Origin of the sequence: Chryseobacterium culicis, assembly GCF_900108365.1 — a bacterium.
GTDB classification, from domain to species: domain Bacteria; phylum Bacteroidota; class Bacteroidia; order Flavobacteriales; family Weeksellaceae; genus Chryseobacterium; species Chryseobacterium culicis.
In genome coordinates, this window is sequence record NZ_FNWQ01000007.1 from 115343 (window position 1) to 173013 (window position 57671).

Here is a 57671-nt window from a genome sequence, read left to right on the forward strand (position 1 = left end):
AGCATGCATATCGCCATTAATGTCTTTTCAAGAAACCTGAAACAGCCGAACTTTGATAAAAAAACCCATTGTATCATTGTTTTTGTGGCCGTAGATGAGAACGGAAAAAAACTTCCCGTTCCGAAATGGATTCCGGAAACAGAGGAAGAAAAGCAGCAGGAAATATATGCTAAACGCCTTATGGAACTGAGAACCCAGATTGAGGATGAGATGAAGCCGTTTTTGTAAGGGATGCGAGATTCGGGTTTCGAGGGTTTGAGTTTCGGGTTGCTAGTTGCTAGTTATTTTAGTTATTGGTTACCAACAACCTTAAACTCTAAAACTTGAACTTTAAACTCTCAAATCCTCCCATTCTCTAACCCAAACCCTAGAAACCCTAAACTAACATAACCAGCAACTAAAATAACCCAAACCCGTAACAAAAAACAACCAGCAATCAGTAATTTATTTTTGAAAAACAAATTCTTCTTTTTATATTTGCACTATCAAAAGGAAATGGTGTTCTTCCTTACCCAACCGCTTTATGAAAGCTGATGACGCCTGATTAAAAGATTATTAACAAATAACTAATCAGGATTACCATGTCTAAAAGTCAGCGAACACTTGTTAAAAAAGCAGTTTTTAATACCCTTTTTTTCTTCAGAAAATTTCCGGCGCTCCCCTATATTTTAAGATGGCTGTGTATCAGTATCATCATTGGACTTTTAGTGGGAACAGCTTCTGCTGGATTTCTCCAATCATTGGAATGGGCAACGAATTTCAGAGAAAACCATCTCTGGCTGATTGCATTGCTGCCAGCTGCCGGATTCCTGATAGGACTTCTTTATCATTATTTTGGAAAAGAGGTGGAAGCAGGAAACAATCTGTTGATTGACACAATTCATGAACCCAGGAGGATCATTCCGTTTAAAATGGCTCCCTTCGTTTACTTAGGAACAATCGTGACCCATTTTTTCGGAGGCTCAGCAGGGCGTGAAGGAACAGCTCTTCAAATGGCAGGCGCTATTGCCGATCAATTGGCTACACCTTTTAAGCTTGACAGAAATGAAAGAAAAACCCTGATTATTGCGGCTATTGCTGCCGGATTTGGTTCTGTTTTCGGAACACCGCTGGCAGGAGCTGTTTTTGGGCTTGAAGTTTTCCTGATTGGAAGAATTCGTTACACTGCTATTTTTCCGGCGTTTGCTTCTGCAATTCTTGCGGACTGGACGACCAGCTTATGGAATGTACAACATACACATTATCATATAGATTTTGTGCCCAAACTTGAATTCCTGCCCATCATTTATAGTATTCTGGCAGGTATAGCATTCGGAATATGTGCCGCTGCCTTCAGTAAATTAATCCATTGGATGGGCTCCGCTTTTAAATCAAAAATTAAATATCCGCCGCTTCGTCCTGTTGCAGGAGGAATTATTATAGCCCTTGCCGTTTTTGCGATGGGCACAACCCGCTATATAGGATTGGGAATTCCTGTGATTGTAGAATCTTTTGAAAAACAGCTTCCACTATATGATTTTGCCTTGAAAATGATTTTTACCATTGTTACCCTTTCAGCAGGATTCAAAGGAGGCGAGGTAACTCCTTTATTCTTTATTGGTGCTACCTTAGGCAGTGCCTTATCGCTTTTTATTCCGTTACCGTTCGGATTATTGGCAGGAATGGGTTTTGTTGCTGTATTTGCAGGGGCTACCAATACCCCGCTGGCCTGTATGCTGATGGGAATTGAATTGTTCGGGGCTGAATGTGGTGTATATGTGGCTATTGCATGCATTGCATCTTATCTGCTTTCCGGTCATAACAGTATTTATTCAAAACAGAAAATCGGGGAAGCGAAGAACAGAAGATTTGAAAGCCAGCAGGACAGATCTATTTCGGATTTTTTATAACGGATGCGAGATTCCGGGATTCGAGGTGCGGGTTGCTGGTTATTTTAGTTGCTGGTTATCCATAACGTTAAACTCTGAACTTTAAACTCTCAAACCCTCCCACCCTCAAACTCTCAAACTCATCAACTCCCTTTCACCATTTCCAACTATAATTCGTAATTTTACCCCATGTTCGATTACAGATTAAAAGTTTTCCATACGGTGGCTGCCCGGTTAAGTTTCACCAAAGCGTCAGAAGAACTTCATATTTCACAACCCGCTGTTACCAAACACATTAAAGAGATTGAGACCCAAATAGGCGCCAAGTTATTTGACCGCAAAGGAACTTCTATCCAACTGACTCCAAGCGGAAAAATTTTGTTTGAGCATGCTGAAAAGATCAGAAATATCTACCGTGATATGGAATTTGAGATCAGCCAGATTAATCAGCAGCATAAGGGAAAGCTGATTATAGGGGCTAGTACTACCGTTGCACAGTATATTCTACCGGAAATTCTTGCTAAATTCAATTCTTATTACAAAGAGATTAAGATTGAGCTTCTTACAGGAAATACAGAAACGATCTCCACACTTTTAAAAGAAGAAAAAATTGATCTTGGTATTATTGAAGGAGAATCCCAGTCTTCTTATTTTGAGTATAAAACTTTTAAACCTGATGAGATTGTTCTGGCGGCAAAATCAGATCACCCGCTTGCTCATAAAACTTTAAATCTGAAAGACCTTTACCAGTTGGATATGATCTTCAGAGAGCAGGGTTCCGGAACGCTGGAATTTATCCAAAACAGGCTTAAAGAAAAGGAAATCAATATTCATGAGCTCAATACCGTAATGCAGCTGGGAAGCAGCGAAAGTATTAAAAACTACCTTCTTTACTCGGACTGCATGGCCTTTCTTTCCATCAGCACTATTTTGAATGAATTGAAAAACAATGTACTGACCGTTATTGATATTAAAAATTTCAGCATTGAAAGGGATTTTCATTTTATCCTGCCCAAAGGTGAACAGTCTGAACTGATTAAACTGTTCCTCAGGTTTGCAGAATAATAAGCAATAAGCAATAAGCAATAAGCAATAAGCAATAAGCAAAGTTATAACTTTTAGTTATCCGGTATAACAAATTACGATTTAACTTGTTATACTATTTTCCGGAATTTTGATGCAGATTTTAAACGTTCGCATTATGAAAGATTCATTGCCAGTGAAATGAAACGGAAAATATTTTTTATGGTATTGGCAGCTGTATGCCTTACCCCGCTTATTTCTTCACCCATAGCCCTTGCCATGGGATTTGCCCTGGCTGTTTTGATGGGAAACCCTTTTGAAAAACATCTTCACAACTCTATTCATTTGCTGCTGCAGATTTCAATTGTTGGTCTCGGATTCGGGCTGAAACTTGACGAAGCTCTTCACGCCGGCAAAACAGGTCTGCTGCTAACCATTGTAAGTATCGTTACGGTAATGGTTTTAGGCTATTTTCTGGGAAAGGTCTTTAAACTGGAAAGCCCCTTATCTTATCTTCTTTCCGCCGGAACTGCGATATGTGGCGGGAGCGCTATTGCAGCTGTCTCACCTATTATTAAACCCAGTACAAAACAGATTTCTCTTGCTTTGGCCATTGTATTTACGTTAAACTCCATCGCACTGTTTGTTTATCCTGCCATAGGGCATCTTCTGAATCTTTCACAGGAACAGTTCGGGCTTTGGTGTGCAGTGGGAATTCATGATACAAGTTCTGTTGTAGGAGCTGCCAGTAAATATGGCGACGAATCATTGAAAATTGCAACTACAGTAAAACTTGCACGCGCACTCTGGATTATTCCTGTCTCATTGATTACCATGTTCATTTTTAAAAGCAAAGATTCCAAAATAAAAGTTCCGTGGTTTATAGGTTATTTTATTGTAGCCATTATTTTGAATACCTATTGCCCGTTTTTTGATCATTTCAGTACTTTTATTACCGTTGCGGCAAAATCCGGGCTGAATCTGACTTTATTTTTAATTGGATCTACCCTCTCTGTTCAAACCTTGAGATCAATCGGATTAAAACCTTTAGTGACGGCCGTTATTTTATGGGTAACGATAAGTGTTGGAAGTCTTCTTTACATTATTCAGTAAAAAGAGCAGAACCCTTCTGAAATCAAAAGGGTTCTGCATATTAAATGTGGAAATGTTTATTTCATACTGAAATAATTTCTTAAATCTCCCCGCAGGTATAAACCTGTGGGCAGCCGATATAAATAGAGCAATAATCAGGGCCTGTAACCGCACCTGAGCAGCTGCATCCGCAAAGAGACAGATCCGGCTTACCGCTTACTCCACCAGTGATATTTTTCAGGTCTTGTTTTCTCAGCTTTTTAGCGTTTTTCATAATGTTCATGTGGTTTAGTTTGATTAAACAATATAGTTTTAGTTACTTCCCAAAGTTAAACAAATATTAAATACTCGCAACAAAAACAATTAAAAAAATTAATAATTTACTGATTATAAATTCATTATTATATCCAAAATACGGATTATGACGATCTTATTTATTAAACAAATTAAATTATTCTGTAAATTCCAGATCCCTGTCATGCGTTTCCGAAATGGTAAGTGAAGAATAAAAAGCAAGCCCGAATACTACCACTCCTACGATAGCCGCACTTTCCACCACCGGAAAATGCCCCTTGAGAGAATCAAATGCAAAGATCATCACAGGCACTAACCCTCTTACCATGTTGGGAACAGTTGTGGTTGCTGTATTTCTGATATTTGTTCCAAACTGCTCTGCTGCCAGCGTCACAAACATCGCCCAATATCCTGTTCCAAAGCCCAGCCATACACAGAACATATAGTATCTGGTTTCCGTATTGGTATTGCCAAACAGCATGATTACCACGCCAATAAGGGTAAAGATCAGCATATAGAAGATGGCCATTTTACGTGATTTTAATGCGTGAGAGATGAAACCGCTTAACAGGTCACCTACAGAAATTCCTACATAGGCCCACATAATGGCCTTTCCGGGATTGATCTCTTTAATTCCTAATTCCGGGGCAAACTGATTCGCTAAAACCGCCAGAATGCCAATACAATACCAGGTAGGCAGCCCCACTGCAATGCATTTTAAATATCGTATCAGGCGGTCTTTATGGGTAAAAAAGGATAGAAAATTCCCTTTGGATACATTTTTATGGACAATATTCTTGTAAATTCCGGATTCGGATACACTTATTCTCAACAGCAGTAATAAGATTCCCATAACTCCACCAATGATGTAAGAGATATTCCAGCCTCCGGCCAGTTCTACAGTGAGCTGAGCGACTACAGCCCCCATTAATCCAAAACCGGCTACTACCGAGGTTCCGATGGCTCTTAAATTCTTCGGCAGACTTTCAGAAACCAGTGTAATTCCTGCTCCCAGCTCTCCGGCAAGCCCGATACCCGCAATAAACCTTAAACCGGCATATTGGTACACCAAATGCTCTTTTGGAAAATAGGGAAGAAAGCCACAGGCAATATTGGCTAAGGAATATACCAGAATAGAACCAAAAAGTACGGAAAGCCTTCCTTTTTTATCCCCGAAAATTCCCCAGAAAACACCTCCGAGAAGAAGCCCTACCATCTGACAGTTCAGAATGAAGGTTCCATCCGCATCAGGATTAAGGCCTAATGCCTTTAAACTGGGAATTCTAACGATTCCGAACAAAAGCAGGTCATAAATATCTACAAAATAGCCTAAGGCAGAAATAATAACGGGAATAGAGAAAATGTACTTCAGTTTTGAAGACAGGGACAGTTCTTGCATTTTTAAGTTTTGATAAAAATAAAAAACCTTTCAATTTCTTGAAAGGTTTTTATCAAATATCTTTTTCGGTGTATTATCTGGCAATATTTACAGCTCTTGTTTCCCGGATTACTGTTACTTTTACCTGTCCCGGATACGTCAGTTCATTCTGAATTTTCTCTGAGATATCATATGAAAGCTGAGAAGCAACTTCATCATTTACTTTTCCGCTCTCTACCATTACTCTCAGTTCTCTACCTGCCTGAATTGCATAAGCGCTGGATACTCCATCGAAGCTCAACGCAGCAGATTCAAGATCTTTCAGTCTCTGGATGTAAGATTCCAATACCTGTCTTCTTGCGCCCGGTCTTGCTCCTGAGATCGCATCGGCAACCTGGATGATCGGAGATAATAATGATTTCATTTCGATTTCATCGTGGTGAGCACCAATAGCGTTTACCACTTCAGGGTTTTCACCGTATTTCTCAGCCCACTGCATTCCTAAAAGAGCGTGAGGCAGTTCTGATTCCTGCTCAGGCACTTTACCGATATCGTGTAAAAGACCTGCTCTTTTGGCTAATTTTACGTTTAATCCTAACTCAGCAGCCATTGTAGCGGCAATGTTTGCTACCTCTCTTGAGTGCTGCAGTAAGTTTTGTCCGTAAGAAGAACGGTATTTCATTCTCCCTACGATTTTGATCAGTTCAGGGTGTAATCCGTGGATTCCTAAATCAATGATGGTTCTTTTTCCTACTTCAATGATTTCCTCTTCGATCTGTTTTCTTGTTTTTTCTACTACTTCTTCGATTCTCGCCGGGTGAATTCTGCCATCGGTTACCAATCTGTGGAGAGATAATCTTGCAATTTCTCTTCTTACAGGGTCAAAACATGAAAGAAGAATTGCTTCCGGAGTATCGTCAACAATAATTTCTACTCCTGTTACGGCTTCTAAAGCTCGGATGTTTCTACCTTCTCTACCAATGATTCTACCTTTTACTTCGTCAGATTCAATATTGAAAACTGATACTGAGTTTTCGATAGCCTGCTCGGTTCCGATTCTCTGAATAGTTTGAATAACGATTTTTCTCGCTTCGTTTTTGGCATTCATCTGAGCTTCTTCCATGATGCTCTGAACGTGTGCCTGCGCTCTTGTTTTTGCTTCGGCTCTCATGGTTTCTACCAATTCTGCTTTCGCTTCTTCAGCGGTGTAATTAGAGATTTTTTCCAGTATTTCTACTTTCTTGGCGTTAGCTGTATCTAATTCCTGCTGTTTTCTTTCAAGGATTTCGGTCTTTTTAGCATAGTCAGCGATCTGCTTATCCAGGTCTTTTTCAAGTTTTCCGGTCTTGCTAAGTTCGTCATTCAGCTTATGCTCCTTGTCTTTTGTTCTCTTTTCAATCTCCTGCATTTTCTTTTCGCGGGCCTGAATATCGGCATCATGCTGGGATTTCAGCTCCAGGAACTTTTCTTTGGCCTGAAGGTTCTTTTCTTTCTTTATGGATTCAGCCTGTACGTTAGCTTTTTCTATAAGGTTTTCGGCGTTTTTCTTAGCGTCATCTATGATGAACTTTGCCTTAGTATTCAGAGAGCTTCTGGAGAAAAGTATTCCCACTGCAGCCCCGATTACTAAACAAACAACACCTACTATAACTTCTATCATAATTTATATTGAGTTTTAATTGTATTCATATCCTTGTTCAATAAAAAAAGCCCACAATAATCCAGAGATTGAGAGTAAACTCCTAATCAACACGATTTGAACTGATTTCCACTGTCTGTAATCCGGAGATCCGGCACGCCATTCAATGGACATTTGTTCGGTAATTGTTTAGCGTTGAGTTTACCTTTAATGTGTTAGAATTATTGTAGGCAGTACTTTTCAGGAAAAAAAATCTATTTCCCGATTTCATTCAACGACTGATTAATCTGCGTTAACCTTTCGTTGGTAGAATTAATATTTTTTTCGTAGTTCAGAGAAACCACTTCTGCATTGGTTCCCAGTTTCAGGGCACACATTGCCAAAGCATCCTGTTTATCTCTTACATCGAAGTTCTGTTCAAAATCTTTAATCATATTCTCGATCTGCTTCCCTACCTTACGCAGCGTTTCTTCCTCTGCTGCCGGTACGTTCAGCGGATACACTCTTCCTGCAATGTTGACGGTTATTCTCCTTATCTCCATTATAATCCACTGTTTTGAAGCTGAGCAATACAGAAATCAATTTCTTTCACCAATCTGTTGATATGGTTTTTCATTAACCTATTGTGTTCAGGATTTCCTGATATTGCTGAATAAAGTTTTATATTTTTTTGTTCTTCTGCTAATACCTGATTTTTTCTTCTTTCCTCATCATATTTCTTCTTCAATTCTTCATGCTCAATACTTAATTCTTTTAAATTTTCCGTAAGATTTTTATAGTTCTTTTGCAGAGTCGAAATCTTTCTCTCTAATTCTGAAAAATTGTTTTCTAAATCTTGAAGCATTTCAGGTTTGTATATTCTAACTAAAAGCAAAAATAAAAAAATAATAACACTAACAAAAATAAAACACTCTATATTTTGATATAACAACAAAAAAGGAGGTGCCAATGCACCTCCTGTCTATTTTTCAATGAAATATTTTTTATTCAAATTTCAAAACGAACATGACAGCTCTGGTCTGTAACGTAGAAATTGCAGATGCCCAGTAAGGCGGTGTTGTAGCATTATCTGCCACTTTCTCATTGTTCATGAAGAAAGTACCTCTTACGGCAGGAGTCAGTTTAAACTTGTTGAAATAAAACTGAATTCCCATTTCTGCAGACCAGGCAAAATTATGTGTGGTAGATCTGTAGATTCCCTGCATGTTGTCATCAGTAGAAGTTGCGTTAGACTGAAGGTTTACTACATAGTTTACCCCGGCCGCAACGTAAGGTCTTGAATTGTACCATCTCTGACCATGAAGCTCCAACAATACAGGAATATCAATCAGGGTAGATTTAATTTCTCTTACTCTATCTTTTTCCTGCAGAGGAAATGGCATAAAAGGAGGATTGGTCAGAGACCCGCCTGCATAGATGTCATTGGATTGAGTATTAAAAGTCAACTGTCTTTGTGCAAACTGTAAACCTGGTTCTATTCTTACGTCAAGATAGTCGTTCAGTCTCCATTTTGCAATAAGCCCGGCACCGAAACTATAACTTTCCTTAGAGGTAACAAGGTTTTCATTATCATTCATCCCGTACTTCGGATGCAAAACAATGCGGTAATCCAGTCTGTTCCCGTTCAAATAAAACCCCCAACTGAATTTCTGTTCGTCGAAATCTTCCAGCTTATCCATTCTGTTTCGGGTTCTGAATTGCGCGTTTGCAAAAACGGCAACATTTACTGAGGTTAAAACCAGTGCTTTTAATAGAAATTTATTCATAGGTTACTTTGTTGCTTTATAAATTGTGGCTATACCTAAACTTAATTTTTTATATTCAACTTTCTTAAATCCCGTATCTAAAAGAATTTGCTTCATCTTCTCCCCGAAAGGAAAAGCATTTACAGAATCCGGAAGGTATGTATACGCCCTATTATCCTTAGAAACCAGTCTGCCGATGGCAGGTAATATATTTTTGAAATAAAACATATACAATGGCCCCATGAAACCCTCAACCTTTGAAAACTCCAGTATATAAACACTTTTGTTATCTTTAACTACTCTTCTTAACTCTGCCAAACCTTTGGTCAGGTTTTCAAAATTCCTTACTCCAAATGCAACGGAAACAGCATCGAATCTATTGTCCTCAAAAGGTAAATTTTCTGCATCTCCTTTTTGCATGGAAATTTTGCCGTCTAATTTAAGTTTTTTTATTTTAATAACGCCAACATTCAGCATTTGTTGTGATAAATCTAATCCAACTACTTTAGAACCGGTTCCTTTTTCAATAGCAATTGCCAGATCTCCCGTTCCTGTAGCCACATCCAGCACTTCCTGCGGATTATCATTTTTCATCCATCTTACCAGTTTGTTTCTCCACAAAACATCAATTTTCATGGATAAAACATGGTTCAGAAGGTCGTACTTCGGTGCGATGTTGTCGAACATATCCTCTACCTGGCTCTTCTTTGTAGCCTCCGAATTGTAGGGAGTAACTTTGGTGATATCTTTTGTCAAAACTTAAAACTTGTAATATTCTTTGTAATAATTTAGGTAATCCTGCTTTCTGAAGATTTTGGATCTTGATTCCACCTGCTGGATATTCTTGATCACTTTGTCATAGTCTTCATCTACATTGTAATAAAAATCTTCTGTATAAAGCTTATTGAAGCGTCTTGCTCCGCCGTAATAATCCTTTCCGTCAATAACAGTTTTATCAAGGGCCGACAGCAGGGAATCTTTTTTAAGATTGTATCCGTAATACTGATCGTTTATATAATAATCCTGGTGGGTAATATTAATAAGACCACGAAGTTTATTCACTTCAAATGCTGAATCATAAAGCATTTTTTTGTTCTGATCAAAAACCTGAATAGAGTTTTTCCCTTTATTCAAATCCACATGCACATACTGCCCGGCAGAGATAATTCCTTCAGATCCGTTATTGATCTTAAAGTAATACGTATTCGGGGTAGGATTATCTACAACATAATAATTCTTCTTGGCTAAAAAAAGGAAGTAGATCCCAAAGGCAACGATAAACGCCACAGCTGCAATAAGTAAGCCTTTTAAGGACGAGTTGTTTTTCATAGATTGTAAAGTACAATTTTTGCAAATTTAATAATATTTTTAATTCTCTGTTATTAATATTAATTATTAACTTTGCATCTTTAAAAAAATCATATAAACGAATGCCGAATACGATCATTATTGGCTCTGGATCTTATATTCCGAACAGAGTTATTGGTAGAGATTACTTCATGAATTCCGAGTTTTATACAGAAGACGGAGTAAAGATTGAAAAGCCTGTGGAAGAGACCATTGCGAAATTTGTAGAGATTACAGAAATCGAAAACAGGAGATTCATTGAAGATGATCTTTCCAACTCACAAATCGGTTATGAAGCTGCAAAAATTGCCCTTGAAGATGCAAAAGTAGACGGCGAAGATTTGGATTATATTATCTATGCAAGTAATTTCGGGGAAGTTACCGAAAACGGATATGCTGATTTTATGCCGACCATGGCAGCAAGAGTGAAGAATAAACTGGGTATTAAAAACAGAAAATGCGTAACTTATGATATGCTTTTCGGATGTCCGGGATGGGTAGAAGCTATGATTTTGGCTGATAATCTGATTAAGGCTAAGGTTGCTAAAACAATTCTTGTAATTGGGGGAGAAACACTGAGCAGAGTAACAGATCCTCATGACAGAAACAGAATGATTTTTGCTGACGGTGCAGGAGCGGTAGTAGTAAAAGCGACTGACGATGAAAATGTAGGAATCATCGCTCATAATACAATCTGTGACAACGGACCGGAGTTGAACTATCTTGAAAACGCCCCATCCATCAACAAAGAAGTAGATCAGAAACGTCTTTATGTAAGAATGCTGGGAAGAAAAATCTATGAGTACGCTCTTAAGAACGTACCGGTTGCTATTAAGGACACTATTACAGATGCAGGTCTTTCTATTGAAGATATAGATAAAATCTTAATACATCAGGCTAACGCTAAAATGGATTATGCAATGATTGAAAGACTTCACAAGCTTTATGATGTGAAAGAATATGATCATGCGATCTCTCCTATGACCATTCAGGAGTTCGGAAACACTTCCGTGGCTACCATTCCTACCATGTATGATTTAATAATTAAAGGAAAAATGGAGGGTCAATCGTTTAAAGATAATGGTAACGTTGTTATGACTTCGGTAGGTGCCGGAATGAACATCAATGCTATCGTTTATAGATTTCCTAAAAAGTAATATTTAAACCATTAAAAATATAAAAGCACAGGGAAGTTTATTCTTTGTGCTTTTTTTGATCAGACATGCAAAAAAATTTTTTAATCATCGCCGGAATCTTCCTCTTTTTGGAAGTATATATTTACCAGGCTGTCAAAACACTTACGGACAACTTCTGGATCAGAATCGGATATTGGGCCATATCATTAACGGTGTATGCTATTTTCGCTTATGAAGTTACTCATTACCAAAGGTCAGACCGAAGCATGGTACGGGCTCAGATCATGATTTCTTTATTTTTGATCTTTATTCTTCCTAAAATTTTCGTGGTTCTTTTTTTATTAATTGATGATCTTTTCAGAATAGGAGGATATCTTATTGGTTTTACGAAGCCCACGGAGAACTTCTTTCCGGAAAGAAGAAAGTTTCTGAGCCTTGTAGGGCTTGGAATGAGCGGAGTTCTTTCAGCACTTTTCATAGACGGAATTACATTCGGAAAATACAGACACAAAGTAAGAAGAGTACGGGTCAATTTCACCAATCTGCCGAAAAGTTTTAAAGGCTACAAGATCATTCAGATTTCCGATGTTCACAGCGGAAGCTTTTCTGATCCCAGTAAGCTGCAGCATGCTATAGATCTGATCAATGAGCAAAAACCAGACTTAGTATTATTTACAGGAGATATGGTCAATAATGTCTCAGATGAATTTAAACCTTTTATCCCTTTATTTTCAAAAATTAAGGCGAAAGACGGCAAGTTTGCGGTATTAGGCAACCACGATTACGGAGATTATGTAACCTGGGAATCCCCTGCAGCCAAAAAGAAGAACCTGGACACCCTCATCGACTACGAAAAGCAGGCTGGTTTTGACATGCTGAGAAACGAACACAGAGTGATTGAGAAAAACGGAGAAAAGATTTACATTCTCGGTGTTGAAAACTGGGGGCTCAAACCTTTCCCACAATTCGGAAAAATAGATGATGCCTTAAAAGGCGTGCCTGAATCTGCCACCAAAATTTTAATGAGCCATGACCCTACCCATTTTGATTATGTGGTAAAAAAACACCCTTCCAACATTCACCTGACCCTTTCAGGACACACCCATGGAATGCAGTTTGGCTTAGATCTTAAAAATGTAAAATGGTCACCGGTACAGTACAGATACCCAAAATGGGCTGATTTATATGAAAGTGAAGGAAAACTACTGTACGTAAACAGAGGCTTTGGGGTATTGGGATATCCGGGAAGAGTGGGCGTCCTGCCAGAGATTACACTTTTCGAATTGAGTTAAGATTCGGGAGCTGTACGTTGTTTGGCTGCAGGTTTCTTGTAATCGTAATTTTTTATTAGTACTCATATAAAACATTAAACCTTTAATCTTAAATTTCGAATTCTCTTTATCCCAGCACACTAAAAACTAAAAAATATAATCTTTCATGCGGGAAGTAGCCATTTCCCTGCTATTGAGGAAGGTAAGGAGGGCATCTAATTTGTCCTCCATTTTTTTGCCCGAAAAGAAACTTCGGTAAAAAGGAATATCAAAACGGTATTTTTTAAAATCCGTAAACTGCCATGTATTGAGATAGATCAGCACAAACTCTTCGTTCTGCAAGGTCTCCAAAACCATATTCTGATAATACTTCATCGGCAGAATCTGAAATACAAAATCATTATAAGGAAGCTGGCTGTACGGAGAGATACTTTCCGGAACAATACTCAATCCGTCCTCTTCTGTAATTACCGTGTCTCTTTTGAGTCTTTTAAAAGGAAAAAGAATATTGGCATTATCAATATTGGAAACATAATTGAATTCCATCAGCTTTAAGATTTCCTGTGAGACTTTCACATCTTTCTGACGGATTCCCCTGATCTGCTTTTCCAAAAGATCCTGAATATTCTTTTTAGCATTTTCAATTTCTTCGGGATTCGATCCTTTATTATAAAAAGCAATTTCATGCCCTTTGGATGAAATTGCTTTTATTAAATTCTGAAGTTTTCCGGTAAGAGAAATCTCTACAAAAAAACTTGATTTGATATCATGAATATCTAAAATTCTAAGAATTGCTTTGGTATTATCTTCTGTAATTTTCAGTCTCTCATCAGCAGTAATTTCGGTGCCGTTTTTCACACAGGCTTCTATTTCTGTGATGTTAAAAGTTAATAATACCATGTAAATTAAATTTTATATAAATTTTGTAAAATATTAAAAATCAGATGTTAAATAAATTTTTAATTAAAGTAAAACTTTACATAATTAAATCTTTCCCAATTTTACTTTCAGATTCTTAATCATATCTTTTGTCATTTCAGAAATTCCGAAATCGTACGTCATACCCCAGTCTTTTTTCGCTACAGAATCGTCAATTGATGCTGGCCATGAATCTGCAATGGCCTGTCTGAAATCTGGATTGTAATCAATAGAAAAATCCGGAATTTCTTTCTTGATTTCTTCTGCCAGTTCTTTAGGAGTAAATGACATTCCACCTAAGTTATAGGACGAGCGAACCGTTACACTTTCTTTCGGAGCATCCATTAATTTCAAGGTTGCATTGATGGCATCATCCATATACAACATCGGCATTCCTGTATTTTCGGAAATAAAACTGGTATACTTTCCGTCTTCAATGGCTTTGTAGAAAATCTCAACTGCATAATCTGTAGTTCCGCCCCCTGCAGGAGTCTTCCACGAGATCAATCCGGGATACCTGATACTTCTTACATCTACTCCATATTTGTCGAAATAATATTCGCACCACTTCTCCCCTGCCATTTTAGAGATTCCATAAACAGTGGTTGGGTTTAGCACTACATCCTGTCCCACATCATGCTTTGGAATTCCTTTTCCAAATACAGCGATTGAGCTTGGCCAGAAAATCTTTTTAAGAAGCCCTTCTTTAGCCATTTCACAAAAATGGAGCAGCGGCTCAAGATTCAGCTTCCATGCAAAGACAGGCTGCTTTTCCGAAGTTCCGGATAAAAGTGAAGCCAGGTGATACACTGTAGTGATCTCATAATCATGAATCACCTGTCTTACCAATTGGGTATTGGTAACATCCATTCTTTCATAGTGTCCGGCAGAAGTAATTCCTTCCTGCCATCTGTCTAATCCTGAAGCAACCACGTTTTCAGCTCCGTGGATTTCAACAAGTCTGTTCGTAAGTTCGGTACCAATTTGTCCCAAGGCACCTGTAATCAGTATTCTTTCCGTATAGGATTCCATTTTTCAGATTTTTTTAGAATTGTACAAAAGTAAAAAAAACATGCCAACCATAATAATAAAGGTGTATTTAAAAACATAGTCCCTGTAAACTGCATAGATCTTTAATCAGATAGTCTCAATGCAAGAAAAAATCAAATGCGATAATGATCACGCTGTGATTAACTTAAAATTCAATAATTTTGTTTTAAAGAAAAACAATCATATGAAGAAGATTTTAATTGCTTCGATGCTGTTAGCGGCTCAACTTAGCTGGGCTCAGTTTACAGATATCAATATAATCAAGGAAGTACAGGTCAAGAATAAAGGTGTGGTAGTTTCTGCACATCCGCTGGCCAGTGAAGCGGGAGCCAAAATTTTAAAGATGGGTGGAAATGCCTATGACGCCGTTACCGCTACTCAATACGCTCTTGCTGTGGTTTATCCTCAGGCAGGAAACATAGGAGGAGGCGGATTTTTGGTAGGGGTAAAAAGCAATGGTGAAAAATTCACATTGGATTACCGCGAAACCGCTCCTAAAAAAGCTTCCCGGGACATGTATATAGATAAAAAAGGAAAAGCAGATACCGACCTTTCTCAAAACGGCAGACTGGCTGTAGGAATCCCCGGTAGTGTTGCGGGATTTTTTGCTACGCTGAAATACTGTAAACTTCCTATGGAAAAAATTATCCAGCCTGCTATTGACCTTGCCGAAAAAGGTTTTGCCATCACAGACAAAGAAGCAGACATGCTGAACAGCCAGAGGGAAAAGTTTCAGAAGCATAATAAATCTTCCATCATTTTTGTAAAAGACGCTCCTTGGAAAGCCGGAGATCTTCTGGTTCAAAAAGATTTGGCAGAAACACTAAAGCTAATCCAAAAACTAGGTGCTAAAGGTTTCTACGAAGGAAAAACCGCTGATCTTCTGGTTGCCGAAATGAAAAGAGGCAATGGAATTATCACCCTTGAAGATCTTAAAAATTATAAAGTGGCCGAAAGAAAAGCCTTGCAATTTGATTATAAAGGCAATGACGTTGTTACCATGCCTTTGCCATCAAGCGGAGGTGTTCTTCTTGCCCAGATGCTAAGAATGGCAAGTTTTGAAAACCTTGAAAAATACCAGCAAAACTCTACAAAGGCGGTTCAGATCATGGCGGAAGCAGAAAGAAGAGCCTATGCAGACAGAGCAGAATACATGGGGGATCCGGATTTTATTCAGGACAAAACCTCTTACCTGATTTCTGACGATTATCTGAAAGGAAGATGGAAAAGCTTCAGCTTTGATAAAGCAACTCCAAGTGCAGAAGTGGGTAAAATCATAGAACAGCCCAAAGAATCTATGCAGACTACTCATATTTCCGTTTTAGACAAAGATGGAAATGCTGCTTCTGTAACCACCACTCTTAACGGATATTATGGAAGTAAGGTACTGGTAACAGGAGCGGGATTCTTTTTAAATAATGAAATGGATGATTTCTCCATCAAGCCAGGTGTACCTAATATGTTCGGAGCTGTGGGAGGAGAAGCCAATTCTATCCAGCCAAATAAGAGAATGCTTTCTTCTATGACTCCAACCATTATTCTTAAAAACGGAAAGCCTTTTATGGTTGTGGGAACGCCGGGAGGAACCACAATTCCGACTTCGGTCTATCAATCTATCGTAAATGTAATAGATTTTAAATTGAATGCCAATACCTCGGTGAATGCACCGAAATTCCATCATCAGTGGCTGCCGGAAACGATTACCGTAGAAAATAATTTCCCCGAAAGCACTATTTCTGAACTGAAAAATAAGAATTATATCATTGAAAAGACAAAATACATTGGGAAAACAGAAATGATTGTTCTTGATGAAAAAGGAAATATTCATGCTGTGGCAGATGGCCGTGGAGATGATTCTGTAGCGGTGGAATAATTATATTTTACACCATTCAAAGAATATACAGCTCCGGTTTGGTTTTAAAAAAAGGCATTTGCCTTTTAAAATCAAACCGGAGTTTCTGTTTGTAAACTTCTTTTTAATGACTTTCATCATGTTTTCAGATAAATTTTCTTAATTTTCGGCCTTAAAAAAACAAAACGACTGTTCTTTGAAAGCAAAAAAAATATACAACCAGCTTTATTTCCAGGTGATTATAGCCATTGTTGCCGGTATTCTTCTTGGAAAATTTTATCCTGAATTGGGCGAAAAGATGAAACCTTTGGGAGACGGATTCATCAAACTGGTCAAAATGATTATCGCTCCGGTCATTTTTATTACCCTTACTTTAGGAATCGCTCACATGACCGATCTGAAAAAAGTAGGAAGAATTGCCATTAAAGCAATGATCTATTTTTTTACCTTTTCCACACTTGCTTTAATTATCGGATTAATTGTGGGAAATATCTTACAGCCGGGTCATGGATTGAACATTGATCCTTCTACTCTTTCAGGTGATGTTTCACAATACCAGGCAAAAGCTCATGAGTCAACGCTTACAGGTTTCATTATGAACATCATTCCGGAGACTTTATTCAGTCCTCTGGTGGGTGAAAATATTCTTCAGGTTCTTTTGGTGGCTATTTTAATGGGAGTCGCTTTGGTTTTAACTAAGGAAAAAAGCCAGAAAGTCACAGATTTTCTGCAGGATCTTTCAACTCCGGTATTCAAAATTGTTCATATGCTAATGAAGCTGGCCCCAATCGGAGCTTTCGGAGCTATGGCGTTCACCATCGGAAAATATGGACTTCATTCTGTCCTGAATCTTATATTTCTGGTAGCAACATTCTATATTACCTCTATTCTTTTTGTAATTCTGGTATTGGGAGCCGTAGCATGGTACAATGGATTTAATATTTTTAAACTGCTGCTCTATCTTAAAGAAGAACTTCTGCTCGTTTTGGGGACCAGCTCATCAGAATCTGCTCTTCCGGGAATCATGGAAAAACTGGAAAAAGCAGGCTGCTCACGAGCCATTGTAGGCCTTGTTGTTCCTACAGGATATTCTTTCAATCTTGACGGCACGAATATTTATATGACGCTTGCCTCGCTCTTTATCGCGCAGGCATTAAACATCCATCTTCCTATTGAAAAGCAACTCATGCTTCTTTTGGTGGCTATGTTAAGTTCAAAAGGCGCTGCTGGAGTTACAGGTGCCGGATTTGTAACACTGGCTGCAACACTTGCCGTTGTTCCTGAAATTCCGATTGCGGGAATGACTTTAATTCTTGGCATTGATAAATTCATGAGTGAATGCAGAGCGTTAACCAATGTTATTGGGAATTCTGTAGCAACTGTAGTAGTGGCCAACTGGGAAAAACAGCTTGACAAAGAACAGCTTCAATACTGCCTGAACCACCCTGCTGATGTTGAAAAAAAGTTGGAAGTGTAGATAGGCAGTTTGAGAATGGGGCTGTTTTAGGGTTTAGCGTTATGGGTTATCAGAAACAAAAACCAACCCGCAACAAAATAAACTCGCAGCCCGGAAACCTTACACCAAAATATTCAAACTTGCTGGCTGTACTTTTATATGAATAGGTGACTTGATCTTATTGAATTCCCCATCGAGATGCCAGTTTTTAGTATTTACTTTAAATGATATTTCAGAAACCGGAAGGTATGTTACGTATTCATCGTCTTTCAGCCTTTTGGTGAACATTCTGAAAGCAAAAAGTGCAGAATAGGTAAGCGGGAATTTTTTCACCAAAACCATATCTACCAGCCCGTCACTTTTACTTGCTTTAGGAGCAATATAAGCGTTGTTGCCAAACTGACGGGTATTGGCAATATTCATCATCAGATAACGGCCATTGTACTGCTGATATTCTTCATCAAAAAACTTCACCTTGATTGGCTTATAATTGAAAAAGGTTTTGAGAGAAACTTTAATGTAGTTTTTGAATCCGCGGCTCGTCTTTTCAAATTCCTTGACCACTTTTCCATCAAATCCTGTTCCTGAAACATTAATTGAAAGTCTGTCATTTACCGTGAACGTATCAATCTTTCTGGAATTCTTAACCTTTATTTTTTCTAAAAGTTCATCCAGATTTTTGCTGAATTGGGTTTCATTAGAAAAGCCATTTCCTGATCCGGCCGGAAAAATAGCCAGAATTTTATTTGTATTAATGAGATTTTTTGCCACGGTAGAAATAGTTCCATCGCCTCCTATGGCAACAAAAATATCTACTTCATCAAAATGATCTTTAATGAAATCATCCGTTCCCAAAATAGATTCAGAAACGTAATACAAAGGATTTTCAACTTTAGTTTTAAGCTCGTTTAAAAACGGCTGATAATTTTTTTTAGCTGAAAACGGATTGATAATAAATGCTGCTTTTTTCATCAACGCAAAAATAGAAAATGCTTCCTGAACTGGAAGCATTAATTTACTTAATTTTCATTCTTTCTTTAAATTCTGCGGTTAAAGTCCCTTTAAGATCCTCCCACGAAACCGGAATTGTAATATCTCCCGCTGCAAAAGCTGCAATTTCGTATGGACTGTAATGAAAATACAGATTTTTATCATCAAAATAAAAGTTATCGGATGCCGGAATTTTATCCACCAAAAGCATTTCAGAGTTTTTAACTTCTCCATCACCGTCCATTGTTCCGCTGTTAATTTTATCAATATTCTTCATCAGAATAGATTCAATCTTACTTTTAGGCATGGAGGTGATATCTTTCAATTCTACTTTTTTGCTGTTTTTAAGATCAAATACGCGTTCGGAAAAACCATAATTATCATGTGCTCCGCCTTCATACCCGCTTCCGGTATATTGTATATGCATATATCCGTTGGTATTAGAAATAAGATTCATATGTGAGCTTGAATACCAGTTCTGAGCATAAGTGACATCTGAAATCCAATCTTTATTATCATTTTTTACAGAATTAAAATACGTGTTCTTTTCATTATCCAGATAAGCCTGAAGACCTGCTTTGGAAAAATCTTTAATTTTTTCATTTTGAAAATAAATACTGTCTAATAGCTCTTTATCTTTTAAAGTAGGAAAGACTAATAGTTTAGACGTAAACGAAAGTTTTAATGAATCTGTTACTTTTACCGAATCATTAACTTTTACAGAATCTACTATCAGTTTTTCAGGTGCCTGGGCTTCTGTTTTTTCAGATACTGATACTGTTGTTTTATCTTTTTTACAGGCAGTCACTGCTAAGAAAGAAGATAATGCAAGTAGAGCAATTGTATTTTTCATAAGTTTATTTTTTATACTAAATACAAAAACCATTCAAAAGATGAATGGTTTAGACAAAAAATACATTTTTAATAATGAAAATCTTCCTATTATTAAAACATTTAAAGAATGAAAACTAATGACCTGGTCATTATTATTTTAATCTCTGCCAGTACCAAAGTTATAGTCCGGGATTTTACTGAAACAGGAGATATAATTTGTTTATTATTTCCAGCTTGAATCAAGTACAGCCACCAATATAAATTACTTCACAATGTATGGCTGTATTTGCTTTACTTTATTTTAATCGTTTAATAGAGAAAAAAGTAGATGGAACACCAGCTATCTGTCCTCTTACCAAAACAGAAGTGGCTGATTGGTTGATATAAAACGAATATGTTTTCCCTGCCTGAAGATCCATTGCTACGCTAAATGCCATATTTTTTAATGCTCCGGCATTCATGATGTTGGTTTCAACATTTTCTGCTACCCATACCCCATCGGTAACATTCCAAATTCCGTACGTGCAGTTTCCATTGACAGCAGAAGGATTTGCCTGTAAAGAAAAGTTCATGATGGCCAGATAAGTCCCATCAACATTGACACTGAAACTGTTTCCGGAAGATGTTCCTGTAAAAGTGTTGAAATTATCAATCATTTCTGTCTGTATATTTCCGATACTTGAATTGGTACCGGCCGGAGCGGTCCAGTCAGCATTCATTCTTACCGAAACTTCCTGGGCAATTTGTTGCTGCCCGTTTACGTAAATGACGGTACCTGTTCCCACAGGAGCTGTAGGAGATGCAGTACTAACAGCTGTCCAAACAGTCCCGTCAAAAGAGAAAAGTCCTTTTGATGTTACGTTAACAGTCTGTCCTGCCGGTGCTGTATCTGGTGCTGTAACATATACTAAACTTCCGGTCTGAGCAGCTGAATACGTTTTAGCTCTCAACTCTGATCCGGTAAGTCTCGGCGGAATGATTCCATCTAATGTTGAAGCGACTGAGGGTTTTCCCACTACGTCTAATGTAGCTGCCGGGGTTTGCGTATTTACACCAACCTGAGCATTAACCAAAATAGCGCTTGCCACTAAGACAAGTGTACTAAATGTTTTTTTCATATTTGTGTTATAAAAAATTTTACTTCAGCAAAGTGACATTAAATTAATCTCATTCCCAAAAAAAGCGCTACAACAATTTTACAACAAAAATACATCAAAAACACAAAGAAATGATTATCAATCATTTAAACTCATCTATTATAAAATCAAGAGGTGTTTATAGCTCATTATCTTATTTTACTTTACATTATAAATAGTTTGCAGCAATGCTACATCATGTCTATTTTTCAGGAGCATATCAGCAGGATTAATAACCGTAACTTCTAATAAAAAATCTCCTCTTTTTTATATACTCCATATTAGTGGAACAATAATAAAGAGGAGAAAACTTTAAACACAACTATAATAATCAAAACTTTCCCCTTTTTCATAACTCCGATATCGCAGGAGCAATAAACTAGAGAGGAGAAACTTTAAATACACTTACAAAATTCATTAAAACCTCCTCTTTTTTTACAACTCCGATATTGCAGGAGCAATAATAGAGAGGAGGAACTTTAAATACACTTATAAAAATTTAATTAAAAACCTCCTCTTTTTTATAGCTCCGATATTGCAGGAGCAATAATAGAGAGGAGAAACTTTAAATACACTTATAAAAATTTAATTAAAAACCTCCTCTTTTTTATAGCTCCGATATTGCAGGAGCAATAATAGAGAGGAGAAACTTTAAATACACTTATAAAAATTTCATTAAAAACCTCCTCTTTTTTACAACTCCGATATTGCAGGAGCAATAATAGAGAGGAGAAACTTTAAATACACTTATAAAAATTTAATTAAAAACCTCCTCTTTTTTATAGCTCCGATATTGCAGGAGCAATAATAGAGAGGAGAAACTTTAAATACACTTTTCGGTTCTTATAAAAAATCAGTAACAGAGCAAACTAAATGTACAGAATGTAAAATTTACTGTAGTATAGCTGGACGCAGTTGTCTAGATCCAATTCAGAGTCATTGAAATTTAGCTATTCTAATCCCAACTTGAGAAGATGGTAATAGAATACATGACCATTTAACAATCCGGAAGAATTCTTTTCATTTTTCATTCTCTGTGTCTGTGTAATAATTTCACTGCAAAGTGATCAAAAAAAACATCCATTTCCAAAAAAAATATTACAACAAATTTACAACACAAATACAACAGCTAATTCAATAGTTTGTAAATCAGCAATTTAAACACTTATAAATTCATCATCCACTTATTAAGATCTTCAGATGAAGGAATATTCAATTGTTTACGGAGGCGTCCTTTTTTAATTTCAACACTTCTGATGGAGATATTACTGTAATGGGCAATTTCTTTGGTGGAAAAATTAAGCTTTAAAAAAGCGCAGAATTTTAATTGCCCCGAGGTAAGACTGGTATGCAAACCGTTGAGTTTTAAAATAAAATCAGGATACGCTTCACTGAATCTTGTTAGAAAAGAAGAGTCATCTTTTTTAGCAAGCTCCAGTAACTCATCAAAATTTACATTTATCTTCTGCTTGAGTTCTGTGAGCTGAGATTCCTTTTCCTTAATTATATTTTCTTTTTGCTGCTTTTCTTTTTTCTCCAGTTTATAATTGACGAAAACATTATATCCAAAGTAGTAAGCCAACGCTGAAAACAGACAAATGACCGTGATGAGAAGATAAAGATCTTCCTTTTCATCAATAAACTCCTCTTCTTTTTCTTTTACAATCTTTTGAATGGACAAATCTTTTCTTAAAGTAAGGATTTTATTCAGACTATCATTTAGCCTGGCATAACTGGTAAGATACTCAAGCTGCTTCTCTTTATTTCCCAGCTTTTCATATGATGTGAGAACCGTAGTATAAGAAAAAGCCAGAAGATTAGGCTCATTGGCCTGCTTGGCAAGCGGGATCAGTCTTTCTACGTAGCTGATTGCCTGTTGATATTTATTCTGTTTTTTTGAAATATAGGCAAGAATGTTCAGGGCAACACAAATATTATAGGTACTCTTATCATTTTCAGCAAAGGACAAAGCATTATTTGCATAATAAAATGCAGAATCATACATTTTTCTTTCTGCATACGCATATCCTAAATTTGAATTGGCAATAGCCCAAAATTTATTCCGTGTTTCGGTTTTCTTGATTTTTGAATACTCAGATATTGAACTTTTAGCGAATTCAAAGAATTTAGAAAGTGAAGTAATACCATTAGTACTATATGCCATCATATCAAATTCAGCTGTATAAAAAGAACCACTGATTTCATGAAAGTCATCCTTATCCTGAATTTTGTCTATAACAGAAAATGCCTTGTTCATAATTTCCTGTGCTTCGTTTTCAAGACCTAGTGCGGAATTAATTCTCGCAGAATTAATCAGGCCATTGCATACATTTTTATAATCATTAATTTGCAATGCTTCTTCCTGAGTTTGTTTCGCATACACAAATGCCATTTCATAATTACCTAAATTGATGTTGCAGGAGGAGAGTAAATTCAGACATTTTATTATTCCTTCGGTGTAATTAGCTTTTTGTGCTATTTTATAATTTTGTTCGTTCAATTTTACTGCCTTGTTGGGCATTTTCCGTGAAAAATCTTCAGCATAAGCAATTAAGCTGTCAATTTGTTTTGTATTATACTTTTGTGCTTTAAAAACCGAAAAATTAATTACAAAAAAAACAATAATAAATATAATTTTTTTCATCATTTTCAAATAAAAAATTAGGTAATTTCAAGTTTAAACATATCATATCTTGATAAAAAACATGATATTATCATATAATAAATCACTTTGAAAAAAATAAAACCATAAACACGAAAAGTTACAAAATATTTTTCGTGCATTATGTAAATTTAATTAAAATGATCACATGTTAATCCCTATTATTAAATCAAATTCCACATTGAAGGTTCAAGAGGTATACTGCCCGAAACATATTCCGGGATAATTCGATTCTATTAATGATATAATAGGCTAAAAAGCAATGAACCTAAAACAGATTTGTCAGGTTGATCCCAACATCTCCCATCGGAGGTTTATGCTTATTTCGGCTGTGGAAGTTCTATATAATGCACGATTGCATACAACGAATCCTTCCATAAAACTTATTGGAAATACAAATCCACATCCTTTAAGCAATTTCTTTTTATATTTTTTATGCCGATGAGGGGAACCGGCAAAAACAGTTTACAATTTTTAGTATTGTCAACTTTAAAAAGATTACTTAATAAGATGCTGAATAATAATTTAGATGGCCTTGCTCATTATGTTCATATAGCAACCCGCGCAATTGTAAATAAGCACAAAATGCTCCTCAAAACTAATTGAAAGGAGATGATTTTGCTAAATTTTCATTATTGCTACAACAGGCAGGAAGAATAATTTTTAAGCCGGTTATCTGCATTATTATTACCTGTCTCATACTAACAACTTACTGCAGACTGCAAGGGCCCTGTACGGGAAATGGCGATAGATGTACTAATTAATAGTACAGATGTTTTACTTTCTTTTTTCATTATGTGCGTTTTAATTTGTGGCAAAGAGAATACAAACATCGTGACAAACCCAAAAAAAATCCTACAACAAATTTACAACATACAATTTAAAAATCTAATAATCAGTAAATTAAGCAACAAAAAAAAACCAAAAAAAAATAAAAAATAAAAACCGAATTGAAGCAATTCGGTTTTTATTGTTATTTTCGGATCAGGCTGATTACCTGATTCTCGAATTTTGAAGCGACTCCCCAGATCTGTTTAAATGCAGGATAGTATTCTTTAGGATAATCTGCACTGCTGATCTTTGTTGTTGTCGTAACTTCCAGTTGATTTCCTTTTTGTACTATATAATAAGTATATGAGATTTCTTTATCTTCTGTAACGATCTTTTTTTCTTTGGGCATTTCCTCGATCACATAACCTTCAGGAATTTCGAGAGTTACCTTTTTGACTTTAGTGGTAGGCGAGCCAAAATCAATGGGATACCTTCGAGCTTCGGTCTGGTCAAATTCATTAGAATTCTTACTTAAAAACAACATCGGATTAATGATCATCTTCTTTCCTACTCTATCAATAAGGTTGGATGAAGAGAATTTCATACTGCTCTCAAAATCTCCATTTTCCAGCACTTTTGAATTAATATCCGTAAAATCCATTGAAAAATTTTCCTTATACTGTTTTTTGTACTTTTCGGCATTATCATCATAACTATCTTTCACGTACATTGCATAAGCACCAGTGTCTCTGTCTGAATAAGTTCCGGAGATGGTTCCGTCATCATTGATCTTAGCATTGGCTGTAAGGAAAGTATTGCTTGACTTTGTATTGGCCATCTGAATCTGCAGCGTCTTTTCTTTAGTCACCAAAATTCCAAACTGATTCCAGTTTCTGAGAGGAATTTCGTCCAGCGAAGATTGTTTAGATGTTGCATCATAAATATGAATCTGATCGTTAAGATTGACAGCTGCCAATACAAAATTCATATTGGAAATATTAGGGGAAACCATATTTATAACGCCGTTTTCCACTGTAGAAATAACCAATGGGTCTGCTTTAAGGCCTGCTTCACGAAGCATCATTACCAAGAAAAGGTTAATTTCTGCTGCGTTTCCGATTTTAGTTTCAACCAGTTTTTTAAAGCCTTCTTCCGTTCTAACGCCCTTATCTTTATTCCAGGTAAAAGTTTTCTGAACATAAGAAAAAATAGCATTTGCTTTTTCCAGATCACTTTTCATACCCGCAATTTCAGCCGGCATATTTTCTTTGGCAAGTTTTGTTTTTTTCAGTTGCTCTCCAAAATCCTCATCCTGATAGAGCCTCTTACCAATCTGTTCCCAGGACGATGAATACAGCTTAAGCTCTCTGAAATTGGTTGAATTAAGCTCAGCACTGATTTTTGTACGGAAATTCCTGTCATTTCTCACAAATTTTTCAGCTTTAAAGCCTTTTATATTTTCATAGCCAAACCTGTAAGTTTTATATTGTGAGCCATAAAGATTTCTTTCTTCAATTTCTCTGTATTTTGGAGCCATTTCGCCTGTATAATTCACATTATAAGCGATATTAAGCGGAGCATCCAAGACATATTCTGTATTGAGTGAAGGGGTATCTGATTCTATCAGTACTTCCGGAATCGTGAAAAGAAACGGAGATATAATTTCGTACTGATATTCCAGGACAGATCCGTTTTTCACATTCGGAAAAGCAAATTTTGTAAGACTGACGTATTTATTCTCTTTACTTTTATATTGAGAACTTTTTTCCACTTTTACCGGAACTACATTTCCGTTTTCCAGATTATATGTGAATGCTTTGAATTTACCTAATGTTTCTCTATTGGTTCCGACATTATAAATGGGAATTTCAAGATTCAGCCAATCTTCAGCTTTATCTTTATCATAAATTTTAACTCTGTAAAAATATTTTTTGTGAAGATTTCCTGTATAGGCATCTACCATAAAATAAGCGGATTTGTACAGAATCTCTGCAGGAGCATTTTCATCGAGCAATGATTTTACTTTAGACAGGTCCGCCTCATTAAATTTCGGAGGACTCAGGAATTCGTATTTTTTCTGTGCGTTCAGCATGATTGCATTGGCAGAGCAAAGCATCAATACTATTATTTTTTTCATCGTTATATTTTAGTTATTAAGATTTTTGAATTGTCCATGTTCAGAATTTTCTTCCTGAAGCTTATATAGTCATTGTATTTTTCTTTTGGATATAATCCTTTATTGATCTGCATTTTTCTGATCACTTTTATCTGATCCTCACCTTTAACGAAGCTTAGTTTATAAGAGCCAAACTCTGAAGTGATGTTTGAGTTATCTGGCATTTCGTCAATCTTGTACCCTTTCGGAAGAATGTAGGCAATTTCATATTCATCTTCAAAAGACAGATTAACTTCGAAGGGAAGCTCACGGCTCTCGTCTGTTTTATAAATAACATCAGAAAAAATAGGAACAGACCTGAAGAGAAGACTGTTTCCTGCGTTTTTAGAAAAATTATTGGTTTTAAAATCCAGATCATAGGTAATAATGGCATTGTCTCTGTCATTATTATAGTTTTTCATTTCAACTTTTTCAAAGTTCAAAATATCAAATGTTGCTTTCACTGCATCATTTTTTTCCTTAGGATTAAGATTGGCAAATCTCAGATTATAATCATATTGATTTCCGGTATAAGCAAAATTTCCTGTTCCTGTAATGCTGTTATCTTCGTTTAGATTAACCCTAAGGACTTGCTTTTCTTTATTCTGTTCAGCTTTATAGGCAGGTGTATTGATAAGCTCAATACCTTTTTGAGTTACAGCCAGCACATTTCTATCAGTTGTAGTATAACCTAAATGGTTAAAAGCTATTTGCTGAGAGGTATTTTCAAGCCAGATATTTCCTTTTTCAGTAGGAACCATCAGGATAACGTGATTTCCACCCATAGAAGGGAATTCAGGATCAAATGATACCTGTGAGCGTCCAGAATTAATGATACAGTAAGTGGATGGAATTCCTGCCTCGGTCAAAAGAATTCTCATATAATTGGTAAGTCCTTTACAGTCTCCATATCCTTTTTTCTGAACCTCATCCGGCAACATGGGCTGCCAGCCGCCTATTCCTAATGATACTGCAATATAACGGCTTTTGTTCTGCATGTACTGATAAATTTTCTTTACTTTATCCTCTACAGAACCCTGCAGTTGTAACGAGGCTACTTCAGCTTTAATGGCAGGTGTAGATCCTGAAACGGGCGTCAAAAGGTCGTTATAAATCCATGTTCCGAAATCTTTCCAGTTATTTAAAGTTCCCTGCTTCCCTGCCAGACTGAATTTTGCCAGAGCAAAGTTGACTGAAGGCAAGATTTTTACGGGCTGCGGTATCATAAAAGCATCGTCAATAGCAGGTACATTTTTATAAGAATAAGTCTTATCATTTGGAGTACCGCTTTCTATTACGGATGCATAATTGTATTTTGAAGGGTAAATCTTAGTTCTAAGCTCAATTCCTGAGTTATTGATAATTTTAAACTGTGCTTCTTCCAATGATGTTTTTACAGAAGTAAAAGGCACAAAATCTGGTATGAAAACCGTATTTTCATCGTTTGTTTCGTAGGAAAAATCAACAGTATACGGATACTGAGCGGGTGTATAAGAATAGATCAGCATTCTGTTATCCGAATAAAAAACTCCCTGAGAGTTATTGGCTATATCCTGAAAATCAGACTTCGAAACACTTTTAATTTTTTTTCCGGCTTCATCATAGATGGTCACTTTGATGTTTGAAATACGTCTTGCCTTATCATAAGGAATATAAGCAACTGCCTGCTCATTACCATCTTTATTGAAAACGGTGGTAACAGTATTGCATTGGTATTTTATTTCATCAATTTTATTGATCTGAACCGTAGTAAGATCTTTACGTATAACTACGTTAGCATTTTTCTTTAAATTTTCAGGAATTGCCGAAGCAGGATAGCTTTGTGCAAAATATAACGAGGCAACGGAAAAAGCCCCAAGAACTAGTATTTTCATCATAGTTATTAAAATTACGCAAAAATAAGAAAATCTTAATAACTGTTAAAAAAAATATAAAAGGCTTCACATGGTGAAGCCTTAACCTAATACTTAAAAAAGTACTATTTTAAATGTACTTATAAGAAAATGAACACATTATCAACTTTTCATCATCGTATTCTGAAAAGTTACAGACAGAATATTTATACTCATTCTATATTGGGAGAAGGAAGTATATATTCTGTTACATAATGGATAAATTTCATAATGTCTGCATTTCAAATTTAAAATAAATTATCATTCTTGTTTTCCGGATGATGTAGAATTAATAATAACCGGAAGTACAATAAATTCTACAATTAGAGCATTGTCTATAAAAAAAGACCTCATTTCTGAAGTCTTCTATTTTTTTTAATCATTGGGAATCTGTTTGCTATCAAACTGATCACTTCCAAGTCCTAATACAGGAATAAAGATGAATCCAAAAAGGAGAATAAGAATTGTGTAGAGAGGTGTTTCCTTGGAAAAACCTTTAGCCAGCCTGTCATATACGACCCAGCAGGCATAGATATTGACCAATGGGATAAAGAAAAGAATGATCCACCATATTGGTTTTTTCACAATTTCCAGCAGCACAATTGTATTGTAAATTGGGATAAAGGCCGCCCACGCATCCTGCCTTCCTGCTTTCCGGAAGATTTTGTACATACAGTATCCATAAAAGATATAGCATAGTAAGCCGAAGAACATTGTTCCAATTCCTAATCCGGCAGCTGCTGCACCAGATACCGCATCCGCCCCGTCGTAAGGGTCTGTTTGTAAAAGAGTTAACATATTATTGTTTTTTTGGTTTATCCAAATATAAAAAAAGCTTCTAAATAATCAGAAGCTTTTTTTATTATATTTTTTAAAAACGTTTATGCATCAATTTTTGCATATTTTGCATTTTTCTCAATAAACTCTCTTCTCGGCGGTACCTCATCTCCCATCAGCATTGAGAAGATACTGTCTGCTTCCACTGCATTATCAATGGTTACCTGCTTAAGAATTCTGTGTTCCGGGTTAAGCGTTGTTTCCCAAAGCTGCTCAGGGTTCATTTCTCCAAGACCTTTGTAACGCTGTACTTCTACTCCTTTTCCGTCCGGAGCCATTTCCAAAGTAAACTCTTCACGCTCTTTCTCGTTATAAGCATATACTTTTTTGTTTCCTTTCTTTAACAGGTATAAAGGCGGCTGAGCAATATAAATATATCCGTTCTCAATAAGTTCCTTCATATATCTGAAGAAGAACGTAAGGATCAGTGTAGAAATGTGAGATCCGTCTATATCGGCATCGGTCATGATAACGATCTTGTGGTATCTAAGCTTAGCCATGTTCAGTGCTTTGCTGTCTTCTTCCGTACCTACAGAAACTCCGAGAGCAGTGTAGATATTTCTGATTTCCTCATTATCATAAACTTTATGAAGCATAGATTTTTCTACGTTCAAAATCTTACCTCTTAAAGGAAGGATAGCCTGGAAATGTCTGTCTCTTCCCTGCTTCGCCGTTCCTCCTGCGGAATCTCCCTCTACCAGGAAAATTTCAGATTCTGCCGGGTCTTTTGATGAACAATCGGACAATTTCCCAGGAAGACCAGAACCTCCCATCGGAGATTTTCTCTGAACCATTTCACGGGCTTTTTTCGCAGCTTGTCTTGCTTTTGCAGCCAGAACTACTTTTTGAACAATGATCTTAGCTTCATTAGGGTTCTCTTCCAGGAAGTTCGTAAGCATTTCTCCTACAATCTTATCAACAGCACCAGAAACTTCTGAGTTTCCAAGTTTGGTTTTGGTCTGTCCTTCAAACTGAGGCTCCATTACTTTTACGGAAACTACGGCTGTTAATCCTTCACGGAAATCATCTCCTGTAATTTCTACTTTTTCTTTTGCCGGAAGTCCCAATTCATCTGCATATTTCTTTAAAGTTCTTGTTAAAGCTCTTCTGAAACCAGCAAGGTGGGTCCCTCCTTCATGGGTATTAATATTATTAACGTAAGAGTGAAGATTTTCGTTAAATGACGTGTTATAACGCATTGCTACCTCCACAGGAATATCATCTCTTTCACCTTCCATGAAAATTACGTGCTCCATAATAGATTCACGGTTTCCATCAATGTACGCAACGAATTCTTTTAAACCGCCTTCAGAATGAAAAACTTCTGAACGGAAAGAGCCATCTTCCAGTTTTTCTCTTTCGTCGGTAAGTGTAATTGTAATTCCTTTATTAAGATAAGAAAGCTCTCTTAAACGGCTGGCTAATGTATCATAGTTATAAATGAGTTCCGTAAAGATGGTATCATCCGGCTGGAAAAACTGCTTAGTCCCTCTTTTCTCACTATGACCTATTTCCTCAACCTGAGTCTGCGCTTTTCCTTTTGAATATATTTGCTGATACACATTCCCGTCTCTGTAAACGGTAGTTACCATTTCATTAGAAAGTGCGTTCACACACGAAACTCCAACTCCGTGAAGCCCTCCTGAAACCTTATAAGAGTCTTTATCAAACTTACCTCCGGCTCCAATTTTTGTCATTACCACTTCAAGGGCAGATTTCTGCTCTTTTTCGTGGAAATCAACCGGGATCCCTCTACCGTTATCACTTACTTCAATTCCGTTCCCTTCCTTGATGCTAACGAAGATGGTATCGCAGTATCCTGCCAATGCCTCGTCAATAGAGTTATCTACTACTTCATAAACCAAGTGGTGAAGTCCTCTGACTCCTACATCACCAATGTACATTGAAGGACGCATACGAACGTGTTCCATTCCTTCCAATGCCTGAATACTACTAGCTGTATATTGTTTTTGACTCATATTAAAAATTAAAAATCCTGCTCTATGCAAAGACTCACAAATATCGTGATTTTTTTCGAGGTATGAAAGTTAAAAAGTGTCAAAAAAATGTAGAGTTTTCTTAGAGAAAACATAAGGAACAGCAGGGCGATAAAAGAATCAAAATTAAAACGTATTGGTGAAATATAAACTGTTGTAAATCATATTTACCATCAATAATTTATGCGTAAATTTATTTACTGAAAAGTTGATATTATGGATGATTTTATAGCAGCACGTGCTCAGATGGCGCTCTCTCTGGGCTTTCATATCATATTCTCCTGTGTGGGTATGGTGATGCCTTTTCTGATGGCTTTTGCCCATTGGAAATACCTTAAAACGAATAATGAAATATATAAAGGGCTTACAAAAGCGTGGAGCAAAGGGGTGGCTATTCTTTTTGCTACGGGAGCTGTTTCAGGAACCATGCTTTCTTTTGAGCTTGGACTTTTATGGCCGGGTTTTATGAAACATGCAGGCCCTATTTTCGGAATGCCTTTTTCTTTGGAAGGAACAGCTTTTTTCATTGAAGCGATTGCGATCGGGTTCTTTTTATACGGCTGGGAAAGATTCAACAAATGGTTTCACTGGTTCTGCGGATTTCTTGTAGGACTGAGCGGACTGGCTTCCGGAATTCTGGTGGTAGCCGCCAATTCATGGATGAACTCGCCTACCGGTTTCGATTATATAAACGGACAGTATCTTAATATTGATCCTATCAAAGCGATGTTCAATGATGCCTGGTTTCCGCAGGCACTCCATATGACGGTGGCCGCATTTTGTGCAACAGGATTTGCTGTAGCCGGTGTACATGCCTTTATGATCATGCGGAAAAGAAATATTGAATTCCATACGAAAGCTTTTAGAATTGCGGTAGGTTTTGCCCTGATCGGAGCATTTGGAGCACCTTTAAGCGGTGACGTTGCGGCAAAATCGGTAGCGGAAAGACAGCCCATTAAGCTGGCAGCGATGGAGGCTCATTTTGAAACAGAAAAAGGGGCTTCGTTTGTAATTGGAGGGATTCCTGATGAACAAAAAGAAGAAGTAAAATATGCGGTAAAAATTCCAAAAGTTTTAAGTTTTCTGGTGAGTAATGACTTTAATTCTGAAGTAAAGGGTCTAAAAGATTTCCCTAGAGATGAGTGGCCTCCCGTTGCGGTTGTTCATTATGCTTTTCAGATCATGATTTTCTTTGGGGTGGTAATGATTGGTATTGGGACTATTTATCTATATGCTTTCTTCTTCAGAAAAGAATGGCTGAGTAAACACTGGCTGCTAAAAACATTTTTAATTGCAACACCTTTCGGGTATATTGCGCTGGAAGCTGGGTGGACGGTAACGGAAGTCGGAAGACAGCCATGGATTATTTACGGAATTATGAGGACAGTAGATGCGGTTACTCCTATGCCGGGAATTCAGTATTCTTTCTACTTCTTTACGGCTATTTTCATATCATTATCGTTGATTCTTGTCTTCCTTTTAAAGAGACAAATCCAAATGGTACCAAAGCTTTACGATCCTACCGACTCACACTTTAACGATAAAAACAAAAAATCATGATCTACGTTGTAATAGGTTTTCTCTGGCTATCCATATGCCTTTATATTATTCTGGGAGGAGCTGATTTCGGGGCTGGAATTGTAGAGCTTTTCACGCATAAAAAAGCCAGGAATAAGACCCAGGAAATCATGTATGAATCCATAGCGCCCGTTTGGGAAGCCAATCATATGTGGCTGATCATTGCGATTGTGATTCTTTTTGTAGGGTTTCCCGATATTTATACCACGATGTCTACCTATCTGCATATCCCTTTGGTATTGATGCTTCTAGGAATTATTGCAAGGGGAACAGCATTCACCTTCAGACATTATGATGCAGTGAAAGATAACTGGCAGGTTTTATATACCCAGATCTTCTACTATGCAAGTCTTTTGACTCCTTTCTTTTTAGGGTTAATTGCTGCTGCAACGGTTTCACATTCTATCAATCCTGATGCTGCAGGTTTTCTGGATTTGTATGTGTTCAGCTGGCTGAACTGGTTTGGAGTTTCCGTAGGATTATTTACAGTTTCACTTTGTGCTTATCTTGCTTCCATCTTTTCATTAAGAGAAACCCGTGATAAAGCAGATCTCCTATTAATGATCAGAAAGTCTAAGCAGACCATGATCTTTGTTGTCATTACGGGAATTCTGGTATTTGCGACTGCTTATATTTCAGATATTCCTCTTTTGATGTGGGTGTTTTCTAAGCCACTGGGGATTATGGCGATTGCTTTTGCTACCGTTGCGTTATTGCTAATTTTAAGAGCTCTGAACAGTCAAAAGCTGCTTCCCGTTCGCGCATTGGCAGGATTTCAGATGGTGATGATTCTGGTAGCCGCAACGTATCAGCATAATCCGGATATTATTTTATTAGGAAACGGACAGCACCTTTCATTGCTGGAACACATGGCTCCTGAAAAAACAATTGCCGCATTGGGATGGGCTTTAATGCTCGGTTCACTATTTATTCTTCCGTTTTTATTCTATTTGATGGCTTCCTTTAGTAAGTTGAGAAAGTAGAAATATGCAATGTTATAAAGATAAAACAATGAAAAAGGTACAGAATAGCTCTGTACCTTTTTTATTTATATTTTCTGAAAAATCTTAAGCCAGTTTCATCAAAAGATTTTCGTCAATCTTCTCTACTTTCACAATATTATTTTTTGTCAAAGTTTTAGAAGCTTTATCCCATTTTTTACCGGATAGCTGGCTTCTTTCCTTTACTTCAGCTAAAGACATCGCTTCTTCCTGAGAATTAAGAATTTCAAGAATTACTTTTTCATCCTCTCCCAGTTCAATTTGAGGAACCGCTTTCTCCGGTCTCATCTGAGGGAAGAATAGCACTTCCTGGATTGAGGCATTATTCGTTAAGAACATAATTAATCTGTCCATACCGATTCCTAATCCTGAAGTTGGCGGCATACCGTATTCCAATGCTCTTAAGAAGTCCTGATCAATGAACATCGCTTCATCATCTCCTCTTTCAGATAACGCCATCTGTGCTTCAAAGCGCTCTCTCTGATCAATAGGATCATTAAGCTCCGAATAGGCGTTCGCGATTTCTTTACCGCATACCATTAATTCGAAACGCTCTGTTAAGCCTTCTTTGCTTCTGTGTTTCTTTGTCAGTGGAGACATTTCGATCGGATAATCTGTAATGAAAGTCGGCTGAATGAAGTTTCCTTCACACTTTTCACCGAAGATTTCATCAATTAATTTTCCTTTACCCATCGTTTCGTTTACTTCAATACCGATAGATTTCGCGAAATCATATAATTCCTTCTCTGTTTTTCCGGTGATATCGAAACCTGTAAATTTCAGGATCGCTTCTGTCATGGAAACTCTTGGATAAGGAGCTTTGAAATCTACTTCATGTTCCCCGAATGTAGCTTTTGTAGTTCCGTTTACCTGGATAGCACAGAATTCCAGTAATTTCTCAGTGAAATCCATCATCCAGTTGTAATCCTTGTACGCTACATAGATTTCCATAGCGGTAAATTCCGGGTTGTGGGTTCTGTCCATCCCTTCATTTCTGAAGTTTTTAGAGAACTCATATACTCCGTCAAAACCACCTACGATCAATCTTTTCAGATACAATTCGTTGGCAATTCTTAAATATAATGGAATATCTAACGCATTGTGGTGCGTGATAAATGGTTTTGCTGCTGCTCCACCAGGAATTGACTGTAGAATTGGAGTTTCCACTTCAAAATATCCTGCATCATTAAAGAATGTTCTCATGGCATTGAACAGTTTTGTTCTCTTCACGAAAATTTCTTTAACCTGTGGATTTACCGTTAAATCTACGTAACGCTGTCTGTATCTCAATTCCGGATCTGTAAACCCATCGTGTACAACACCGTTTTCATCCGTTTTTGCCTGAGGTAGAGGACGTAAAGCCTTTGTAAGAAGCCTAAAGTTTTTCACTAAAACCGTCTTCTCTCCTACCTGAGTGGTAAACAGTTCTCCCTCAATACCGATAATATCACCGATATCCAAAAGGTGCTTGTATACTTCATTATAGAGTTCTTTATCTTCACCCGGACAGATCTCGTCTCTGTTGAAATAAACCTGAATTTTTCCTTTAGAATCCTGCAATTCTGCAAAAGAAGCCTTCCCCTGAATTCTGCGGGACATCAATCTACCAGCGATCTTCACCTGTTTACTTTCAGAAAAGTCCTGTTTTATAGATTCCGTAGTATCTGTAATTATATACTCATCCGCAGGGAACGCATTAATCCCCATTTCAGTAAGCTTATTCAGCTTTTCTCTTCTAATGATTTCTTGTTCTGATAATTGCATTTCTTATTTTTCTAAAAGCGTACAAATTTAGGCATTTTTGGCCTGACCATCAATGGCTTTTTTCAGAAATTTTAAAAACTGAACAGGGAATCGAGTTGAGATTACGGCTGTAAGCTATTGGAATCAATAATTGAGGTATTTAAACGCTGGAGTTCCAAAGATTACTTCAAATTTAAATCACCCGGCTTTTTCTGTCTTTCTGAGGAATGAACGTCCAGGCAAGTATTCTGCTTGTCTTTTGTCCCTGGGCCATATCTATCGTTTTTACGTCTGCAGCTTTTACTTTCTTTACAAGATTTGTAAGCTTATTGAGATTATCTTTTTTAGAAACCAGGCACGTAAACCAAAGGACCTGTGACGAAAACAAGGTGCTTTCATTAATCATTTTGGTAATAAAGGCCAGCTCGCCACCTTCACACCACAACTCAGATTGCTGCCCGCTAAAGTTAAGAATCGGCCGAGCTTTTTTTGATTTGGTGAGGTTTTTGGTTTTCCTGATATTCCCTTTCATGGCAGCTTCCTCAGAATCATGAAAAGGAGGATTGCACATCGTAAAGGTAAACCTGTCACCAGGATTAATGATGTTGGTAAAAATATGATCAGCATCAGGCTGATTTTTTAACCGAATAACAGAGGAAAGATCTTCATTCTGATCCAGAATATGCTGAGCATTTTTTAAAGAATCGCTATTGACATCTGTTCCCAGCATTGTCCAGCCATATGATCTGCTGCCCAGTAAAGGATATATAAGATTAGCTCCTGTACCTATATCCAGACCTTTTACAGAATTTCCGTCCGGAATTTCTCCAAAATCTTCTGCTAACAGATCGGCAATATAATGTATATAATCTGCCCGTCCCGGAATAGGCGGACAAAGATTGGTATCGGGAATATCCCAGCCCTTAATAGTATAAAAATGTAAGAGTAAGGCTTTGTTAAGCAGCTTGACTGCTTTTGGAATGCTGAAATTAATGGTTACCGTCTGATAAGCATTAACGAAAACATAGTGTTTCAGTTCCGGCACACAAGAAATGAGCTGATCAAAATCATAGGGATTACGATGCAGATTCCTTGTGTGCAGACTGGATTTTTCAGCGGACATCTTTTATTTCTTCTGACTTAAAATATATTCCACCATTTTTTTGGCATCTTCTTTAGACACCTGTGGATGGGCAGCCATAGGCACACTTCCCCATACTCCACTTCCGCCTTCTATAATTTTGGAAGCCAGCAGTTCTGTATCTTTTTCTGAATATTTTCCTGCAATTTCCTTATAAGAAGGTCCTATCATTCTCTCATTGACAGAGTGACATCCTGAACAATCCAATGTTTCAATGATCTGATCACCTGAAAGATTAGATTTAGCAGGTTCTGAAACAACACCCGTTTCAGAAGAAGGGGCCACTTCTGCTGTATTTTCTTTTTTAGAACAGGAAATGATCATCAGACCAAATGTTCCTGCTAAAAGTATTTTTTTCATTATTTCTTCGCTGTAGAATCTGTTTTAGCCGCGTCTGGAGCAGGTGCAGCCGGAGTTGCAGCAGCTGGAGCAGCAGTTTTAGCAGTAGAATCTACAACAGTAGTTGCTTCCGGTTCTTCAAGCATTGTATTGCTGTCCTGTAAAGAGTGATCTACCTTTTTTTTGCAGCTTGCTACTAATAAACCTCCGATAAATGCGATTGCTAATACTTTTTTCATTTTTTTCTAATTTGGAAGCAAAAATATAAAAAATAAAGTTTTAAACTTATGACAAATGTTTTCTTTGATAAATATTTTTCGGCTACAGCGTTTTAAGCAAATCATAAAAAATAATTCAAACTATGGAGAAATTTCATTAAGGTTACTAATTTTGTATAACGGATAATCCGCACCAAAAATCAATCTATACTATGAAAATTATGACTAAAAAAACATTATCCCAAGCTATTTTCTTTGCTGTCTCAGCTTATCTTATTGTTTCCTGTACTAATTCATCAGAAGATCCACAATCAGAATACTCTGATACAATAGAATCGGTAACCTTATTAAAAACGACAAAATCATGGGATGGCACCTTGTATCCTGCCTATCCCGCTACACAGCCAGAAATCTCTGTTCTTAAAATTGCGGTACCTCCCCACTCAGCACTTAACTGGCATAAACATCCTGTCATTAATGCTGCCTACGTAGAAAAAGGTGAAATTCAGGTGGAACGAAAAGAAGACGGCAAAACACAGTGGATTCGTAAAGGGCAGGTGCTGCCGGAAATGGTTAATGTCGGCCACCGGGGGAAAACCGGAGACAAAGGAGTAACCTTAATTGTCTTTTACAGCGGAACCCCTGATATTCCTTTGTCTGAACCAGTTAAATAACTGTTTTAAGCGGGATGCTCTCAAAGTATTTATGGTAAAGCTTTAGTGATGTTCGCCAAGTCACTGCGTTGAGCTAATGACAACGGATTTTGCTGAGTGAAACGTCTTTGCGACCGTTTTAATAATAACCTGATAACATCTTTGCGAACTCAGCGTTTAAATAAAATAATTATCTTTAAACCATGGTTTTAATTTCAAAAATTCTGTTTTTCACCAGCCATCATGGTTTTTATACTGTGATTCTGTTGTTTGTGTTCTTTGGACTTCTCTCCTATCTGACTAAAAAAGCATGGTTTCTGATTCTGATCATTCCGCTGGCTATATTAAACGGAGTTGGCGGACAGTTTTTAAATGCATGGTTTTTAAACAGATACGGAGTGGAAAGTACTGCCATTATTACGTCGGATGTAGAAACCAATTCTACTCTGAATGACATGTATATTCATGATTATGAAGCCATCGTAAAAAAACAGGACGGAAAATATACCACTACTTTTTTCTCTACCACTACTGCAGCGATTTACCCTATCAGAAATTCAATCAGAATACCTGGTGATAAGGATATTCCAGTAAAATACATTCCGGGATATGAAAAAAACATGGTCATCCTTTATGACGAATCCAGGGAAGGAAAAATTTTATTGCAAAATGAAAAACTGGCTCCTGTCAACACTGCAAAAACCAAATACGAAGCAGACAGAACGGATAAAGAATTCATAGAAGAATATATTAATGCACTGGAAAATTATGTAAAATATGATGATACAGCAGCTTATAAAGAAAAAATAGAGGAATTAAAACAGGAACTCAAGCAGCTTAAATAGAGAATTTCTATGTTAAGTTTTTTTATTTTTTGATATTTTTTTGTCTTGGTATTAAAAAAATTTCTACATTTGTCCCATGTTAAAAATGAACAACAATATTTGGTGGTGGCTTTCAAACTCTTCGTCGGGTCTGGAGGTATTGTCATGTTGTTAACTACAGCAGAAATAAACAAAAAACAATATATAGGCTTTGACGGATACCGTTAAAGCCTTTTTTTATTCCTAAATCTTACAAAAAACAACAAGATGTTTACAAACACAATTACAATAAAAACTGTTTCGAAAAAAACACTGGGAGACCTTCATACTCCCATGAATATTTATCTTAAGATCAGGGATAAATTCCGTGATACCATCCTTCTGGAAAGCTCGGATTCAAAAAGTATTGATAATAATTTTTCCTTTATTGCGGTCAATGCTATTGCGGGTATTGAGGTGAAAAACCTCGATGAATATGAAATCAAGCTTCCTGCTTCGTCTCCTGTAAAACAACAGATCGGTAACCAGAAGATCACCGATCTATTTGAAAATTTCAGGAATATTTTTACCTGCGAAAAAACGAATGATCCGATAGAGCAGACAGCTCAGAGCCTTTTTGGCTATACAAGCTTTGAAGCGGTTCAGTTTTTTGAAAACATCAATCTTAAACCACAAAGCAAGGAAGTTGAAATTCCTGTGATGAGATACAGATTATATCAATATGTGATTGCTATCAACCATTTCAACGATGAAATGCATATTATTGAAAACTTTATTGATGGGATAAAATCTGAACTTAATCTTTTAGAAAATCTTATTAAAAATCAGAATACTCCGGTTTATCCTTTTGAGAAAACGAGCGAGGAAACCTCTAATATCACCAATGAAGAGTATCTTGAACTGGTAAAGACAGCTCAGAAACACTGTATGCGGGGAGATGTCTTCCAGCTGGTTCTGAGCAGAAGATTTGAACAGAAATTCAAAGGAGATGAATTCAATGTATACCGTGCGCTGAGAAACATAAACCCTTCCCCTTACCTGTTCTATTTTGATTACGGAAATTACAAATTATTCGGATCAAGTCCTGAAAGCCAGTTGATCATCAAAAATAACAAAGCGATCATTCACCCGATTGCCGGAACTTCGAAGAGAACAGGAAATTTTGAAGCGGATCTTGAAGCGATCGAAGTTTTAAAGGCTGATCCCAAAGAAAATGCAGAACATACCATGCTGGTGGATCTGGCCAGAAATGATTTGGGAAAGCTTGGAAAAAATGTAACCGTTACTAAACTTAAGGAAATTCAGCTGTTCTCTCACGTTATTCATATGGTGAGTGAAGTGACAGCAGATGTTGAAGATAATATCAATCCTCTTGAAATGGTTTCTGCCACTTTCCCTCAGGGAACACTGAGCGGTGCACCAAAGCATAAAGCGCTTCAGCTGATCAATCAATACGAAAAAGATTCCCGTGGATATTATGGCGGCTGTATCGGAATTATCGGTTTAAATGGAACCTGCAACCAGGCTATTATGATCAGAACTTTTTTAAGCAAAAACAACACTTTATTTTATCAAGCTGGTGCCGGACTTGTTGCCAAATCTGTCCCTGAGAGCGAACTGCAGGAAGTCAACAACAAACTGAATGCATTAAAAAAAGCCGTAGAAAAAGCTGAAAAAATAGTTGAAAAATAAATAACCCAGCAATAAAGCATCTAGCATCTAGCATCTAGCATCTAGCAAAAAAACAGCAACTCCTAACAAAAAAGCAATGAACAACAATATAAACACTCAACAGCCGCCGCTTAAAGTTCTCGTTTTTGATAATTACGACAGCTTCACCTATAACCTTGTTCAGATTATTGAAAGAATTCTGAATCATAGGGTGGATGTGGTAAGAAATGATCAGATAACTCTTGAAGAGGTTGGAACATATGACAAAATCATTCTTTCTCCCGGTCCCGGAATTCCTGAAGAAGCAGGTATTTTATTAAGCCTTATTAAGGAATATGCTCCTACAAAAAGTATTCTTGGAGTATGTCTTGGTCAGCAGGCCATTGCAGAGGCTTTCGGAGGAAGTCTGATTAACCTGACTGAAATTTTCCATGGAGTGGCAACCACTACTGAACTGGTAAAAGAAAACACCAAACTGTTCAAAGATTTACATTCAGGACTGGAAGTGGGGAGATACCACAGCTGGGCAGTCAATCCTGAAGGCTTCCCCGAAGAACTGGAAATTACCGCTGTAGATAAAGACGGAATGATCATGGCTTTACAGCACAAAACCTATGATGTACACGGAGTACAGTTTCATCCTGAAAGTATTTTAACGCCGGAAGGAGAAGTAATTATTAAAAACTTCCTGTTGTCATGAAAACCTTTGAAACCCCTGCAACAACAATAAAAACACCACAAATGAAAGAAATACTGCAATACCTGTTTAACCATAATACGCTGTCTAAATCTGAAGCCAAGGCTATGATGATTGAAATTGCGCAGAACAAATTCAATGCTGCGGAAGTAACCGCTTTCATCAGCGTTTTCCTGATGCGAAGCATCACATTGAAAGAACTGGAAGGATTCAGAGAAGCATTATTACAGATGGCGGTTTCTGTAGATCTTGATGCCAGTGATGCCATCGACATTGTAGGAACCGGAGGTGACGGAAAAGATACTATCAATATCTCCACTCTGGCCAGCTTTGTAGTGGCAGGAGCCGGACAAAAGGTAACCAAACATGGGAATTACGGTGCTTCTACCGTTACAGGTTCATCAAATGTACTTGAAGAGCTGGGTTATCAGTTTAAAAACAGCTCAGAACAATTGAATGAAGACCTTGAAAGAGCCAACATCTGCTTTTTACATGCTCCTCATTTTCACCCTGCACTGCAATCGGTGGGATTATTAAGAAAATCTTTGGGATTGAGAACATTTTTTAATCTGCTGGGACCGTTAGTAAATCCGGCAAAACCCAAATATTCAATGATTGGAGTTTATAATCTGGAAATCGCAAGGATTTATCAGTATCTCCTGCAAAAAGAAGAACGTGAGTTTATGCTGGTACATGGTCTTGACGGATATGATGAAATAAGCCTTACTGATGACAGCAAAATCATCACAAAAAAAGGGGAAGAAATCTATTCTGCGGAAGATTTAGGTTTCAGTCCGGTAACGCTTGAGGATATTAAAGCAGGAAATTCTATTCAGGAAACAGCAAAAATATTTATGAATATTTTAGATGGAAAAGGTACGGAGCAGCAGAACTCAGTAATCCTTGCCAACGCTTCGGTAGCCCTTTATAGCACTCATAAATTCGGGAGTTATGAAGACTGCCTTCTGCTGGCTAAAGAAAGTTTACAAAGTGGAAAAGCATTGAATAGTTTTAATCTTTTAATTCATTAATCTTATTATTTTTTTTACCATTAAGAAATTTTAAACACAAAAAAATGACCATACTGGATAAAATTATTGAACGAAAAAAAGAGGAAGTTGCCACGGCAAAATCGCGCATTTCTCCTGACCGGTTAAAAAGCACAGCTTTTTTTGGAAGACCAACTTATTCATTGAAAGAATCCATCCAAACTAAAAGTGGTATCATCGCTGAGTTTAAAAGACAATCACCATCAAAAGGAATCATCAACAACCGTGTTGAGCCTTTGGACGTGGTTTCAGCATACGAAAGCTTTGGAGCCAGCGGAATTTCTATCCTTACTGATTACGATTTCTTCGGAGGAAATTTAAATGATATTCTAAATGTAAGAAATGATATTAATATTCCGATTTTACGAAAAGATTTCATGATTGATGAATATCAGTTTTACGAAGCCAAAAGTATTGGTGCGGATGTCATTTTACTGATTGCATCTTGCCTTTCACCTTCTCAAGTAGAGGAATTTACTGATCTTGCGCACGAGCTCAAAATGGAAGTGTTACTGGAAATTCATACAGAAGAAGAACTGAAGCATTTCAATACAAAAATTGACTTAGTAGGGATCAATAACAGAAATCTTAAAGATTTTAAGGTCGATCTTCAACATTCTGTTCAGTTAAAAAACCAACTTCCGAAAGAAGTTTTATCCGTGGCAGAAAGCGGTATCTACAGTCTTGAAGATTTTAAGTTTTTAAGAGAAAAAGGATTTGATGGTTTCCTGATGGGTGAATACTTTATGAAAAACGCCAAGCCGGCCAAAGCTTTTGAAGAATTTTCTTCCCAAATTGTAAATCAGTAATAATGAGCCTGCAACCAACACTTTCAAACGTGCCCCCTCAACTCAAAGTCTGCGGTCTTACAAAACCGGATCAGATTCAGGAGCTGATTTCTATGAATGTAGATTTTCTTGGATTTATCTTCTATCAGAAATCACCGAGATATGTTCTGGACCATTTGAGTAGGGAAGAAATTTCCGCTATTAAACATCATGGAAAAGTAGGTGTCTTTGTCAATGAAAAAACCGATGTCATTGTAAAAACTGTTCAGCTGGCAGGATTGAATTTCGTACAGCTTCACGGTGATGAAAGTAATGATTTCATTGTCGATTTAAGACAAAAACTAAATCCTGAAGTAGGAATTATCAAAGTAATAAGAGTAGGAAAAAATGATGAGGGTAACAAAGATAAGATAGTACCAACACTTTCTTCCTGTGTGCCGCACGTAAACTTTTATCTTTTTGATACAGACAGTAAAGCGTTTGGAGGAACAGGAGAACAATTTGACTGGAATATTCTGAATGAATTGGAGATTCCACTTCCCTACTTTTTAAGCGGTGGTATCTCTGAAGAAAATATCGGAAATATAAAAACATTACAGCAGCGGCCTTTCGCTTTAGACATCAATTCGAAGTTTGAGACGGAACCGGGAAATAAAAATATCAGCAGCATAAAAAAATTCAGAGAATTATACCAGAACAACCGATAATCTGTACTATAAATACACACAATGATGAACATACACTTATTAAAAAAGACATTTTATAAAACATTATTTCCACCCAAATTTGGAAATGAGAAAATACAGAACCTGTACCACTTTGTTTCTCAAAACGACAGCAATATTGAACACTGGGAAGTGGGCGGGCTGTTGTCTGAATTTGTGAGTATCATTAAAGATTTTGAAGAAAGTGATATTCAGTATTTTTTTGAGAGGATATCCTTATGGAACAGTTATTATCTGGTGATTATTTCCGATAAATTTTTAGAAGCTCACGTAAAATCAGTGATAAAATATGATTTGGGAAAAATTTATGCTAAAATATTTCTGCTGTATGAAGATTCCGATCCCTATTTTCTCATTGACAATCTGGAAATTGCTATTACAATGTACCAGTCTACAATAGATAAAGCAACCTTAATTGATTTGATGCATAAAATAGAATTGTTATATTACAAAAAGCTGATCACCAAGCAGCAATACGATTATCATCTCACATTTATTAACAGTTTGAACCCATGAAATATCAGATAAAAGAAACGAAAGATTTAACGGAAAGCGAGATTGAACATATTCTCAAACTTTGGGATATTTCTGCCTGGAACAATATGAAATCAATCTATTTCCGCTCTTTTTTTAAAGATTCGGAATTCCATTTTCTGTTGGATGCCTCAGACAATATCCTTGCCGTTATGAGGGTAAATTTTGATTTTATCTTAAGAATACGAGACACAGAATATACTTTTGCAGAAGCAGTAGGACTGGTAGCCGCTCATAGAAAGCAAGGATATGGTGCGGATCTGGTCCGGAGTTTCAAAGAAAATGTCAGTCTGAGAAATATAGAGACCATAGGTTTTTGTCATGCTGAACTTCGTCCCTTTTATGAAAAATGTAATGTGGAGATTCTCCATGACAAAGCCAAAATGATCAAAGAAAGTATTGGCTCGGAATGGGTGAATGCTGAGGATGATGATATTTTGATTTTTCATATGTCAATGGAAAAAAAAGAACTGCTTAACCAGCTAAGTTCACAAAACAACGCTTATTTAATGACTAAAGAATAAAAAATGAATTATAAAAATCCCGATGAAAACGGATATTACGGAGAGTTTGGAGGCGCCTTTATCCCCGAAATGCTTTATCCTAATGTAGAAGAACTGCAAAAAAATTATCTTGATATTATAGAATCTGAAGACTTCCAGTCCGAATATCAGGATTTGCTTAAAAACTATGTGGGACGTGCTACGCCATTATATTTCGCTAAAAATCTAAGTGATAAATATAAAACTCAAATTTACTTAAAGAGAGAAGACCTCAACCATACCGGAGCTCATAAGATCAATAATGCGCTCGGACAGGTTCTATTGGCAAAACGGCTGGGAAAAACCAGAATTATTGCTGAAACGGGAGCAGGACAGCATGGCGTTGCTACCGCTACAGCCTGTGCCTTATTAGGTCTGGAATGCATTGTCTACATGGGAGAAATTGATATCCAGAGACAGGCCCCGAATGTGGCAAGAATGAAAATGCTGGGTGCAGAAGTTGTAGCAGCTACTTCAGGTTCAAAAACCCTTAAAGATGCGGTTAATGAAGCATTAAGAGATTGGATCAACAATCCTGTAACCACACATTACGTGATTGGAAGTGTAGTAGGACCTCATCCTTTTCCTGATTTGGTTGCCAGATTTCAAAGTATTATTTCAAAAGAAATTAAAGAACAGCTCAAAGAAAAAACAGGAAGAGAAAACCCGGATTATGTGATTGCCTGTGTTGGGGGTGGAAGTAATGCTGCAGGAACTTTCTATCATTTTGTAGAGGAAAAAGAAGTACAAATTATTGCTGCCGAAGCCGGAGGATTAGGAGTGAATTCCGGGAAATCTGCGGCAACTACATTTTTAGGAACGCTGGGAGTGCTTCACGGAAGCAAAAGCCTTGTCATGCAGACGGAAGACGGACAGGTTATTGAGCCCCATTCTATTTCTGCAGGCCTGGATTATCCGGGTATAGGCCCTTTCCATGCGCATTTATTTAAAGAAAAAAGAGCAGAATTCTTTAGCATTAATGATGAAGAAGCTTTACGGTGTGCTTTTGAACTTACCCGGCTGGAAGGAATTATTCCTGCATTGGAAAGCTCTCATGCCCTGGCAGTTTTAGACAAGAAAAAGTTTAATGAAGATGATATTGTGGTTATTTGTCTGAGTGGCCGCGGAGATAAGGATATGGAAACCTATTTGAAAAATCTGTAAAATGTCGGACGTAGAATGTACAATGTATTTCCCCGGCCGGAATTCATTACATTATACTTTGTACATTACACTTTAATACAATAAAAAATGAAAAAACTAAATATATATTTCACAGCAGGAATTCCTCAACTGGAAGATACTGCTGATATTATACAACTGATTCAGGATTCCGGAGCAGATATGATTGAAATCGGAATGCCCTATTCTGATCCTGTGGCAGACGGACCTGTCATCCAGAAAGCTCATGAACAGGCTCTACAAAACGGAATGACCATTGAAAAACTCCTGTCTCAACTAAAAGCCATCAAAAACGAAATCAAAATTCCGGTTATTCTGATGGGTTATATCAATCCTGTATTAAGCTTCGGGTTTGAAAAATTCTGTGCAGCATGTGCGGAAAGTGGTGTTTCAGGGCTGATTCTTCCTGACCTCCCTCCTATTGAGTTTGAGAAAAACTATCAGCATATTTTAAAGCAATATAATCTCAATTTCACATTCCTTGTTACTCCGGAAACATCTGATGAAAGGATGATGTATCTGGATTCCTTAAGCTCAGGTTTTCTTTATGCAGTAAGCTCCTCTTCTACTACAGGAAATGCAAATGCTGTGGTAAAAAATGAGGATTACCTTTCCAGAATAGCATCTCTTCCGCTTAAAAACCCTGTAATGATCGGATTTGGAATTAAGTCCAAAGAAGATTTTGAAAACGTTACGGAAAAAGCAGATGGCGGTATTATCGGGACAGCTTTTGTAAACATCCTTCTTCAGGATAAAGACTGGAAGAAGAGTGCCATAGATTTTATCCATTCCATAAAAGGGTAAAATTCACTAAATTTGTATATCAAAAATTGAAATGAATACAAATCAGAATAAAGCAGTAGAATTTGAAGATTTAGGAATCAGAGAATATCAGCCAGCCTGGGATTATCAGGAACAGCTGATGAAAAACATTATTGATACCAAAATAAAAAACAGAGATCTTCCTGCTGAGCAGCACAGTACAACGCCCAACCATCTTCTTTTTGTGGAGCATCCGCATGTTTATACGCTGGGAAAAAGCGGACACGAAGAAAATATGCTTGCCGGTATTGATAAGCTGAAAGAAATTGATGCTACTTTCGTTAAAGTAAACCGTGGCGGAGATATTACGTATCATGGTTACGGACAGGTTGTAGGCTACCCTATTCTGGATCTTGAAAACTTTTTCACGGATATTCATTTGTATATGAGAAATCTGGAAGAAGTGATCATCCGAACCATTGCCGAATATGGTATTAAAGGAGAACGCTCGCCCGGAGAAACCGGAGTATGGCTGGATGTAGGAAAACCTTATGCCAGAAAAATGTGCGCTATGGGAGTGAAAGCATCCCGATGGGTTACCCTTCATGGTTTCGCATTGAATGTGAATACCGATATGCGTTATTTTGAATACATCATCCCATGCGGAATTAAGGATAAGCAGGTTACTTCTTTAAAAAGAGAGCTTGAGAGGGAACTCACGCCAGAAGAAATGGAAGAACTGAAAGCTAAGATCAGAAAACATTTTGCAGATGTTTTTCAGGCGGAATTGATCTACAAATAATCTTGGCACATTAAGACATACCAAAACCCGGTTTCAGTTATTGAAACCGGGTTTTTAGTTTAAATTCGATTGTTATTCTTTGGATTGCATAGATTCCTAGAATACACCAAATGATGGATAGATGATGCGTACACTAGATGTGCTTTAGTCAGCTAAAACAGATATATTTATCCACCTTGTCTATTCCGTAGGAATCCAAACCGCAAAAATGACAGATTTAACAATTTTAAAATTTTCCTTTTTTTCTATTAATTCACCATCAAAATCACCAGCATTTATACCATTTTCAAGATTATATAATCAAAAATATAGCACAATTATGAATTTTTTAAATAAAATGCTTGCAAGTATTTTATTTTTTATTACTTTTAATATCACAAAATAGTGAACTATCACCACTGCAAAGTTCACTTACAATTAACCACCAAAATATAAAAACTATGAAAAAATTTCTGTTATCCATGATGGTATTCGTGACAATGCTGTCATTCAATGCCTGCTCAGATTCAAGCGCCAATCAGGATCCTAATCTTGTAGCCAAAGAGTCTAACGAAGTTGCCATGAAAGATTTCGGTAAAACTGTTCCGGTAGGGATAGAAAAAGAAGACGGGAAGTTTAGAGTTTCCTTTATGGTTTCAGCGCAGCCGTATCACCTTAAAGATACAAAGGAAAATGCGGGATATATCTCTATGATCAAAGAAGCTGTAGAAAATGAAACTCCTGTTCAGATTTTTCTGAAAGCCAATTCTAACGAAATCGCAAAGGTAGACAAAGCAACTGCTGATGACATCCGTTATTTCAAATCTGTATTCAATAAAGAAGAGAGGGGCGACAGCAAAAAAGCAGTAAGTGTTATTCCAAACCTTGCCACTTTGAACAGCTTATTCACCCAGATCAAAAATCAGGCTTGCGGAACTTCTACAGCGTCCTCACCGTGTATTACTTTCAGATATCCTGTTGACGGATGCTATGCAAGAGCTCATAAAATGAGACAAATCCTTCTTAATGCAGGTTATGACTGCGAGAAGCAGTTCGTTTACGGTAACCTTAGAGCTTCTACAGGAACCTGCTGTGTATCCTGGGTATATCACGTAGCCATTTTGGTAAGCTTTAAAAATGCTTCCGGAATTGTTGAGAAAAGAATTATAGATCCTTCATTATTCTCCAGCGGACCTGTAACAGATACTGCATGGAGAGCTGCGTGTACCAATACAAGCTGCGGATCTGCTTCTGTTTCTTCTTATGCCAATACAGCAGGAAATGTATACTACAGAAGCCCATCCGGTTCTTTACTGTATGATAATAACTATGTTAATACCAATTGTGTATTGAATATTTTCTCATCCCTTTCAGGATGCTCCCCTTCTCCTGCACCTAGCGTAGGAAGCTGTGGATTTTAATTAACTTCTATAGAGCTCCTGCCTTATTTTACTATATTGCAGGAGCTTTTCTCTAAAACTTTTGTTATGAAAGCCTGGTCCTATCTACTATTACTTCTGTTTATGATTATATCCTGTTCCGGTAATTCCAGTTCACAGAACTTAACCTGGTATAATAATGCCACCATTTCAAATATTACCGAAGATCCTGACAAACCGAATGAGCTTGTGCGCGTTTCCATTGGAATAAGTGCTCAGGTTTTTTATCTCTCGAAAAAATCAGCGGATTATAAGGACCTTCTTGAAAAAGCCACGCAAAGCTTTAAAAAAAGTAAGACTTATAATATTGGTATTGAAAATAAAACCAATATCATCAAAGAAATCAAAGAAGTGAAATAATCAGGCTTATCTGATTACAGAAATTCCAGCATCTACTTTTATCTCGGCTCCATGAATGTAGGAAGCTTCTTCTGAAGCCAGAAACAGAACTACACTAGCTATTTCTGACGGTTCACCCTGCCTCTTAAAAGGTATTGTAGGGATGATATCCTCTATGGCATTTTCTATCTGTTCTCCGGTTAAACCTGTATTATTGAAAATATTGGTTTTAATATGTCCGGGGCTTACTCCATTGACACGAATTCCACGTTCGGTAAGTTCTACGGCAAAAGTTTTGATCATCGACTGCACCGCAGATTTTGCCGCAGAATATACTGAAAAATTAGGCATGGCAATCTCCGTTGCCACTGAAGTATTGAATATGACAGAACTACCGTTTTTCATCATAGGCAATATCTGCTGTACTGTGAAAAATGGCCCTTTCACCAGCATATTAAAGAGTTCATCAAACTGCTTTTCATCTACATATTCTACAGGAGCAAATCTGCCGTATCCTGCATTGGGAAATACCAGATCAATATGTTCAGTATATTTTCTTACTTCCTGCTGAAGGTTCATCAGATCTTTCATATTTCCTGCATCAGATACAATTCCTGATGCCATTTCCGCTAGCTTTTGTAAAGCTATGCTCACCGTTTCTTCACTTCTTCCTGTGATGATAACTTTCCCTCCTTCTTCAATAAATTTCTGGGCCGTAGCCAATCCCATCCCATTGGTTCCTCCCGTGATTAAAGCGGTTTTGTTTTTAAATCTCTGCATTGTTTTTTATTTAAATTTCCACTACAAAGATTGGAATACTCCTCTGCTGAAAAAATCCGGATCTTGCTGAAATACATAAAAATTAATCTGTACGCTCCTCTTGTCTTCTTCTTATTGCCTTTTTAAAGTTCATCAATAATTGCCATCAATAAAATCTTTCAAAATTAAATTGCGCACAATTAAATTGGCTTTATCTTTGTAATGTTAATTGAGTCAGGATACAAAACTGAAGTTAATATTCAACAAATAGTTTAATTTAAAACAAAAAGAAAAATGTCATTAATAGAAAATCTAAACTGGAGACATGCCGTAAAAGCTTATGATCCTACCAAAAAAGTATCACAGGAAGATCTTAATACAATTCTTGAATCAGCAAGACTGGCTCCTACTTCATCGGGATTGCAGCCCTTCCGAATTATTGTAGTGGAAAATCAGGAACTGAAAGAAAAAATGGTAGCAGGCGCTTTGAATCCTGAAGTCATGAGAGACTCATCTCACGTTTTGGTCTTCGCAGCATGGGACAGCTATTCTAATGAAAAAATTGACAAAGTTTACGACTATCATACCGATGTAAGAGACCTTCCAAGAGGCCGTTTCGGAAGTTATACCGATAAAATCAAGGAAATATACGGAGCTCAGACTCCTGAAGAGCATTTTGCACATACTGCACGCCAGACCTATATTGCCCTAGGAATTGCTCTTGCTCAGGCTGCCGAACTTAAAATCGACAGTACCCCGGCAGAAGGATTCAGCAATGAATTAGTAGATGAAGTACTTGGCTTAAAAGAATTAGGACTTAAAAGTGTAAGTCTTTTATATCTGGGATACCGTGATGAAGCTAATGACTGGCTGTCTTCTATGAAAAAAGTCAGAATTCCAATGGATGAATTTATTATAAAAAAGTAATACCTTCATCGAATCTTTCGTACTCAAACATTATGGAAAATCCGAAAACACCCAAACTTGAAAACCAGATCTGCTTCCCACTCTATGTAATTGCCAAGGAAATTACAGGGCTTTACCGTCCTTTCCTTGATGAGCTGGGCATTACCTATCCGCAGTATCTTGTAATGATGATATTATGGGACGGCGACGGACTTACAGTAACCCATATTGGAGAAAAACTGTTTCTGGACAGTGGTACTTTGACCCCTCTTCTTAAAAGACTGGAGTCTAAAGGATTTATCATCAGAAAAAGAAAAAAAGAGGACGAAAGAGTGGTTGAAGTTTTTTTAGACGAAGCAGGAAAAGAGCTTCAGCAGAAAGCTTGTGAAATTCCGGGAAAAATTCAGGAAAGACTGGGAATACAACCGGAAGAGCTGCTGCATCTTAAAGATACCGTATTAAAAATATTAAACAAAATAGAACACAAATGAAAACATTGTACACTACCAAAGTAACGGCCCAGGGGGGCAGAAACGGACATGTAAAAAGTGAAAACGGAGTTTTGGAACTTGATGTAAGAATGCCAAAAGCATTAGGAGGGGCCAACGATGATTTTGCCAATCCGGAGATGCTTTTTGCAGCAGGATATTCTGCATGTTTCGATAGTGCTTTGAACAGAGTAATCAGTCTCTCCAAAGTGAAGACCGGAGAAACAACAGTAACCGCACAGGTGAGCATCGGACAAATTGAAAACGGAGGTTTCGGACTTGCCGCTGAACTGGATGTCAATATTCCCGGAGTTTCTCTTGAAGAAGCTCAGGCTTTAACAGAAAAGGCACACCAGATCTGCCCTTACTCTAATGCTACCAGAAATAATATGGAGGTGAAACTTTCAGTAACCAACAACGATTAATCCAATTTTTTTAAGCATAGTTATAACGAAAGGAGCTGTTTCCGTGGAAACAGCTCCTTTTAATTTTTTCATTATATGATTTAACGACAGATTTCGCAGATGAGCACAGATAATTGAGGATATTTTCATGCAGATAATGTAAGAATTTTCCCTCATCCTTCCTATTAATTACCTTCTGTCTTTCATTACATCACTTTTCTGATAGGCATCTACTTTTCTGTAAGAATCGTTTTTCTCTTTTTCTTTTTTATCGGAAATCAGAATTCCGAAAAGATGGTCAATTTCATGCTGAAAAATAACCGCCGTGAAACCCTCAACGATTTCTGAATACCTTTGCCCTTTCAGATCAACATATTCCAGCTGAATGACTTTGCTTCTGTAAAACTGATCTCTGAATTCAGGAATAGACAAATCGCCTTCAGGACCAAGATTCTGCAAATCGGAACGCCAAACAATAACCGGATTGATAAAGTATTCCAGTGGAGTGCCTTCTTTATCGAAACGCTGTACCCAGATGATTTTTCTGTTGATACCCACCTGAGGTGCTGCAATGCCTACTCCGCCATCAGTTGAAAGAAGAGATTCTTTCATTCTTTTTACCAGTACAGCTGTATTGGGGTCAAGAGGATCTGCTTCTGAAGAAATGCTCAGCAATGTTTTATGCTGATTCGAATCGGTAGTCTGGTAAATCGGTAAAGCGGTGTTTATATCTCCCTGATTGATGATGGAAAGCTCATTGGAAGTGAGTTTCTGTGCATTTAACAGTCCGATAAAAAAGATCAGGAGGACGGATAATTTCTTCATGTTTTTTGAATGTGATACAAAGGTAAATATTGTGGAGTAAAAATAATTTGTTTACCGTGGAATTTTAAGTTTTGGCTAAAGCCAATGAATATTTTAATTAAAAATAGTCGGGCTAAAGCCCGACCCTATTGAATATAATGTAGTAAAGAATCTCACAATAATTTAACAGTGAGATTCTTCATTGGTCAGAATCACACTTTTATAAGATTAAAAAGTCTTCGTCATATCCGAGGGAATAATCAGATTAAAGTCTGTAGGGATATAATCTTTGGCAGGAACTTTCAGTTCAGGATCATCTGATTCAAAAACGGAGATTACTGCCATTTTAAGATTAGGATTTTTCTGTTTGATGTACCAATAGATTCCACCAAATTCTTTGCTGTGATAGTTTCCGTTATAATGGATGAAGGTTTTTCCGGCCTGATAATTTTTCAGGATAGATTCTGCCATTGTTGCATCTTTTGTAGCCTGAGCGGAGATGAAATTCATCACTTTTGTACCTTCGGCATGGTCACCCATCATCTTTTTCATTTCCGGATATCCCGGAGTGTCTAAAGTTACTTTGATTGGCAGCTGAGCGATGTATGTTTTCTCTTTTTCGCTTAATTTATTTAAAGATTCGAGACCTTCTTTTGCGGTTTGGGAGGCATATCTTCTTGGGATATTCGTGGCAATAAAACTGAGCTTTTTATCTTTAGCAAAATCTACCAAAGGTTTATAATCTGTTGCATAATTATTCCATAAACGGGCTGAATCTTTCAGTGTTTTAGCATCAAATTTTCCGTTTAAATATTGATCCAGCTGAGCCTGATTGTCTCTTTCAAACATTTCTGCCCCCAACATGACCTGGCCATTCTTTTTAGCAAACAAAGCTTCTGTAATTTTAAGCTGAAGCCAGTGATTGATAGAGCTGTTATGATTTTCGCCAAAAAACACCACATCATAGGCAGCCAGTTCTTTGACCAGCTTATCTGTCTTTACTTCTTTTCCTTTTTTATCATAAAACTGATACGCCTTAAAATCCTGCGCTTTCAATACGCAGAAGCCGGCAAGCAGTATCGCTATGAAAATATTTTTCATTCTATTTTATATTTAATCACAAATTACACAAATATTCAGATCGCATGCAATAAAAAAGACCGCTTTGAATTTTACAAACAAAACGGTCTCATTCAAATCATCTAATTATTATTGCTCTAATGCTGCTACCAGGTCCTTCCACTCCTGAAGTTCAGGAATTCCCGGTTTTCTTTTTCCGAAGAACTGAACAATGAAATCTCCTTCACTGTTGAATACTTCGATAGCCGTTACTTCTCCGTCTTCAGTTGGTTTTTTAACGATCCAAGCTTCTGCAATTTTCGTTACATCAAGGTGTAAGTTGAAATCAGGATCCATTATGTTGAACCACTGCTGGTGCCAAAGTGTTTTCTTCACATTTCCTGTGTGGATCTGGATAATTCCTCTGTTTCCAACAAAAACCATAATTGGTGTATTTTTTTCAGATGCATCTTCAAGGATATTCACTACTTTAGCATTATCAATTTTCTTAGCAAAGCCTTCCGGAGCCAGTCTTAATGCCTGAGTTCTGCTTACGCCGTATTTTCTGGTCATCATGAAGAAATCATGAGTATCTTTCAATTCTGTCCAGGCTTTTTTGAAACCTTCCACATCAATATCTGAATCTGCTTTTTCAGCCTGTTTTGGCGCTACTGCTTCAAAAACCAATGTCTGGTTCTGATCTTCAGCTCTGTATTTTTCTACAATAGCATCAAAAGCGGCTTCATTGCTGTCTTTTGTTACATAAATCTTGTGAAGTGCCAAGCCGTCTTTTCCGAAAAACTGAAGGCTTTTCTTGTCTCCTTCCAGCACTGCAAAAGCAAATTTCCAGTGGTTAAGGAAAATTCTGAGATCAATATCTTCTCCCACAAAAAGCTGTGCATGAGGGCTGCTGAAATCTCCGTTCAGATACGTTCCTTTTCTTTCATGAACACATTCATCATTACGGGTAAGCGCCATTACTTTTCCCAACTGTTCTGCTTCTGTAAGAATTTCCTTAAAATCCGGCTTCAGGACAGTAACTCCTTCTCCGATGCTTGTTGCCAGTAACTCAGCTTCACTTACTTCTAACTGTGCTGCTGCATTTCTTATTCTGATATGTGGATTTTCTGCTTTCAGAGCTTCCCATTTTTCCTTTAAATCATTAACTAATGTGCTCATTACTTTACTTTTTTATGGTTAAAATTGTATAAATTCTTCGTATTGTTTCGTTTCCTGTTTTGCTTTTTATTTCTTCTTCTTTCTCTGAAGTTTTCATTCTTTTAAAGTGGCTTCTGGAGATCAGCTCTTCCATTTCGCCGTTGCTGTACAAGGTGAAGTCATATTCCGTAAACGGCAGCTTTTCCATAAATTCTCTTTGTCCGAAGGTGAGAACGAATGTTCCGTCATCTTTTAAAACCCTGTAGATCTCATTTAAAAATTCAACCGGATTTTCCCAGAAATAAACTGTGTTTACGGTAAATATTTTATCAAAAGATCTATCCCGAAAAGGGAGCTTTTTACCCTCATACAGAACAAAATCTGCCTCGCTTTCAAATTCTTTATTGAGCCTTTTGGCTTCATTGTGCATGGTTTCGGAAATATCAATTCCTGTGTACCTGAGGTTTTTAGCGAGACTCATGATGCTTTTGAGGTGTGCGGCATTTCCGTGTCCTATCTCAAGGATTTGCTGATCATCTTCTATCACGAGTGTTTTGATACTTTCTAACGTCATGCTGATGTTCGTGGCATTCATCATTTCACCAATCTCGATGCCTTTTTCACCCTGAGGATTGGCAAGATTCTGAGCGAGGATTTTGAGTTCTTCTTTTTCCATGGTTATCCAAAAATGATCATTGGGTTATTGGTTATAGGGTGTTCGCAGATGGTACAGGGAAAATTATAGGCATTGCTTATATTTTCTGCCGTAAAAACTTCCTGTGGGGTTCCATAGGCGGAAACCTGTCCTGATTTCATTAATAAAATCTTATCTGCAAATTGTGCAGCAAGGTTCAGATCATGCAAAACAACAATGGCACTGTTCGCTTTTTTCGTGAAATTCTTAATGATTTCCAGTGCTTTATACTGATGTTTTATATCTAAATTGTTCAAAGGTTCGTCCAGAAAAACCAGTTTATGAACGATATCATTTTCAAGCTGCGCCATTACTCTTGAAAGGTGTACACGCTGTTTTTCTCCTCCGGAAAGGGTATTATATTCTCTCTCCTTCAAATGAAAAATATCGGTTTCATACATCATATTATTCAGGGCTTCCAGATCTTCTTTTCCCGGCTGGGCATCGAAATAGGGATACCTACCCATCATGATTACGTCTTTCACCTCAAGCGGAATATCGTTGCTGTTATGCTGTGAGAACTTTGCCTTATGTTTGGAGAGCTCCCTGATATTCCATTCTCTGATCGGTTTATTTTTAAACAAGACTTTGTTAGGGCCGGACTTCACCTCATCTGCCAATACGCTGAGAAGGCTTGACTTCCCTGCTCCGTTGGGTCCTACAATGGCCAGAAATTCACCATATTCCAGAGAGACATCTACCCCGTCCAGAATCCGGAATTCTTTATGTTTATAATTGATCTGGTGTGCCTTGATCATTACAGTGATTTTTTAAATTTAACCAAAATAGCGATAAAAATAGGGCCTCCCATTAAGGCTGTTAAAATGCCAATGGGCAGTTCTGAAGGGGCTACAATACTTCTGCTGAAGGTATCTGCCGTCAGTAACAAAATACTTCCGCAAACAGCTGACAGGGGTAAAATAAAAGCATAATTGGATTTGAACAAAAGTCTTAGAATATAAGGTACAATAAGTCCTACAAATCCAATGGTTCCTGAGAATGCCACACAGCTTCCTACCATTAACGCTACGATGATGATGATCTGCTTTTTCAGTCTTTCCACATTGATTCCCAGATGGTATGCATCTTTTTCTCCCAGCATCATTGCATTTAAGGCTTTTCCTTTAGGAAGTAAAACAATATAAGCAATGATCATGACGACAGCCAGAATGATATTCTTTGTCCATGTGGCTGCTGCCAGACTTCCCAAATTCCAGAAAGTAAGATCTCTGAGCTGCTCATCTTTTGAGATATAGATCAGAAATCCGGTGATAGAAAAGCCTATGGCCGTTATGGCAACTCCGGTAAGAAGCATCATGACTACATTTGTTTTCCCTCCGCTTGTTGAAATTCTGTATACCAGCATCATGGATAAAAAAGAACCGATAAAAGCCGCTATTCCTACCAGTGAAAACTGTACGGCTTCAGGAAGATATTCTTTGAAATGTCCTCCTAAAACAATCGCAATGGCTGCCAGCAATGTTGCTCCTGATGTAAGTCCTATTAAATCTCCTGTTGCCAGCGGATTCTTGAAAAGTCCCTGAAGACTGGTTCCTGAAACGGACAACATACTTCCTATTAAGATGGCCATGATGATTCTGGCTGCTCTTACGTCCCAGATCACATATTTATCACTGAGTGATAAGCCTGAATCCCCTTTTATCAATTGCCACAGTGCCATGAACGGAGATTTTTCACCGAAATCATAGACTCCTGTCTGAAGTGACAGTACTGCTATAATGACAAGCAGTACTGCACTTGTAATAAGATAAAAGTAAAGTTTACTTTGTGCTTTCAATTAAAAGTTTGTTTAATCCTACTGCTGCTTCTCCTAGTCTTGGTCCGAAACCTGATACTAAACCTCCGTCCATTGCGATAATCTTTTTGTTCTTACCGGCATTGGTCTGAGATACTCCCGGCATTTTAAGGGCTCCTTCGTTTCCTCCTGCTCCCTGAAGCCCCGTTTCGAAGAAGAATAGTACATCAGGATTAGCCTTTACCACTGCTTCCGGTGTCAAAGGTTTGAAATCTTCAAAATCAGTGACTGCAT

57 protein-coding genes and 1 riboswitch (2 of these 58 running past the window's edge) are annotated in these 57671 nt (G+C 37.2%); of the genes, 27 read left to right on the plus strand and 30 right to left on the minus strand.

The window, feature by feature from the left end:
* From BLW74_RS19930 to BLW74_RS19945, 4 genes are all read left to right on the plus strand, one after another.
* A protein-coding gene (locus BLW74_RS19930; RefSeq protein ID WP_089695579.1) for an acyl-CoA thioesterase crosses the window boundary here: on the plus strand, positions 1-228 show its 3' end. 240 nt of this gene lie to the left of the window's left edge; 228 of the gene's 468 nt are visible here — the last part of the coding sequence; its start codon lies beyond the left edge, outside the window; the stop codon is at positions 226-228.
* A gap of 254 nt (positions 229-482) precedes the next feature.
* Positions 483-550, plus strand: a riboswitch (Fluoride riboswitch).
* A 31-nt stretch (positions 551-581) separates the two neighbouring features.
* A complete protein-coding gene (locus BLW74_RS19935) occupies positions 582-1889 on the plus strand; it encodes a voltage-gated chloride channel family protein (protein WP_089695583.1) in 1308 nt (435 codons plus the stop codon).
* A 168-nt stretch (positions 1890-2057) separates the two neighbouring features.
* Complete coding sequence (locus BLW74_RS19940; protein WP_089695586.1) at positions 2058-2933, plus strand: LysR family transcriptional regulator; 876 nt, start codon at positions 2058-2060, stop codon at positions 2931-2933.
* Positions 2934-3092: 159 nt separating this feature from the next.
* Positions 3093-4004 carry a YeiH family protein gene (locus BLW74_RS19945; protein WP_089695589.1) on the plus strand — a complete coding sequence of 304 codons (912 nt, stop codon included), beginning with the start codon at positions 3093-3095 and terminating at the stop codon, positions 4002-4004.
* A gap of 79 nt (positions 4005-4083) precedes the next feature.
* On the opposite strand, the gene BLW74_RS19950 is transcribed toward BLW74_RS19945, so the two are convergent.
* The 8 genes from BLW74_RS19950 to BLW74_RS19985 all read right to left on the minus strand — a co-directional run bounded on the left by BLW74_RS19950 (position 4084) and on the right by BLW74_RS19985 (position 10368).
* Complete coding sequence (locus BLW74_RS19950; protein ID WP_089695591.1) at positions 4084-4266, minus strand: hypothetical protein; 183 nt, start codon at positions 4264-4266, stop codon at positions 4084-4086.
* 168 nt (positions 4267-4434) lie between these two features.
* Positions 4435-5676 (minus strand): MFS transporter, encoded by a 1242-nt coding sequence (locus tag BLW74_RS19955; protein WP_089695594.1) that lies wholly within the window; start codon positions 5674-5676, stop codon positions 4435-4437.
* A gap of 73 nt (positions 5677-5749) precedes the next feature.
* A complete protein-coding gene (gene rny, locus BLW74_RS19960) occupies positions 5750-7315 on the minus strand; it encodes a ribonuclease Y (RefSeq protein WP_185116374.1) in 1566 nt (521 codons plus the stop codon).
* A 233-nt stretch (positions 7316-7548) separates the two neighbouring features.
* Positions 7549-7836: a cell division protein ZapA gene (locus BLW74_RS19965; protein WP_077415090.1), complete on the minus strand. Its 288-nt coding sequence runs from the start codon at positions 7834-7836 to the stop codon at positions 7549-7551.
* A complete protein-coding gene (locus BLW74_RS19970) occupies positions 7836-8243 on the minus strand; it encodes a FlxA-like family protein (RefSeq protein ID WP_228424981.1) in 408 nt (135 codons plus the stop codon). The genes BLW74_RS19965 and BLW74_RS19970 overlap by 1 nt, the downstream gene beginning before the upstream one ends.
* 34 nt (positions 8244-8277) lie before the next feature.
* Positions 8278-9060, minus strand: a complete 783-nt coding sequence (gene porT / locus BLW74_RS19975) for a type IX secretion/gliding motility protein PorT/SprT (protein WP_089695600.1) — start codon at positions 9058-9060, stop codon at positions 8278-8280.
* A 3-nt stretch (positions 9061-9063) separates the two neighbouring features.
* A complete protein-coding gene (gene ubiE, locus BLW74_RS19980) occupies positions 9064-9795 on the minus strand; it encodes a bifunctional demethylmenaquinone methyltransferase/2-methoxy-6-polyprenyl-1,4-benzoquinol methylase UbiE (RefSeq protein ID WP_089695603.1) in 732 nt (243 codons plus the stop codon).
* A 3-nt stretch (positions 9796-9798) separates the two neighbouring features.
* On the minus strand, positions 9799-10368 hold the full coding sequence (locus tag BLW74_RS19985) for a hypothetical protein (protein ID WP_089695606.1): 570 nt from the start codon (positions 10366-10368) through the stop codon (positions 9799-9801).
* A gap of 101 nt (positions 10369-10469) precedes the next feature.
* On the opposite strand from BLW74_RS19985, the gene BLW74_RS19990 reads away from it, so the two are divergent.
* Both BLW74_RS19990 and BLW74_RS19995 read left to right on the plus strand, forming a co-directional pair.
* Positions 10470-11543: a 3-oxoacyl-ACP synthase III family protein gene (locus tag BLW74_RS19990; RefSeq protein ID WP_089695610.1), complete on the plus strand. Its 1074-nt coding sequence runs from the start codon at positions 10470-10472 to the stop codon at positions 11541-11543.
* A 65-nt stretch (positions 11544-11608) separates the two neighbouring features.
* On the plus strand, positions 11609-12814 hold the full coding sequence (locus BLW74_RS19995) for a metallophosphoesterase (RefSeq protein ID WP_089695613.1): 1206 nt from the start codon (positions 11609-11611) through the stop codon (positions 12812-12814).
* 126 nt (positions 12815-12940) lie between these two features.
* Here BLW74_RS19995 and BLW74_RS20000 read toward each other — a convergent pair whose 3' ends face one another.
* Together BLW74_RS20000 and BLW74_RS20005 are read right to left on the minus strand one after the other, a co-directional pair.
* Positions 12941-13693: a polysaccharide deacetylase family protein gene (locus BLW74_RS20000; protein ID WP_089695615.1), complete on the minus strand. Its 753-nt coding sequence runs from the start codon at positions 13691-13693 to the stop codon at positions 12941-12943.
* 84 nt (positions 13694-13777) lie between these two features.
* On the minus strand, positions 13778-14743 hold the full coding sequence (locus BLW74_RS20005) for an NAD-dependent epimerase/dehydratase family protein (RefSeq protein ID WP_089695618.1): 966 nt from the start codon (positions 14741-14743) through the stop codon (positions 13778-13780).
* Positions 14744-14945: 202 nt separating this feature from the next.
* On the opposite strand from BLW74_RS20005, the gene ggt reads away from it, so the two are divergent.
* Together ggt and BLW74_RS20015 are read left to right on the plus strand one after the other, a co-directional pair.
* Complete coding sequence (gene ggt, locus BLW74_RS20010) at positions 14946-16634, plus strand: gamma-glutamyltransferase (RefSeq protein WP_089696176.1); 1689 nt, start codon at positions 14946-14948, stop codon at positions 16632-16634.
* A 175-nt stretch (positions 16635-16809) separates the two neighbouring features.
* Complete coding sequence (locus tag BLW74_RS20015; protein WP_089695621.1) at positions 16810-18090, plus strand: dicarboxylate/amino acid:cation symporter; 1281 nt, start codon at positions 16810-16812, stop codon at positions 18088-18090.
* A gap of 99 nt (positions 18091-18189) precedes the next feature.
* On the opposite strand, the gene BLW74_RS20020 is transcribed toward BLW74_RS20015, so the two are convergent.
* From BLW74_RS20020 to gyrB, 8 genes are all read right to left on the minus strand, one after another.
* Positions 18190-19080, minus strand: coding sequence for a diacylglycerol/lipid kinase family protein (locus BLW74_RS20020; RefSeq protein WP_227413247.1), 891 nt, complete (start codon positions 19078-19080; stop codon positions 18190-18192).
* 4 nt (positions 19081-19084) lie between these two features.
* Positions 19085-19912, minus strand: coding sequence for an RsiV family protein (locus BLW74_RS20025; RefSeq protein ID WP_089695624.1), 828 nt, complete (start codon positions 19910-19912; stop codon positions 19085-19087).
* 277 nt (positions 19913-20189) lie between these two features.
* Positions 20190-21011, minus strand: a complete 822-nt coding sequence (locus tag BLW74_RS20030; protein ID WP_089695628.1) for a hypothetical protein — start codon at positions 21009-21011, stop codon at positions 20190-20192.
* Between the two features lie 1183 nt (positions 21012-22194).
* Positions 22195-23676 (minus strand): tetratricopeptide repeat protein, encoded by a 1482-nt coding sequence (locus tag BLW74_RS20035; protein ID WP_089695631.1) that lies wholly within the window; start codon positions 23674-23676, stop codon positions 22195-22197.
* Between the two features lie 988 nt (positions 23677-24664).
* Complete coding sequence (locus BLW74_RS20040) at positions 24665-26599, minus strand: transglutaminase domain-containing protein (RefSeq protein ID WP_089695634.1); 1935 nt, start codon at positions 26597-26599, stop codon at positions 24665-24667.
* A 2-nt stretch (positions 26600-26601) separates the two neighbouring features.
* A complete protein-coding gene (locus tag BLW74_RS20045; protein WP_089695637.1) occupies positions 26602-28494 on the minus strand; it encodes a DUF3857 domain-containing protein in 1893 nt (630 codons plus the stop codon).
* Between the two features lie 390 nt (positions 28495-28884).
* The gene (locus BLW74_RS20050; protein ID WP_089695640.1) at positions 28885-29307 is read right to left on the minus strand and encodes a DUF5684 domain-containing protein; all 423 of its coding nucleotides are present in this window, start codon (positions 29305-29307) and stop codon (positions 28885-28887) included.
* A gap of 83 nt (positions 29308-29390) precedes the next feature.
* Positions 29391-31325: a DNA topoisomerase (ATP-hydrolyzing) subunit B gene (gyrB, locus tag BLW74_RS20055; protein WP_089695643.1), complete on the minus strand. Its 1935-nt coding sequence runs from the start codon at positions 31323-31325 to the stop codon at positions 29391-29393.
* Positions 31326-31559: 234 nt separating this feature from the next.
* Here gyrB and BLW74_RS20060 point away from each other — a divergent pair, with 234 nt between their 5' ends.
* A complete protein-coding gene (locus tag BLW74_RS20060) occupies positions 31560-32903 on the plus strand; it encodes a cytochrome ubiquinol oxidase subunit I (protein WP_089695646.1) in 1344 nt (447 codons plus the stop codon).
* Positions 32900-33904 (plus strand): cytochrome d ubiquinol oxidase subunit II, encoded by a 1005-nt coding sequence (locus tag BLW74_RS20065; protein WP_089695649.1) that lies wholly within the window; start codon positions 32900-32902, stop codon positions 33902-33904. The genes BLW74_RS20060 and BLW74_RS20065 overlap by 4 nt, the downstream gene beginning before the upstream one ends.
* Before the next feature lie 84 nt (positions 33905-33988).
* Here BLW74_RS20065 and lysS read toward each other — a convergent pair whose 3' ends face one another.
* The 4 genes from lysS to BLW74_RS20085 form a co-directional block, all read right to left on the minus strand.
* Positions 33989-35686 carry a lysine--tRNA ligase gene (gene lysS / locus BLW74_RS20070; RefSeq protein WP_089695652.1) on the minus strand — a complete coding sequence of 566 codons (1698 nt, stop codon included), beginning with the start codon at positions 35684-35686 and terminating at the stop codon, positions 33989-33991.
* A 172-nt stretch (positions 35687-35858) separates the two neighbouring features.
* A complete protein-coding gene (gene rlmF, locus BLW74_RS20075; RefSeq protein WP_089695655.1) occupies positions 35859-36788 on the minus strand; it encodes a 23S rRNA (adenine(1618)-N(6))-methyltransferase RlmF in 930 nt (309 codons plus the stop codon).
* 3 nt (positions 36789-36791) lie between these two features.
* Positions 36792-37166: a c-type cytochrome gene (locus BLW74_RS20080; protein ID WP_089695659.1), complete on the minus strand. Its 375-nt coding sequence runs from the start codon at positions 37164-37166 to the stop codon at positions 36792-36794.
* A complete protein-coding gene (locus BLW74_RS20085) occupies positions 37166-37384 on the minus strand; it encodes a hypothetical protein (protein ID WP_089695663.1) in 219 nt (72 codons plus the stop codon). The genes BLW74_RS20080 and BLW74_RS20085 overlap by 1 nt, the downstream gene beginning before the upstream one ends.
* Before the next feature lie 191 nt (positions 37385-37575).
* Here BLW74_RS20085 and BLW74_RS20090 point away from each other — a divergent pair, with 191 nt between their 5' ends.
* From BLW74_RS20090 to BLW74_RS20155, 14 genes are all read left to right on the plus strand, one after another.
* Positions 37576-38037 carry a cupin domain-containing protein gene (locus BLW74_RS20090; protein ID WP_228424983.1) on the plus strand — a complete coding sequence of 154 codons (462 nt, stop codon included), beginning with the start codon at positions 37576-37578 and terminating at the stop codon, positions 38035-38037.
* A 182-nt stretch (positions 38038-38219) separates the two neighbouring features.
* Positions 38220-38861 (plus strand): hypothetical protein, encoded by a 642-nt coding sequence (locus BLW74_RS20095; protein WP_089695667.1) that lies wholly within the window; start codon positions 38220-38222, stop codon positions 38859-38861.
* A 246-nt stretch (positions 38862-39107) separates the two neighbouring features.
* Complete coding sequence (locus BLW74_RS20100; protein ID WP_089695670.1) at positions 39108-40532, plus strand: anthranilate synthase component I family protein; 1425 nt, start codon at positions 39108-39110, stop codon at positions 40530-40532.
* Positions 40533-40608: 76 nt separating this feature from the next.
* Complete coding sequence (locus BLW74_RS20105) at positions 40609-41211, plus strand: anthranilate synthase component II (RefSeq protein WP_089695673.1); 603 nt, start codon at positions 40609-40611, stop codon at positions 41209-41211.
* Positions 41212-41252: 41 nt separating this feature from the next.
* On the plus strand, positions 41253-42239 hold the full coding sequence (gene trpD, locus BLW74_RS20110) for an anthranilate phosphoribosyltransferase (protein WP_089696186.1): 987 nt from the start codon (positions 41253-41255) through the stop codon (positions 42237-42239).
* Between the two features lie 44 nt (positions 42240-42283).
* Positions 42284-43066 carry an indole-3-glycerol phosphate synthase TrpC gene (gene trpC / locus BLW74_RS20115; protein ID WP_089695677.1) on the plus strand — a complete coding sequence of 261 codons (783 nt, stop codon included), beginning with the start codon at positions 42284-42286 and terminating at the stop codon, positions 43064-43066.
* Between the two features lie 2 nt (positions 43067-43068).
* Positions 43069-43752 carry a phosphoribosylanthranilate isomerase gene (locus BLW74_RS20120; RefSeq protein ID WP_089695681.1) on the plus strand — a complete coding sequence of 228 codons (684 nt, stop codon included), beginning with the start codon at positions 43069-43071 and terminating at the stop codon, positions 43750-43752.
* Positions 43753-43773: 21 nt separating this feature from the next.
* The gene (locus BLW74_RS20125) at positions 43774-44286 is read left to right on the plus strand and encodes a hypothetical protein (protein ID WP_089695684.1); all 513 of its coding nucleotides are present in this window, start codon (positions 43774-43776) and stop codon (positions 44284-44286) included.
* Positions 44283-44828: a GNAT family N-acetyltransferase gene (locus BLW74_RS20130; RefSeq protein ID WP_089695687.1), complete on the plus strand. Its 546-nt coding sequence runs from the start codon at positions 44283-44285 to the stop codon at positions 44826-44828. The genes BLW74_RS20125 and BLW74_RS20130 overlap by 4 nt, the downstream gene beginning before the upstream one ends.
* A 3-nt stretch (positions 44829-44831) precedes the next feature.
* Positions 44832-46010, plus strand: coding sequence for a tryptophan synthase subunit beta (trpB, locus tag BLW74_RS20135; RefSeq protein ID WP_089695692.1), 1179 nt, complete (start codon positions 44832-44834; stop codon positions 46008-46010).
* Between the two features lie 87 nt (positions 46011-46097).
* Complete coding sequence (gene trpA, locus BLW74_RS20140) at positions 46098-46832, plus strand: tryptophan synthase subunit alpha (protein WP_089695695.1); 735 nt, start codon at positions 46098-46100, stop codon at positions 46830-46832.
* A gap of 31 nt (positions 46833-46863) precedes the next feature.
* Positions 46864-47592: a lipoyl(octanoyl) transferase LipB gene (gene lipB, locus BLW74_RS20145; protein WP_089695698.1), complete on the plus strand. Its 729-nt coding sequence runs from the start codon at positions 46864-46866 to the stop codon at positions 47590-47592.
* A 440-nt stretch (positions 47593-48032) separates the two neighbouring features.
* Positions 48033-48992, plus strand: coding sequence for a protein-glutamine glutaminase (locus BLW74_RS20150; RefSeq protein WP_089695701.1), 960 nt, complete (start codon positions 48033-48035; stop codon positions 48990-48992).
* Between the two features lie 66 nt (positions 48993-49058).
* Entirely contained in the window at positions 49059-49370 is a 312-nt protein-coding gene (locus tag BLW74_RS20155) for a hypothetical protein (protein ID WP_089695704.1), read from the plus strand.
* Between the two features lie 6 nt (positions 49371-49376).
* Here the strand turns inward: BLW74_RS20155 and BLW74_RS20160 are convergent, their stop codons facing one another.
* A complete protein-coding gene (locus tag BLW74_RS20160; protein ID WP_089695708.1) occupies positions 49377-50129 on the minus strand; it encodes an SDR family oxidoreductase in 753 nt (250 codons plus the stop codon).
* A gap of 273 nt (positions 50130-50402) precedes the next feature.
* Here BLW74_RS20160 and BLW74_RS20165 point away from each other — a divergent pair, with 273 nt between their 5' ends.
* From BLW74_RS20165 to BLW74_RS20175, 3 genes are read left to right on the plus strand one after another with little or no spacing between them, the layout of a single operon-like run.
* Positions 50403-51035: an NAD(P)H-dependent oxidoreductase gene (locus BLW74_RS20165; RefSeq protein ID WP_089695711.1), complete on the plus strand. Its 633-nt coding sequence runs from the start codon at positions 50403-50405 to the stop codon at positions 51033-51035.
* 32 nt (positions 51036-51067) lie between these two features.
* On the plus strand, positions 51068-51505 hold the full coding sequence (locus tag BLW74_RS20170) for a MarR family winged helix-turn-helix transcriptional regulator (RefSeq protein WP_089695964.1): 438 nt from the start codon (positions 51068-51070) through the stop codon (positions 51503-51505).
* Positions 51502-51927 (plus strand): organic hydroperoxide resistance protein, encoded by a 426-nt coding sequence (locus BLW74_RS20175; protein WP_089695967.1) that lies wholly within the window; start codon positions 51502-51504, stop codon positions 51925-51927. Before BLW74_RS20170 ends, BLW74_RS20175 begins: the two co-directional genes overlap by 4 nt.
* 168 nt (positions 51928-52095) lie before the next feature.
* Here the strand turns inward: BLW74_RS20175 and BLW74_RS20180 are convergent, their stop codons facing one another.
* The 7 genes from BLW74_RS20180 to BLW74_RS20210 form a co-directional block, all read right to left on the minus strand.
* On the minus strand, positions 52096-52731 hold the full coding sequence (locus tag BLW74_RS20180; RefSeq protein WP_089695970.1) for a peptide deformylase: 636 nt from the start codon (positions 52729-52731) through the stop codon (positions 52096-52098).
* Between the two features lie 207 nt (positions 52732-52938).
* Positions 52939-53811: a ChaN family lipoprotein gene (locus tag BLW74_RS20185; RefSeq protein ID WP_089695972.1), complete on the minus strand. Its 873-nt coding sequence runs from the start codon at positions 53809-53811 to the stop codon at positions 52939-52941.
* A gap of 108 nt (positions 53812-53919) precedes the next feature.
* A complete protein-coding gene (locus BLW74_RS20190; protein WP_089695976.1) occupies positions 53920-54948 on the minus strand; it encodes a hemin-degrading factor in 1029 nt (342 codons plus the stop codon).
* Positions 54949-54952: 4 nt separating this feature from the next.
* The gene (locus BLW74_RS20195; protein WP_089695979.1) at positions 54953-55603 is read right to left on the minus strand and encodes a class I SAM-dependent methyltransferase; all 651 of its coding nucleotides are present in this window, start codon (positions 55601-55603) and stop codon (positions 54953-54955) included.
* A 2-nt stretch (positions 55604-55605) separates the two neighbouring features.
* Positions 55606-56379: a heme ABC transporter ATP-binding protein gene (locus BLW74_RS20200; RefSeq protein WP_089695982.1), complete on the minus strand. Its 774-nt coding sequence runs from the start codon at positions 56377-56379 to the stop codon at positions 55606-55608.
* The gene (locus tag BLW74_RS20205; RefSeq protein ID WP_089695985.1) at positions 56379-57419 is read right to left on the minus strand and encodes a FecCD family ABC transporter permease; all 1041 of its coding nucleotides are present in this window, start codon (positions 57417-57419) and stop codon (positions 56379-56381) included. The genes BLW74_RS20200 and BLW74_RS20205 overlap by 1 nt, the downstream gene beginning before the upstream one ends.
* On the minus strand, positions 57403-57671 hold the final stretch of the coding sequence (locus BLW74_RS20210) for a heme/hemin ABC transporter substrate-binding protein (RefSeq protein ID WP_089695990.1). Its footprint extends 610 nt past the window's final position; the window shows 269 of its 879 coding nt (coding positions 611-879); the start codon falls outside the window, past its right edge; the stop codon is at positions 57403-57405. Before BLW74_RS20210 ends, BLW74_RS20205 begins: the two co-directional genes overlap by 17 nt.

Excerpts from the sequence above, each read along its gene's own strand:
- BLW74_RS20185 (WP_089695972.1), bottom strand. The coding sequence starts at position 53,811 with ATGAAAAATATTTTCATAGCGATACTGCTTGCCGGCTTCTGCGTATTG.
- BLW74_RS20050 (WP_089695640.1), bottom strand. The coding sequence starts at position 29,307 with ATGTTAACTCTTTTACAAACAGACCCTTACGACGGGGCGGATGCGGTA.
- BLW74_RS20165 (WP_089695711.1), top strand. The coding sequence starts at position 50,403 with ATGTCATTAATAGAAAATCTAAACTGGAGACATGCCGTAAAAGCTTAT.
- trpA (WP_089695695.1), top strand. The coding sequence starts at position 46,098 with ATGAAAAAACTAAATATATATTTCACAGCAGGAATTCCTCAACTGGAA.
- BLW74_RS19965 (WP_077415090.1), bottom strand. The coding sequence starts at position 7,836 with ATGGAGATAAGGAGAATAACCGTCAACATTGCAGGAAGAGTGTATCCG.
- BLW74_RS19990 (WP_089695610.1), top strand. The coding sequence starts at position 10,470 with ATGCCGAATACGATCATTATTGGCTCTGGATCTTATATTCCGAACAGA.
- BLW74_RS20095 (WP_089695667.1), top strand. The coding sequence starts at position 38,220 with ATGGTTTTAATTTCAAAAATTCTGTTTTTCACCAGCCATCATGGTTTT.
- BLW74_RS20045 (WP_089695637.1), bottom strand. The coding sequence starts at position 28,494 with ATGATGAAAATACTAGTTCTTGGGGCTTTTTCCGTTGCCTCGTTATAT.
- BLW74_RS20100 (WP_089695670.1), top strand. The coding sequence starts at position 39,108 with ATGTTTACAAACACAATTACAATAAAAACTGTTTCGAAAAAAACACTG.
- BLW74_RS20005 (WP_089695618.1), bottom strand. The coding sequence starts at position 14,743 with ATGGAATCCTATACGGAAAGAATACTGATTACAGGTGCCTTGGGACAA.
- BLW74_RS20190 (WP_089695976.1), bottom strand. The coding sequence starts at position 54,948 with ATGAGCACATTAGTTAATGATTTAAAGGAAAAATGGGAAGCTCTGAAA.
- BLW74_RS19940 (WP_089695586.1), top strand. The coding sequence starts at position 2,058 with ATGTTCGATTACAGATTAAAAGTTTTCCATACGGTGGCTGCCCGGTTA.
- BLW74_RS19985 (WP_089695606.1), bottom strand. The coding sequence starts at position 10,368 with ATGAAAAACAACTCGTCCTTAAAAGGCTTACTTATTGCAGCTGTGGCG.
- BLW74_RS20120 (WP_089695681.1), top strand. The coding sequence starts at position 43,069 with ATGAGCCTGCAACCAACACTTTCAAACGTGCCCCCTCAACTCAAAGTC.
- BLW74_RS20150 (WP_089695701.1), top strand. The coding sequence starts at position 48,033 with ATGAAAAAATTTCTGTTATCCATGATGGTATTCGTGACAATGCTGTCA.
- BLW74_RS20020 (WP_227413247.1), bottom strand. The coding sequence starts at position 19,080 with ATGCTTCCAGTTCAGGAAGCATTTTCTATTTTTGCGTTGATGAAAAAA.
- BLW74_RS20180 (WP_089695970.1), bottom strand. The coding sequence starts at position 52,731 with ATGAAGAAATTATCCGTCCTCCTGATCTTTTTTATCGGACTGTTAAAT.
- trpC (WP_089695677.1), top strand. The coding sequence starts at position 42,284 with ATGACCATACTGGATAAAATTATTGAACGAAAAAAAGAGGAAGTTGCC.
- lysS (WP_089695652.1), bottom strand. The coding sequence starts at position 35,686 with ATGCAATTATCAGAACAAGAAATCATTAGAAGAGAAAAGCTGAATAAG.
- BLW74_RS20155 (WP_089695704.1), top strand. The coding sequence starts at position 49,059 with ATGAAAGCCTGGTCCTATCTACTATTACTTCTGTTTATGATTATATCC.
- BLW74_RS20000 (WP_089695615.1), bottom strand. The coding sequence starts at position 13,693 with ATGGTATTATTAACTTTTAACATCACAGAAATAGAAGCCTGTGTGAAA.
- porT (WP_089695600.1), bottom strand. The coding sequence starts at position 9,060 with ATGAATAAATTTCTATTAAAAGCACTGGTTTTAACCTCAGTAAATGTT.
- gyrB (WP_089695643.1), bottom strand. The coding sequence starts at position 31,325 with ATGAGTCAAAAACAATATACAGCTAGTAGTATTCAGGCATTGGAAGGA.
- ggt (WP_089696176.1), top strand. The coding sequence starts at position 14,946 with ATGAAGAAGATTTTAATTGCTTCGATGCTGTTAGCGGCTCAACTTAGC.
- BLW74_RS19955 (WP_089695594.1), bottom strand. The coding sequence starts at position 5,676 with ATGCAAGAACTGTCCCTGTCTTCAAAACTGAAGTACATTTTCTCTATT.
- BLW74_RS20170 (WP_089695964.1), top strand. The coding sequence starts at position 51,068 with ATGGAAAATCCGAAAACACCCAAACTTGAAAACCAGATCTGCTTCCCA.
- BLW74_RS20035 (WP_089695631.1), bottom strand. The coding sequence starts at position 23,676 with ATGATGAAAAAAATTATATTTATTATTGTTTTTTTTGTAATTAATTTT.
- BLW74_RS20105 (WP_089695673.1), top strand. The coding sequence starts at position 40,609 with ATGAACAACAATATAAACACTCAACAGCCGCCGCTTAAAGTTCTCGTT.
- BLW74_RS20040 (WP_089695634.1), bottom strand. The coding sequence starts at position 26,599 with ATGAAAAAAATAATAGTATTGATGCTTTGCTCTGCCAATGCAATCATG.
- BLW74_RS20080 (WP_089695659.1), bottom strand. The coding sequence starts at position 37,166 with ATGAAAAAAATACTTTTAGCAGGAACATTTGGTCTGATGATCATTTCC.
- rlmF (WP_089695655.1), bottom strand. The coding sequence starts at position 36,788 with ATGTCCGCTGAAAAATCCAGTCTGCACACAAGGAATCTGCATCGTAAT.
- BLW74_RS19950 (WP_089695591.1), bottom strand. The coding sequence starts at position 4,266 with ATGAACATTATGAAAAACGCTAAAAAGCTGAGAAAACAAGACCTGAAA.
- BLW74_RS20085 (WP_089695663.1), bottom strand. The coding sequence starts at position 37,384 with ATGAAAAAAGTATTAGCAATCGCATTTATCGGAGGTTTATTAGTAGCA.
- BLW74_RS20195 (WP_089695979.1), bottom strand. The coding sequence starts at position 55,603 with ATGGAAAAAGAAGAACTCAAAATCCTCGCTCAGAATCTTGCCAATCCT.
- trpB (WP_089695692.1), top strand. The coding sequence starts at position 44,832 with ATGAATTATAAAAATCCCGATGAAAACGGATATTACGGAGAGTTTGGA.
- BLW74_RS20030 (WP_089695628.1), bottom strand. The coding sequence starts at position 21,011 with ATGAAAAAAACATTTAGTACACTTGTCTTAGTGGCAAGCGCTATTTTG.
- BLW74_RS20160 (WP_089695708.1), bottom strand. The coding sequence starts at position 50,129 with ATGCAGAGATTTAAAAACAAAACCGCTTTAATCACGGGAGGAACCAAT.
- BLW74_RS20125 (WP_089695684.1), top strand. The coding sequence starts at position 43,774 with ATGATGAACATACACTTATTAAAAAAGACATTTTATAAAACATTATTT.
- BLW74_RS19945 (WP_089695589.1), top strand. The coding sequence starts at position 3,093 with ATGAAACGGAAAATATTTTTTATGGTATTGGCAGCTGTATGCCTTACC.
- BLW74_RS20065 (WP_089695649.1), top strand. The coding sequence starts at position 32,900 with ATGATCTACGTTGTAATAGGTTTTCTCTGGCTATCCATATGCCTTTAT.
- BLW74_RS20130 (WP_089695687.1), top strand. The coding sequence starts at position 44,283 with ATGAAATATCAGATAAAAGAAACGAAAGATTTAACGGAAAGCGAGATT.
- BLW74_RS20025 (WP_089695624.1), bottom strand. The coding sequence starts at position 19,912 with ATGAAAAATACAATTGCTCTACTTGCATTATCTTCTTTCTTAGCAGTG.
- BLW74_RS20090 (WP_228424983.1), top strand. The coding sequence starts at position 37,576 with ATGAAAATTATGACTAAAAAAACATTATCCCAAGCTATTTTCTTTGCT.
- BLW74_RS20200 (WP_089695982.1), bottom strand. The coding sequence starts at position 56,379 with ATGATCAAGGCACACCAGATCAATTATAAACATAAAGAATTCCGGATT.
- rny (WP_185116374.1), bottom strand. The coding sequence starts at position 7,315 with ATGATAGAAGTTATAGTAGGTGTTGTTTGTTTAGTAATCGGGGCTGCA.
- BLW74_RS20060 (WP_089695646.1), top strand. The coding sequence starts at position 31,560 with ATGGATGATTTTATAGCAGCACGTGCTCAGATGGCGCTCTCTCTGGGC.
- BLW74_RS19935 (WP_089695583.1), top strand. The coding sequence starts at position 582 with ATGTCTAAAAGTCAGCGAACACTTGTTAAAAAAGCAGTTTTTAATACC.
- BLW74_RS19995 (WP_089695613.1), top strand. The coding sequence starts at position 11,609 with ATGCAAAAAAATTTTTTAATCATCGCCGGAATCTTCCTCTTTTTGGAA.
- BLW74_RS20175 (WP_089695967.1), top strand. The coding sequence starts at position 51,502 with ATGAAAACATTGTACACTACCAAAGTAACGGCCCAGGGGGGCAGAAAC.
- trpD (WP_089696186.1), top strand. The coding sequence starts at position 41,253 with ATGAAAGAAATACTGCAATACCTGTTTAACCATAATACGCTGTCTAAA.
- lipB (WP_089695698.1), top strand. The coding sequence starts at position 46,864 with ATGAATACAAATCAGAATAAAGCAGTAGAATTTGAAGATTTAGGAATC.